The sequence below is a fragment of the Streptomyces sp. AC1-42W genome, from assembly GCF_003248355.1.
Taxonomy (GTDB): Bacteria; Actinomycetota; Actinomycetes; order Streptomycetales; family Streptomycetaceae; genus Streptomyces.
In genome coordinates this window covers 697,672-753,987 of sequence record NZ_QKWY01000001.1, presented here as the reverse complement: position 1 = coordinate 753,987, position 56,316 = coordinate 697,672, and the positions used below count along the sequence as shown (strand labels likewise).

53 protein-coding genes and 1 pseudogene (2 of these 54 cut by a window edge) are annotated in these 56,316 nt (G+C 70.9%); 20 read left to right on the top strand and 34 right to left on the bottom strand.

Annotation, left to right across the window (positions count from 1 at the left end; translation table 11 throughout):
- Positions 1–467, top strand: the 3' portion of a protein-coding gene (locus DNK56_RS03445; RefSeq protein ID WP_111330310.1) for an HD domain-containing protein. It extends 127 nt beyond the left edge of the window; 467 of the gene's 594 nt are visible here — the last part of the coding sequence; its start codon lies off the left edge, out of view; it ends in the stop codon at positions 465–467.
- Positions 468–492: 25 nt separating this feature from the next.
- On the opposite strand, the gene DNK56_RS03440 is transcribed toward DNK56_RS03445, so the two are convergent.
- Positions 493–711, bottom strand: a complete 219-nt coding sequence (locus DNK56_RS03440) for a hypothetical protein (RefSeq protein WP_111330308.1) — start codon at positions 709–711, stop codon at positions 493–495.
- Positions 708–1,028, bottom strand: a complete 321-nt coding sequence (locus DNK56_RS03435) for a hypothetical protein (RefSeq protein WP_241989737.1) — start codon at positions 1,026–1,028, stop codon at positions 708–710. Before DNK56_RS03435 ends, DNK56_RS03440 begins: the two co-directional genes overlap by 4 nt.
- A 140-nt stretch (positions 1,029–1,168) precedes the next feature.
- On the opposite strand from DNK56_RS03435, the gene DNK56_RS03430 reads away from it, so the two are divergent.
- Positions 1,169–2,029, top strand: coding sequence for a hypothetical protein (locus DNK56_RS03430; RefSeq protein ID WP_199563895.1), 861 nt, complete (start codon positions 1,169–1,171; stop codon positions 2,027–2,029).
- A gap of 3 nt (positions 2,030–2,032) precedes the next feature.
- Here the strand turns inward: DNK56_RS03430 and DNK56_RS03425 are convergent, their stop codons facing one another.
- The 3 genes from DNK56_RS03425 to DNK56_RS35230 form a co-directional block, all read right to left on the bottom strand.
- A complete protein-coding gene (locus DNK56_RS03425; protein WP_342211086.1) occupies positions 2,033–2,749 on the bottom strand; it encodes an aldo/keto reductase in 717 nt (238 codons plus the stop codon).
- Positions 2,750–2,799: 50 nt separating this feature from the next.
- On the bottom strand, positions 2,800–3,996 hold the full coding sequence (locus DNK56_RS03420) for a JmjC domain-containing protein (RefSeq protein WP_111330304.1): 1,197 nt from the start codon (positions 3,994–3,996) through the stop codon (positions 2,800–2,802).
- An 88-nt stretch (positions 3,997–4,084) separates the two neighbouring features.
- Positions 4,085–4,252: a hypothetical protein gene (locus DNK56_RS35230; protein ID WP_199563896.1), complete on the bottom strand. Its 168-nt coding sequence runs from the start codon at positions 4,250–4,252 to the stop codon at positions 4,085–4,087.
- 521 nt (positions 4,253–4,773) lie between these two features.
- Between DNK56_RS35230 and DNK56_RS03415 the strand changes: the two genes are divergently transcribed.
- Complete coding sequence (locus tag DNK56_RS03415; protein WP_241989736.1) at positions 4,774–6,030, top strand: helix-turn-helix domain-containing protein; 1,257 nt, start codon at positions 4,774–4,776, stop codon at positions 6,028–6,030.
- Positions 6,027–6,533 (top strand): NUDIX domain-containing protein, encoded by a 507-nt coding sequence (locus DNK56_RS03410; protein WP_111330302.1) that lies wholly within the window; start codon positions 6,027–6,029, stop codon positions 6,531–6,533. The genes DNK56_RS03415 and DNK56_RS03410 overlap by 4 nt, the downstream gene beginning before the upstream one ends.
- 172 nt (positions 6,534–6,705) lie before the next feature.
- On the opposite strand, the gene DNK56_RS03405 is transcribed toward DNK56_RS03410, so the two are convergent.
- Positions 6,706–7,536 carry an LLM class F420-dependent oxidoreductase gene (locus DNK56_RS03405; RefSeq protein WP_111330300.1) on the bottom strand — a complete coding sequence of 277 codons (831 nt, stop codon included), beginning with the start codon at positions 7,534–7,536 and terminating at the stop codon, positions 6,706–6,708.
- A gap of 144 nt (positions 7,537–7,680) precedes the next feature.
- On the opposite strand from DNK56_RS03405, the gene DNK56_RS03400 reads away from it, so the two are divergent.
- Complete coding sequence (locus DNK56_RS03400) at positions 7,681–8,406, top strand: siderophore-interacting protein (protein ID WP_111330298.1); 726 nt, start codon at positions 7,681–7,683, stop codon at positions 8,404–8,406.
- A gap of 24 nt (positions 8,407–8,430) precedes the next feature.
- On the opposite strand, the gene DNK56_RS03395 is transcribed toward DNK56_RS03400, so the two are convergent.
- The 5 genes from DNK56_RS03395 to DNK56_RS03375 form a co-directional block, all read right to left on the bottom strand.
- Complete coding sequence (locus DNK56_RS03395; protein WP_146610533.1) at positions 8,431–8,643, bottom strand: hypothetical protein; 213 nt, start codon at positions 8,641–8,643, stop codon at positions 8,431–8,433.
- Positions 8,644–8,690: 47 nt separating this feature from the next.
- On the bottom strand, positions 8,691–9,983 hold the full coding sequence (locus DNK56_RS03390) for an MFS transporter (protein ID WP_241989735.1): 1,293 nt from the start codon (positions 9,981–9,983) through the stop codon (positions 8,691–8,693).
- A 143-nt stretch (positions 9,984–10,126) separates the two neighbouring features.
- Positions 10,127–10,903 carry an ABC transporter permease gene (locus DNK56_RS03385; protein ID WP_111330293.1) on the bottom strand — a complete coding sequence of 259 codons (777 nt, stop codon included), beginning with the start codon at positions 10,901–10,903 and terminating at the stop codon, positions 10,127–10,129.
- Positions 10,900–11,862, bottom strand: a complete 963-nt coding sequence (locus DNK56_RS03380; RefSeq protein ID WP_111330291.1) for an ATP-binding cassette domain-containing protein — start codon at positions 11,860–11,862, stop codon at positions 10,900–10,902. Before DNK56_RS03380 ends, DNK56_RS03385 begins: the two co-directional genes overlap by 4 nt.
- 32 nt (positions 11,863–11,894) lie before the next feature.
- Positions 11,895–12,563, bottom strand: coding sequence for a DUF4097 family beta strand repeat-containing protein (locus DNK56_RS03375; protein WP_111330289.1), 669 nt, complete (start codon positions 12,561–12,563; stop codon positions 11,895–11,897).
- A gap of 263 nt (positions 12,564–12,826) precedes the next feature.
- Here DNK56_RS03375 and DNK56_RS03370 point away from each other — a divergent pair, with 263 nt between their 5' ends.
- Complete coding sequence (locus DNK56_RS03370; RefSeq protein ID WP_111330287.1) at positions 12,827–13,573, top strand: helix-turn-helix domain-containing protein; 747 nt, start codon at positions 12,827–12,829, stop codon at positions 13,571–13,573.
- A gap of 46 nt (positions 13,574–13,619) precedes the next feature.
- On the opposite strand, the gene DNK56_RS03365 is transcribed toward DNK56_RS03370, so the two are convergent.
- Together DNK56_RS03365 and DNK56_RS03360 are read right to left on the bottom strand one after the other, a co-directional pair.
- Positions 13,620–15,551: an AMP-dependent synthetase/ligase gene (locus DNK56_RS03365; RefSeq protein ID WP_111330285.1), complete on the bottom strand. Its 1,932-nt coding sequence runs from the start codon at positions 15,549–15,551 to the stop codon at positions 13,620–13,622.
- 82 nt (positions 15,552–15,633) lie between these two features.
- The gene (locus DNK56_RS03360; RefSeq protein WP_111330283.1) at positions 15,634–16,911 is read right to left on the bottom strand and encodes an acetyl-CoA C-acetyltransferase; all 1,278 of its coding nucleotides are present in this window, start codon (positions 16,909–16,911) and stop codon (positions 15,634–15,636) included.
- A 76-nt stretch (positions 16,912–16,987) separates the two neighbouring features.
- Here DNK56_RS03360 and DNK56_RS03355 point away from each other — a divergent pair, with 76 nt between their 5' ends.
- Both DNK56_RS03355 and DNK56_RS03350 read left to right on the top strand, forming a co-directional pair.
- Positions 16,988–18,307, top strand: coding sequence for a 3-oxoacyl-ACP reductase (locus DNK56_RS03355; RefSeq protein WP_111330281.1), 1,320 nt, complete (start codon positions 16,988–16,990; stop codon positions 18,305–18,307).
- A gap of 4 nt (positions 18,308–18,311) precedes the next feature.
- Complete coding sequence (locus DNK56_RS03350; RefSeq protein ID WP_111330279.1) at positions 18,312–19,127, top strand: MaoC family dehydratase; 816 nt, start codon at positions 18,312–18,314, stop codon at positions 19,125–19,127.
- On the opposite strand, the gene DNK56_RS03345 is transcribed toward DNK56_RS03350, so the two are convergent.
- Entirely contained in the window at positions 19,117–19,737 is a 621-nt protein-coding gene (locus DNK56_RS03345; protein ID WP_111330277.1) for a TetR/AcrR family transcriptional regulator, read from the bottom strand. The genes DNK56_RS03350 and DNK56_RS03345 overlap by 11 nt on opposite strands.
- Before the next feature lie 154 nt (positions 19,738–19,891).
- Positions 19,892–20,074, bottom strand: a pseudogene (locus DNK56_RS03340) (hypothetical protein); the annotation flags it as partial.
- A gap of 65 nt (positions 20,075–20,139) precedes the next feature.
- On the opposite strand from DNK56_RS03340, the gene DNK56_RS03335 reads away from it, so the two are divergent.
- Entirely contained in the window at positions 20,140–21,606 is a 1,467-nt protein-coding gene (locus DNK56_RS03335) for a recombinase family protein (RefSeq protein WP_111330273.1), read from the top strand.
- Here DNK56_RS03335 and DNK56_RS03330 read toward each other — a convergent pair.
- The 5 genes from DNK56_RS03330 to DNK56_RS03310 all read right to left on the bottom strand — a co-directional run bounded on the left by DNK56_RS03330 (position 21,593) and on the right by DNK56_RS03310 (position 26,061).
- A complete protein-coding gene (locus DNK56_RS03330; protein ID WP_111330271.1) occupies positions 21,593–22,936 on the bottom strand; it encodes a dicarboxylate/amino acid:cation symporter in 1,344 nt (447 codons plus the stop codon). The two genes, DNK56_RS03335 and DNK56_RS03330, sit on opposite strands and share 14 nt — an antisense overlap.
- Before the next feature lie 446 nt (positions 22,937–23,382).
- Positions 23,383–23,637, bottom strand: coding sequence for a DUF4229 domain-containing protein (locus DNK56_RS03325; RefSeq protein ID WP_111335398.1), 255 nt, complete (start codon positions 23,635–23,637; stop codon positions 23,383–23,385).
- A gap of 134 nt (positions 23,638–23,771) precedes the next feature.
- Positions 23,772–24,296 carry a GNAT family N-acetyltransferase gene (locus DNK56_RS03320; protein WP_111330269.1) on the bottom strand — a complete coding sequence of 175 codons (525 nt, stop codon included), beginning with the start codon at positions 24,294–24,296 and terminating at the stop codon, positions 23,772–23,774.
- 99 nt (positions 24,297–24,395) lie between these two features.
- Positions 24,396–25,559, bottom strand: coding sequence for an aminofutalosine synthase MqnE (gene mqnE / locus DNK56_RS03315; protein WP_111330267.1), 1,164 nt, complete (start codon positions 25,557–25,559; stop codon positions 24,396–24,398).
- Positions 25,560–25,605: 46 nt separating this feature from the next.
- Positions 25,606–26,061, bottom strand: a complete 456-nt coding sequence (locus DNK56_RS03310; protein ID WP_199563897.1) for an Lrp/AsnC family transcriptional regulator — start codon at positions 26,059–26,061, stop codon at positions 25,606–25,608.
- A gap of 132 nt (positions 26,062–26,193) precedes the next feature.
- Between DNK56_RS03310 and DNK56_RS35225 the strand changes: the two genes are divergently transcribed.
- Positions 26,194–26,331 carry a hypothetical protein gene (locus DNK56_RS35225; protein WP_199563898.1) on the top strand — a complete coding sequence of 46 codons (138 nt, stop codon included), beginning with the start codon at positions 26,194–26,196 and terminating at the stop codon, positions 26,329–26,331.
- Positions 26,332–26,341: 10 nt separating this feature from the next.
- On the opposite strand, the gene DNK56_RS03305 is transcribed toward DNK56_RS35225, so the two are convergent.
- From DNK56_RS03305 to DNK56_RS03290, 4 genes are read right to left on the bottom strand one after another with little or no spacing between them, the layout of a single operon-like run.
- Positions 26,342–27,007: a UbiX family flavin prenyltransferase gene (locus tag DNK56_RS03305; protein ID WP_111330263.1), complete on the bottom strand. Its 666-nt coding sequence runs from the start codon at positions 27,005–27,007 to the stop codon at positions 26,342–26,344.
- A 41-nt stretch (positions 27,008–27,048) separates the two neighbouring features.
- Positions 27,049–27,966 carry a menaquinone biosynthesis prenyltransferase MqnP gene (gene mqnP, locus DNK56_RS03300; protein WP_111330261.1) on the bottom strand — a complete coding sequence of 306 codons (918 nt, stop codon included), beginning with the start codon at positions 27,964–27,966 and terminating at the stop codon, positions 27,049–27,051.
- The gene (locus DNK56_RS03295; protein WP_111330259.1) at positions 27,963–29,420 is read right to left on the bottom strand and encodes a menaquinone biosynthesis decarboxylase; all 1,458 of its coding nucleotides are present in this window, start codon (positions 29,418–29,420) and stop codon (positions 27,963–27,965) included. Before DNK56_RS03295 ends, mqnP begins: the two co-directional genes overlap by 4 nt.
- Before the next feature lie 13 nt (positions 29,421–29,433).
- The gene (locus DNK56_RS03290; RefSeq protein ID WP_111330257.1) at positions 29,434–30,243 is read right to left on the bottom strand and encodes an MHYT domain-containing protein; all 810 of its coding nucleotides are present in this window, start codon (positions 30,241–30,243) and stop codon (positions 29,434–29,436) included.
- A 287-nt stretch (positions 30,244–30,530) separates the two neighbouring features.
- Between DNK56_RS03290 and DNK56_RS03285 the strand changes: the two genes are divergently transcribed.
- Positions 30,531–30,914: a PLD nuclease N-terminal domain-containing protein gene (locus DNK56_RS03285; protein ID WP_111330255.1), complete on the top strand. Its 384-nt coding sequence runs from the start codon at positions 30,531–30,533 to the stop codon at positions 30,912–30,914.
- Positions 30,915–30,986: 72 nt separating this feature from the next.
- On the opposite strand, the gene ccsB is transcribed toward DNK56_RS03285, so the two are convergent.
- From ccsB to hemL, 7 genes are all read right to left on the bottom strand, one after another.
- Positions 30,987–32,075, bottom strand: coding sequence for a c-type cytochrome biogenesis protein CcsB (gene ccsB / locus DNK56_RS03280; protein ID WP_111330253.1), 1,089 nt, complete (start codon positions 32,073–32,075; stop codon positions 30,987–30,989).
- Entirely contained in the window at positions 32,072–33,793 is a 1,722-nt protein-coding gene (resB, locus tag DNK56_RS03275; RefSeq protein WP_111330251.1) for a cytochrome c biogenesis protein ResB, read from the bottom strand. The genes ccsB and resB overlap by 4 nt, the downstream gene beginning before the upstream one ends.
- A gap of 6 nt (positions 33,794–33,799) precedes the next feature.
- Positions 33,800–34,561 carry a cytochrome c biogenesis CcdA family protein gene (locus DNK56_RS03270; protein ID WP_111330249.1) on the bottom strand — a complete coding sequence of 254 codons (762 nt, stop codon included), beginning with the start codon at positions 34,559–34,561 and terminating at the stop codon, positions 33,800–33,802.
- A 4-nt stretch (positions 34,562–34,565) separates the two neighbouring features.
- Complete coding sequence (locus DNK56_RS03265) at positions 34,566–35,174, bottom strand: TlpA family protein disulfide reductase (protein ID WP_111330247.1); 609 nt, start codon at positions 35,172–35,174, stop codon at positions 34,566–34,568.
- Between the two features lie 67 nt (positions 35,175–35,241).
- The gene (locus DNK56_RS03260; protein ID WP_111330245.1) at positions 35,242–36,510 is read right to left on the bottom strand and encodes a hypothetical protein; all 1,269 of its coding nucleotides are present in this window, start codon (positions 36,508–36,510) and stop codon (positions 35,242–35,244) included.
- A 178-nt stretch (positions 36,511–36,688) separates the two neighbouring features.
- Complete coding sequence (locus tag DNK56_RS03255) at positions 36,689–37,387, bottom strand: histidine phosphatase family protein (RefSeq protein ID WP_111330242.1); 699 nt, start codon at positions 37,385–37,387, stop codon at positions 36,689–36,691.
- Complete coding sequence (gene hemL, locus DNK56_RS03250; RefSeq protein WP_111330239.1) at positions 37,384–38,700, bottom strand: glutamate-1-semialdehyde 2,1-aminomutase; 1,317 nt, start codon at positions 38,698–38,700, stop codon at positions 37,384–37,386. Before hemL ends, DNK56_RS03255 begins: the two co-directional genes overlap by 4 nt.
- A 130-nt stretch (positions 38,701–38,830) precedes the next feature.
- Between hemL and DNK56_RS03245 the strand changes: the two genes are divergently transcribed.
- The gene (locus DNK56_RS03245; protein WP_111330236.1) at positions 38,831–39,421 is read left to right on the top strand and encodes a hypothetical protein; all 591 of its coding nucleotides are present in this window, start codon (positions 38,831–38,833) and stop codon (positions 39,419–39,421) included.
- Between the two features lie 276 nt (positions 39,422–39,697).
- Here the strand turns inward: DNK56_RS03245 and DNK56_RS35220 are convergent, their stop codons facing one another.
- Both DNK56_RS35220 and DNK56_RS03230 read right to left on the bottom strand, forming a co-directional pair.
- On the bottom strand, positions 39,698–40,894 hold the full coding sequence (locus DNK56_RS35220) for a helix-turn-helix domain-containing protein (protein ID WP_199563899.1): 1,197 nt from the start codon (positions 40,892–40,894) through the stop codon (positions 39,698–39,700).
- A 6-nt stretch (positions 40,895–40,900) separates the two neighbouring features.
- The gene (locus DNK56_RS03230) at positions 40,901–41,377 is read right to left on the bottom strand and encodes an NUDIX hydrolase (RefSeq protein ID WP_111330234.1); all 477 of its coding nucleotides are present in this window, start codon (positions 41,375–41,377) and stop codon (positions 40,901–40,903) included.
- A 166-nt stretch (positions 41,378–41,543) separates the two neighbouring features.
- Between DNK56_RS03230 and DNK56_RS03225 the strand changes: the two genes are divergently transcribed.
- The 5 genes from DNK56_RS03225 to DNK56_RS03210 all read left to right on the top strand — a co-directional run bounded on the left by DNK56_RS03225 (position 41,544) and on the right by DNK56_RS03210 (position 45,747).
- Entirely contained in the window at positions 41,544–42,347 is an 804-nt protein-coding gene (locus DNK56_RS03225; protein WP_111330232.1) for a TauD/TfdA family dioxygenase, read from the top strand.
- 333 nt (positions 42,348–42,680) lie between these two features.
- Entirely contained in the window at positions 42,681–42,827 is a 147-nt protein-coding gene (locus tag DNK56_RS34890; RefSeq protein WP_158558554.1) for a hypothetical protein, read from the top strand.
- Positions 42,828–42,843: 16 nt separating this feature from the next.
- Positions 42,844–44,037 (top strand): cupin domain-containing protein, encoded by a 1,194-nt coding sequence (locus tag DNK56_RS03220; RefSeq protein WP_111330230.1) that lies wholly within the window; start codon positions 42,844–42,846, stop codon positions 44,035–44,037.
- Positions 44,034–44,942 carry an aldo/keto reductase gene (locus DNK56_RS03215; RefSeq protein WP_111330228.1) on the top strand — a complete coding sequence of 303 codons (909 nt, stop codon included), beginning with the start codon at positions 44,034–44,036 and terminating at the stop codon, positions 44,940–44,942. Before DNK56_RS03220 ends, DNK56_RS03215 begins: the two co-directional genes overlap by 4 nt.
- Complete coding sequence (locus DNK56_RS03210; RefSeq protein WP_111330226.1) at positions 44,923–45,747, top strand: phosphotransferase family protein; 825 nt, start codon at positions 44,923–44,925, stop codon at positions 45,745–45,747. Before DNK56_RS03215 ends, DNK56_RS03210 begins: the two co-directional genes overlap by 20 nt.
- A gap of 194 nt (positions 45,748–45,941) precedes the next feature.
- Here DNK56_RS03210 and DNK56_RS03205 read toward each other — a convergent pair whose 3' ends face one another.
- A complete protein-coding gene (locus DNK56_RS03205; protein ID WP_111335396.1) occupies positions 45,942–47,294 on the bottom strand; it encodes an MFS transporter in 1,353 nt (450 codons plus the stop codon).
- A gap of 760 nt (positions 47,295–48,054) precedes the next feature.
- Between DNK56_RS03205 and DNK56_RS03200 the strand changes: the two genes are divergently transcribed.
- The 3 genes in view from DNK56_RS03200 to DNK56_RS03190 are tightly spaced (at most 36 nt apart) and all read left to right on the top strand, a layout consistent with a single transcriptional unit that may run on beyond the window.
- A complete protein-coding gene (locus tag DNK56_RS03200; protein WP_111330224.1) occupies positions 48,055–54,138 on the top strand; it encodes a type I polyketide synthase in 6,084 nt (2,027 codons plus the stop codon).
- Complete coding sequence (locus DNK56_RS03195; RefSeq protein ID WP_111330222.1) at positions 54,135–55,958, top strand: non-ribosomal peptide synthetase; 1,824 nt, start codon at positions 54,135–54,137, stop codon at positions 55,956–55,958. The genes DNK56_RS03200 and DNK56_RS03195 overlap by 4 nt, the downstream gene beginning before the upstream one ends.
- A gap of 36 nt (positions 55,959–55,994) precedes the next feature.
- A protein-coding gene (locus DNK56_RS03190) for a beta-ketoacyl synthase N-terminal-like domain-containing protein (protein ID WP_111330220.1) crosses the window boundary here: on the top strand, positions 55,995–56,316 show its 5' portion. It continues 1,463 nt past the right edge of the window; the window shows 322 of its 1,785 coding nt (coding positions 1–322); the start codon lies at positions 55,995–55,997; its stop codon lies beyond the right edge, outside the window.

Here is a 56,316-nt window from a genome sequence, read left to right as displayed (position 1 = left end):
AGACCATCGCGGAGCACAGCTTCCGGGTCGCGCTCATCGGCTCCGTGCTCGCCATGATGGAAGGCGCCGACCCCGCGAAGACGGCGCTCCTCGGCCTGTGGCACGACACGCAGGAGACCCGTGTCGGCGACATCCCGCACATCGGCCGCCGCTACCTCGAAGCCGCGAGCAACGAGAAGGTCACCGCGGACCAGGTGTCCGCCGCGCACCCCGCCGTGCGCGCCGGCGCCCAGCGGATCGTGGCGGAGTACGAGAACGGGGACTCCCCCGAAGTCATCTGCGCGCATGACGCCGACAAGCTGGAATGCCTCATCCAAGCCGTCGAGTACCGCGAACAGGGCTGCGCGAACGTGCAGCCCTGGATCGACAGCAGCCTCGCCAAGCTGAAGACGGCCTCCGCCAAGGCCCTCGCGGAGGCCGCGCTCACCATGACGTCGATCGAGTGGCAGCAGACGTACCTCCGCTGAGGCGCCCGGCCGGCGGTGCGTGCGGTCAGAGGTACGCCGCGTACGGGACGACGTGGAGGTCCTTCGGGTCGCGGCCGGCGGCTTCCCAGGCGGAACGGATTCCGTCGAAGGCGTGGCGGAGATTGCCTGCCGCATGGCGGGAGAGGTGGTCCCAGCCGTTGGCGGCCTCGGTGTTGGCGAAGCGCAGATCGAATTCGTCTCCGACCGGGGGCGGAGCCGCGCGGTCACCGCGCTTGGGACTCACTCGGCGGTCCCGCCTTCGGGTACGGAGACAGGGCCGAGGTCGCCGTCGGGCTCGCGGGTGAGGAGTGCGTGCAGGGTGGGATCGGCATAGATGTCGGCGCTGTGCCGCCATTGGGCAAGCAGCAATGCGATGGGAGCCAGGTTCTCCAGCGCGGCAGCCCCGCGGGCGGTGTCCACCAGTTCGCCGAGCATCGCCTCTATGTCGTCCTCGGGGAGGAAGATCGACCAGGGCAGGGCATCGGGCAGGACCTGGCGCAGCGCGGCGGTGTTCTCGGTGCGGACCAGCCCGGCGAGCAGGCGGGCGGTGAAGTCGATCATGGTGGAGTCCCGCTCCAGTTGGTCGGCGCGAATGAGCGCGAGGTCGTCCGCGTCGCGTCGGCGCAGCGCACGGACCGCGCCCAGGCGCCGGGGACGCGAATACCCCTCACGACGGGCGCGGACCTTGCTACGGTCCGTGCATGACGCTGTCGGTGCCCTCTGCACGTGCTGTTGATCTGCGGGTCGAGTCAGTCGATGACGTTCTCGATCATGTGGAGCGGTCTCTGCAGGTCCGCGTCGATCGAGAATCTCTGATCCGCAAGCGCCGATCCGTAGGCGGTCACACGGATCGAGGGACGTGGGTTCGTGTGGAACGGCGGTCGTTCAAGCGGATCGAGACTCAGGGCGGCAATGGGCCTGAGTCGGCAGCCGTCCTGCGGGGGGTGGCCATGCCGCACTGGTACGGGGCCGTGACCTGGCGCGACGACGCTGAACCTGTCCTGTGGCGAGCCGACGAGACAGAGCTGGTGAACGATCCGCCGGTGGGTCAAGCGGCCCTGGTGATCGAAGATCCCCAGCTGCCCGACACCTGGTGGGATGGGCTGAACGCCTCGCTGGATGCCCTCGCCACGCAGCACACGCCTCGTATCGCGACACCGGACACCGAGTCGATCACGCAGGACCTGGTGGAAGTCACCATCCGGTCGGTCTTCCCCGAGGTATCCGACCTTGTCGTCAGCGAGTGGACTCCTGCGCACGCGGACTTGACCTGGGCGAACGTCATCGGTCCGGACTTCTGCATCATCGACTGGGAGGACTGGGGAATGGCTCCCCGCGGGCTCGACGCGGCGATCCTGTGGGGCAACGCGCTCGCCGTCCCCACCCTCGCGGATCGCGTCTGGGCGGAGCGGCGGCCGGACCTGGAGAGCAGGTCCGGCCGACTGATGGCGCTGTTCTTCTGCGCGAAGGTCGTGGGTCCGTACGCCCACGAAGCCGATCCGAGGCTGGAGCCGGCACGAAAGGCCGCTGCCCGCCTCGTCGCCCAGCTTCAGTCCTCCTGACGGCTATCGGCTCAGGAGCTGACGGTACTCGGCTACGGCCGCGCGGTTCACTTCGTGGCCGAGTGAGGCGACCAACTCTCCCAGATGCGTGTCCTGGTTCGTCCCCGCGACCACTGCCTCTACCTCAGGCAGATGAAATGCAGCGCGGAAGGCGGCTTGCACTGGGCTGGAACCCTGCGCGACCTGCATGAAGACCTGTGGGTCGAACCGTTCCCAAATGGGTTCCGACGTGCTGCCGCCGAAGACACTCATGCCCCAGAGTGCCGACGCTCGCCAGCCCGCGGCGACCGTTTCGATAGCATCGAGGATCTCGGATCCGACGAGAAAGCCGGCACGAACCATCAGCACGTGGGGCTGCGGGAGTTGAGGCCCGACGATATCGGCCAGGAGCCGGGGATCCCATGAGGAGATGCCCCAGGAGCCGCACAGCCCAGACGCAGTCGCGTCCACGAGTACGGAGCAGGCGGCTTCCAAGCGGCTCTGCCTCTGGGTTGGAGAATCGCGAGCGAGGCTGTGTTCGGGGTTGTGCAGGAACACCAGGTCCGGCTCCCTGCCCAGGTCGCTTGCGGCATCCTCCAGAGCAGCGTGGAGGCGGCCGGGAGCGAGGGAGTGTTCCGAGGCGTTGCCGGCCGCGAAGTAGCCGACCTTCGTTGACACGGTGAACTCCGGCAGTAGATCGCCGGCTACCTCGGCCAGGACCTTGTGCGAGCGGAACCCCAGGTAGTTGCTGCTGGTGTCGATCGCGGTGACGCCGAGGTCCGCGGCAGCCGTCAGGAGAGAGCGTTCGTGACGAGACCGGTGTAGCCCGAGGACAAGTCGGGGGTGAGCGGGGCGCAAATCTCCTCCTCCACCAGGATCGCTGCTGCTTCGGCCACCTCGGTGCCCACCACGGGGACTGCCTCGCTCAGTCGGACCGGTTTCCCGCTCAGCAGGAGGCGGAGTGCGGGTAGGGCCTTGGCGGTGAGCGTGAGCTTCTTGCCGGAGGTCAAGACGTCGACCGTCGCTCCGTTCTCCTCGATCCGAGGCGGGAAGTGCGTGGTGCAGACGACGGCTTCGAGGTCACCGAAGATGTCGAGGAAGGGCACCTGCCGCGCGGGCGTCGTCTCCTGTTCGTACGTTCTCAGGAAGTCGGCGGGGGCACGCTCCGCGGTGAGTCGGGCCACAGCTGCGGTCAGGGCCTGGTGGCCGGCTGCGACATCGCGGCCAAGGTCGTGCCGAAAGATCTCGTGTTCGCGCGACCAGTCGGCCAGCCAAGCGAGCCAGCTCGCTCCGGTGCGCTTGGTGATCCCGAACGTCACGTGCAAACTCTTGCCCGTACCGCTGCCGACACGGGTGGCCCGGTGCCAGTGACCGCGAGGAATGTGCATGACGTCGCCGGGTGTCATCGTGCCGGACCAGACGATGTCCTCGCTCGGAGTGATGTTGGAATCCGCGTCCCGGTACATCGGGGCCGTACGCGAGGGTCCGCGCACTTCCCAGTCCTTCTCGCCGGCGAGCTGGACGATCAGGACGTCGTGGTCGTCCCAATGGAGCGGGAAACCAGCGGCGTCGTTCGTGGTGAGGTACGCGTTCACCTGAACTCGCTCGTGCGACCACCACTGCAGTGCCCGGCAGGCGACCTCCATCGTCGGGTCGAAGACGTTGCCCTGGTCGAGAACAAGTGTCGCGCCCTCGCGCAGGAGCGAGCCGAGGCTGCGCATGTTGACCATGGAGATGCTCTGGCCGCGCGGACTGACGCTGTCGGTGTAGTAGACGGCGGGATGCACTTCCTCGCCCTTGCGGAAGCACCGCAGCTGGGGCCGGTACAGGCTCCTGCGCATGGCGATGTCGAGCAGCCGGTCCGGGGTCAGAATGCGGGAGACGAGATGGGGATCGTCCATGTGTCCACGTACGAATTGGGTACCGAGTGCCTCGGCTCCGTTCCACCCGAGCGCCTTCTCGACGCCTTGGATCAGTCGATGTTCCACCGCTACCTCCTGACGAGTCCGGCTTCGTGATGCAGACGACCAGCGGGGCCGACACGACAGGCCGCGTCGGCCCCGCGTTCGTCGGGTGCTACTCGATGTCGCTCAGGTTTCCGTCGCCGCCCGGCCACGGCGCGTCGCCTGAAGCGCCCTGGTTGTCCGACCGGAGGCTGTCGTACCGGTCATGCACGGCGGTCAGTTCCTCAACTGCCACCAGAAGGCCGCTCCGTGCCGGAGGCGTCGTAGCGATCTCTGCCACTTCGTACTCCTTCCTTCATCGAGTTCCCCTCCGCCCGGGCCCGGACGGAGGCGCCTCGGCCTCCCGCTGTACGAGAGCCCTGGGCAATCCGCACATACCGCAATGAACCGGTCGTACGGAGACTTGTAGGTCACACGGGAGCGAAACCCTTTTTCCGTAGATCCGCTTCCGTGTGCAGGTGGACGTTCACCGCCCGGACTCGTCGGCTCTGATGCGCAGCTCTGCGGATTCACGTGGCGTGGTCTCGCTGTAGCCAGGCACATCCGTCGCGTTCGGTCTGGTGGTGGTCGATGTCATGGAGCTGGCTCCTGGGGAGGTGGGGCGCCTGGACCTGACGGGGGCGGCAGGGCCGAGTTCTCTCCTGGCCGTCGAGTGTGGAGAGTGGCGAACCCGCTCGGCAACCGACGCTCAGTCAACGGCCCGGCGGGGCGGAAAAGGACTCCGAGGGGTGACTCCAAGGCGGAGTCACCGAGGAATCGCTGCACGTAGCATCGGAACAACGCGCCGTAAGGGGACGAGTGATGGACCGGAAGGCAACGGACCCGCGTGATGTCGTCGCGGGGATGCTCGATGACCGTCGTCTGCTCGCCGCGCTTGCCGAGCGCGACATGGGAATGCTCTTCCGCCTGCTCAACCACCGGGGTATCAGTACCCGACGCCTTGCCGCAGCTGTCGACATCACCCAAGGACGGCTCTATGACTACATGAACGGCAAAAGCCGGGTCGAGAAGCTCGTCCTGTTCGAACAGATCGCTGACGCCTTCCACATTCCAGGACAGCTCCTTGGGCTGGCGCGACGAGCGTGGGAGCCAGGGACGACGGGGGAGGTCCATCGGTCGGCGCAAGTCGCGGCTGACGGAGACGACTTGGCTGCCATGAACGCATTCCGTACCGCCGACCGGCAGACCGGTGGTGGGCGGCTGTACCAGGCCGTCGTCCAGCACCTCGGTGACCACGTGGCCCCGCGTCTGGTCGACACTGACAGCGGGCCGCAGATCTTCGCCGCAGCAGCGGCCCTGACGGAGATGGCCGGCTGGATGGCACACGACTCGGGCCGAGACGCCCTGGCAGCGAGGCATTTCACGCGCGCCCTTACCTTGGCGCGCGCATCCGGCGATCTGCCGCTGGCCGCTCACGTCGCCGCGAGCAGCAGCCACCTCGCCCTGCAGGCCGGGAATGCCTCGCAGGCAGCGCACTGGGCCTTGACCGGCCTTGACCTCGCCGAAAGGGGTCCGCGTCTACCGGCCCTGGTAGCCCGGCTCCACACCATGCATGCCCGAGCGCTCGCCAATGCCTCCCAGCACACCCCTGCGTCCCACGCCCTGGAGCAGGCCCACCACGCACTCAGCGCTTCCGCCGACACCGACCACCCCTGGCTGAGCCCTTTCGACAACGCCGCGCTAGCCAGTGAGTCCGCCCTCATCATGCGGGACCTGGAGCGGCACGACCAGGCGATGTCACATGCCCAGAACGCTGTCCGGCTCCGCGAGAACGGCCGAGCACGATCCCTCGCGTTGAGCCGCATCACGCTCGCCGGTATCTACGTACGTCGAACGGACCTCGACGCGGCGATCAGCGTCGGTAATGATCTCCTCCACACAAGCCCTACCCTCGGCTCCGTTCGCGTTGTCCACCAACTCGACGCCTTACGCGGCCTCTTGGAGGTCCACAAGGGATACGGGCCCGTACGGGACTACCTGGCGCGATTCGACGAGGCGCGGCGCGCAAGAATGCTGCTGCTGGCCGACATCATCACGCCCAGGGGAGGCACCCCATGACTCCGACGCCTGCCGACCCCGACGCCTGGAACGCGTACCTCGCGGAAGGCAATGCCAAGCAGGCTCGGAAACGCGTGGCGGCGGACGTGCTCCTCCGAGACCCCGCGGGGCGGGTGCTCCTGGTCAACCCTACGTACAAGCCCGGCTGGGACCTGCCCGGCGGCATGGCCGAAGCGAACGAGCCCCCCGATGAAGCCGTCCGGCGCGAGCTGCGGGAGGAGCTGGGGCAGGACGTCGCACTGCTCGGACTCCTGGTCGTGGACTGGGTCGCCCCGCATGGTCCGTGGGACGACCAGATTGCCTTCATCTTCGACGGCGGCACCCTCGACAGGGTCGAGGATCTGCGGCCTCACGACCAGGAGCTGTCCGAAGCACGGTTCGTGCCCCTGGACCAGGCACGCGAACTGGTCAGGGAGCGTATGCGACGGCGGCTGGACGCCGCCGTGGCGGCATTGGGGCAGGGGCGACCTGTGTATCTGCACGATGGCGCAGCTTCCTGGTGATCCCGGTTTCCCCGAGACGCGCACCGCATGTGACCAGCAGCGGCCGGCATCCGTCGCCGCTTCCACGACTCAGGGCACTCCCTGGTCACCGTAGCCGCACGACCGCAGCGGGATCGAGTGGCAGCAGACGTACCTCCGCTGAGGCGCCCGGCCGGCGGTGCCGGTGGCGCGGTCAGAGGTAGGCCGCGTACGCGTCCAGGGTGCGTAGTACCTCCGGTTCCTGTGTCGGGGGGAGTTGGAGGACCACCTCCTCGATGCCCAGGTCCGCGTAGTGGGACAGCTTGCCGGGGGTGGGGTTGACCGCGTACGGGACGACGTGGAGGTCCTTCGGGTCGCGGCCGGCGGCTTCCCAAGCGGTACGGAGGCGGGGCACGGACTCCGTGAGGCCGCGGCCGCCGATGGGGAGCCAGCCGTCCGCCGTGCGGGCGATGCGGTCGAACAGCCGGGGGCCCTCCGCGCCGCCGAGCAGGGTGCGGGGGCCGCGCTCGCGGTGCGGCTTCGGGTGGGCGTGGCTGGCGCGTACGGAGCCGAACTCACCCTCGTACGCCGTGGGTTCGGCCGCCCACAGGGCCCGCATCAGGGCAAGGCGTTCGTCGGCGAGGCGGCGGCGGGTCGACCAGTCCACGCCGTGGTCGGCGGCCTCCTCGACGTTCCAGCCGTAGCCGATGCCGAGGGTGAAGCGGCCGCCGGAGAGGTGGTCGAGCGTGGCGATCCGCTTGGCCAGGTCGATCGGGTCGTGCTGGGCGATGAGCGTGATGCCGGTGCCGAGGGTCAGCCGTTCCGTCACCGCGGCGGCCTGGGCGAGCGCGACGAAGGGGTCCAGGGTGCGGCCGTACTCGCGGGGCAGTTCGCCGCCCGCCGGGTAGGGCGTCTCGCGGCCGGCCGGGATGTGGGTGTGCTCGGGCAGATAGAGCCCGGCGAAGCCGCGCTGTTCGAGCTGGCGCGCCAGGCGTACCGGGGTGATGGTCTCGTCGGTGAGGAAGATCGTGGTGGCGATCCGCATGCGAAGGCACCTCCGTCGTTGTCCCGTGGCGCTCCAACGTATGCCGTTCCGTGCCGCGAAGCGGAGACCGCGCCCACCCGGAGCACGAAACTTAGGTTAGGCTCACCTAAACAAGAACGCAGATGCGGAGGGGTGGGTACGGTCATGGGGCACGGCTGGGAGGGCGTCGTCCTCAAGCTCATGCGAGGGCGCGACTTCACGTTCACCGTCACCGCGACCGAGCCGCCCGCCGGCGGCTTCCGGCGCCTCACCGTCACGGACGGCGGGCTGCTCGCCGCGACCGGCGGGGCGCACCCGACGATGTGGGTGCGGCTCTGGTTCGACCGGGCCGGCAAACCGCACCAGCGCGCCTACACCCTGGTCGACCCGGACCCGGAGGCCGGCGCCTTCACCCTGGAGTTCGCACTCCACGAGGGCCCCGCCACCGAATGGGCGCTGGCGGCCCGGCCCGGGGACACGATCGAGGCCACGCTCCAGGGCACCGGATTCGCCCTGCCCGAGCCGGCCCCCGCCCGGCTCTTCGTGATCGGCGACCCGGCCTCGCTGCCCGCGATCAACTCCCTGCTGGACGCCCTTCCGGCGACCCCGGCCACCGTCTGGTACGAGACCCCGCCCGGCGAGGACGCCGAGCCGCCGCTGCGCCTGGCCCCCGGCCGCCACACGCTGCACCGGGTGGAGCGGCGGGGCGGCGCGCTGGCCGACGCGGTGCGGTCCGGGCTGCCGGGCCTGCTGGGCGCCGACGCCTCGGACGCGTACGTGTGGATCGCCTGCGACACGGCGACGACCAGGTCCCTGGCGGCGTACGTACGCAAGGAACTGGCCGTTCCCAAGGAGCGCGTGCACGCCCTGGGCTACTGGCGCGCGGCCTGACCGCCGCGCCGGGCGGAGCTCCCCCTACTCGTCCGCGCCGGCCTCGCGGCGGGGGCCGGGGAAGAGCAGCCGCGTGCTGCCCGTGATCAGGCCCAGGGACGCCAGCACGAAGGCGTAACGCACCCAGCGCATCCCGCCGTGCCAGCCCTGGGGGTCACCCAGGGCCGCCCACAGGACCCCGGCCAGTCCGATCAGCAGCAGAAGCACACCCAGAGCACGACTCGGCGCAGTGTTCATGGACCCATGATGACGTGGACCCCGGCACCGGCACACCCGTATTCCGCTCAGCCGCCCGTACGCGACCCCGCTCCGCCCGCCGGGTCCCGGACCTCGTCCATCGACGCCAAACGCCCGGCGCAGCAACGTCGTTGGACCGCCGCCAGGCCGGCCACCGCCGCGCCCAGGGCCAGCCAGCCCGCCGGGCCCGCGGCCATCACGACGCCCGTCAGCAGAGGCGGGCCCGCCGACTTCTGGATGGACTGGGACATGCCGGCCACGCCCAGATAGGCGGCGCGTTCGCCGGGCGGGGCGAGCAGGACGGCCAGTTCCCAGGAGCTGACCGAGCGCATCAGCTCCGCCATCGTGACCAGGACGGCGGCCGCGAGCAGCACGACCGCCGCCGTCCACGTGCCGGCGCTCGCCGCCCAGGCGGGCAGGGCGCAGCACACGCACATCAGGGCGCCGTACAGGCCGAGCGCCCGCACGGCGCCCCGGGGGCCCTCCGCCCTTCGGGAGACGGCGAGTTGGAGCAGGACGACGAGCACGGTGTTGATGACCAGGAACGCCGGGACGAGGGCGTGCGGGGCGGAGGTCTCGCTGACGAGCCAGAGCGGGAGGCCGACACCCAGGATCGAGTCGTCCAGGTTCATCGGGATGTCGAGGAGCACGAAGCGGAGGTAACCCCGGTCCCGCCAGGGGCCCTTGGGGCGGACCGGCCCGTCGACCGCCGGGCGCGGTTCCCCGACCGTACGGGCGCCCGGCCCGCTCGTACGCCACACCAGCGCGGCGGCGACGACGAAGGAGAGGGCGTTGCCGATGATCAGCGCGCGGTACGCGTCCGTCGTGCCGACCGCCAGGCCGAGCGCGGCGATCCCCGCGCCGAAGCCGTATCCCGCGTTGGACGCGCTGCGGGACAGCGCCTGGTACGCGGCTCGCCGGTCGCCCGCCGCGCGGGTGGCGAACAGCATCTCCAGGGTCTTGGCCGCCCGGTCCCCGAGGTAGGTCACCGCGACCACGACGAGCAGCGCCTCGAACCGCGTACAGACCAGCACCAGCGTGAGCGTCACCAGCCGCAGGAGGTGACAGCCGATCAGCAGGGTGCGTAAGGGGAGCCGGCCGGCCAGGCGGCCCGCGAGCGGGGAGCCCGCGATGCCGGCGACGCCCGCCGCGCCGAGCAGGACGCCGATCTGCTGGGCGCTGAGATGCGTGACGAAGGTGAGGTAGAGGACCGAGGAGGCCGCCCACAGTCCGGTGCCGGTGCGGTCCACGGCCAGCGCGCGCAGCATGATCCGGGCGTCCCGGCCGCCCGGCGGATTCCTCAACTGGGCGAACAGCCCCGCCTCCCGGCGCTTCTCCACCGCCGCCCACCCCCAAGTATCTCGACATCAAGAGACCTATCGACGCGCGGTAGCCTGCCCGCACATTCTCTTGATGTCAAGATGCTTGAGGCCGAGATAGTTCGGCGCGATCGAACAGGCCCCGGCCACCCCGGACTGGGGCCCTACTTCGGGTCGCGGTTGAACTGCGCCCTGGACCAGAGGTATCCGAGGACGGTGAGCGCGACGCACCAGCCGGCCGCGAGCCACCCGTTGTGGCCGATCTCCGTACCGAGCAGCAGCCCGCGCAGGGTCTCGATCGTCGGGGTGAACGGCTGATACCCGGCGATCGGCCGGAACCAGCCGGGCATCGACTCCAGCGGGACGAACGCGCTGGAGATCAGCGGCAGCAGGATCAGCGGAGTGGCGTTGTTGCTGGCGGCCTCCACGTTGGGGCTGCCCAGGCCCATGCCCACGGCGATCCAGGTGAAGGCCAGCGCGAACAGGGCGAGCAGGCCGAAGGCGGCCAGCCACTCCAGGGCGGTGGCGCCGGTGGAGCGGAAGCCCATGGCGACCCCGACCGCGCCGACGATCACGACGCTCAGCAGCGTACGCAGAACGCTCCCGGCGACATGGCCGAACAGGACCGATCCCCGGTGGATGGCCATGGTGCGGAAGCGGGCGACGATGCCCTCGGTCATGTCCATCGTCACGGAGACGGCGGTGCCGACGGTGGTCGAGCCGATGGTCATCAGCAGGATGCCCGGCACGATGTACGCGATGTACGCGTCCCGGCCGGCGCCGCCGCTCATGGTGTCGCCGAAGACGTAGACGAACAGCAGGAGCAGCATCACCGGGGTGAGCAGCAGGTTCAGCGTGAGCGACGGATAGCGCCGGGCGTGCAGCAGGTTGCGGCGCAGCATGGTCGCCGAGTCGCGGACGGCGAGGGACAGGGTGCTCATCGGGCGGCCTCCTCGGACGGGGCGGGAGCGGCGGTGTCGGTGAGGGCGAAGAAGACGTCGTCGAGGTCGGGCGTGTGCACGGTGAACTCGTCGGCCTCGATGCCGGCGGCGTCCAGCCGGTCGAGGATGGAGCGCAGGATGCTCTGGGTGCCGTCGCCGGGGAGGCGCAGGGCCAGCGCCTCGTCGTCGCGGGCGGCGTCGGCGGCGAGGTGGTCGGCGGCCTCGCGGTAGGCGGCCGGGTCGCTGAAGCGAAGCCGGACGTGGCCGCCGGGGACGATCCGTTTCAGCTCGTCGGCGGTGCCCTCGGCGGCGATCCGTCCGTTGTTCAGTACGGCGATGCGGTCGGCGAGTTCGTCGGCCTCCTCCAGGTACTGGGTGGTGAGGAAGACGGTCACGCCACCGGCGACGAGGCCCCGGACGACCTGCCACATGCCGTGCCGGGAGCGCGGGTCGAGCCCGGTGGTCGGCTCGTCCAGGAAGATGATCCGGGGGGCGCCGACCAGCGTCATCGCGATGTCGAGGCGGCGCTTCATGCCGCCGGAGTAGGTGGCGGCGGGCTTCTTCGCCGCGTCGGTGAGGTCGAAGCGTTCCAGCAGCTCCGCGGTGACGCGCCGGCCCTCCGCCTTGGACAGGTGGTGCAGGTCGGCCATCAGGAGCATGTTCTCCTCGCCGGTGATCAGGCCGTCCACCGCCGAGAACTGGCCGGTCACGCCGATCGCCGCGCGCACGGCCCGGGGGTCCGACGCCAGGTCGTGGCCGGCCACCTCGATCGGGCCGGAGCCGGGGCCGGGCGAGATCAGCGTGGAGAGGATCTTGACGGCGGTGGTCTTGCCGGCGCCGTTCGGCCCGAGCAGGGCGAACACCGTTCCGGCCGGGATGCGCAGATCGATGCCGTCGAGGACGGTCTTGTCGCCGTACGCCTTGCGCAGATTGCTCGCGGCGATGGCCGGGTTCGTCATGGGAGGGCTCCTTCGGGGTGCGGGGAGGAGAGTCAGAGGCTGTGGGCGGTGATGTCGCCCTTGGTGGTGGTCGCCCGGATCGTCAGGGCGGGCGTGCCGTCGTTGCGGAGGGTGTTGGCGACGCGGCCGAGTACGGTGCCGGCGTCGAGCACGGCCGCGACGCCGCGCGCCGCGCCGACCGTGATGTCACCGAGCTGGGTGGTGAGGGTGAGGGCGCCCCCGGTCGCCTCGTGCACGGTCACGTCGCCGCGCTGGGTGCTGAGGTCGCCGGGTCCGGTGAGGCGGCGGACGGTGACGGCACCGTCGTGCGCGGTGAGCCGGGCGCTCGCGGCCTCGTCGAGCTTGACCGAGCGGTAGCCGCCCTCGAAGACGACGTTCCCGAGGCGCCCGACGCCCCGGAACTCCGCGGCGCCGGCCTTCGCCTCGACGTGCGAGCCGGCCGGGAGCTGGACGGTGATCTCGACGGACCCGGAGTCGCCGAGGAGCCGGCTGCGCGGGCCCTTGGCGGCCCGGATGTCCAGGACGCCGTCCGCGTAGGCCACTTCGACGCGCTCGGCGGCCTTGGTGTCGCGGCTCCTGGCGGCGTCGGCGGGCCGGACCTCGACCACGGTGTCGGCGCGGTCGGCGGCGATGAACCGGATGTGGCCGGCGGGGATGTCGACGCGGGCGGTGATGGCGGCGGGGGTGTCGAACTTCGGCATGACGCGCTCCTTCTGCGGAGGCGAGTCCGAGCGACCCGCGCTTTCCGATGACAGAAACGCTACGTTGCATTCACTACTTCGGCAACGCACTTGTTGCATCAGAAGCCCGTAATTGCACGTCAACACAGGGAAGTTGATGCAATCGTCTCGCACGCAACGCAACGAACAGCAGCGGCGCTCGTTGCAATGATCTGTCGGCGAACGCTATAGTCGGCACACCGGCCGCCCCGCGGCCGCACCCGTGCCACGAAGGAGGGGGCCCGATGCCGGGAGGCAGGCTCACCCAGCAGGAACGCCGCCGGATCGCCCGCGGTCTGGCGGACGGCCTGGCCTACGCCGAGATCGCCCGGCAGCTCGACCGGCCGACCTCGACCATCACCCGCGAGGTCACACGCAACGGCGGCCCCGCCGGCTACCGCGCCGACCTCGCCCACCGCGCCACCGAGCAGCGCTCCCGGCGCGGGAAGCCCGCCGCCGCCCCCCGCGCCGCCCGCCCGGACGCCGCCCCGCAGCCGTACGGGCGGGACGCCGAGGAGGTGAGCGCGTACGAGGAGGTGCTCACGAACATGCTGCTGGCGTCGGGCGCGCCGCTGATGATGTCCCGGGTACTGGCCGCCCTGAGCATCAGCGACTCCGGCAGCCTCACCGCCGGTGAACTCGCCGAGCGCCTGCGGGTCAGCCCGGCCTCGGTGTCCAAGGCGGTCGCGTTCCTGGAGACGCAGAGCATGGTCCGCCGGGAGCGCGAGGGGCGGCGCGAGCGGTACGTCGTGGACGACGACATCATGCACCAGTCGATGATGGCGAGCGCCCGCTCGACCGCCCAGCTCGCCGAGACCGCGCGCCGGGGCGTCCCCGTGCTCGGCCGGGACACCCCGGCGGGCAACCGGCTGGAGAACATGGCCCGTTACCTGGACTTCGTCTCCGAGTCCATCGAGCGGGCCGCCGTGCAGGCCCGCGAGATCCTGCACACCAGGGCGCCGGGCCTCCCGGAGGAGGACGCCCCGGCCTGACGCGTACGCATGCGGGCCGGGGCCGACGACCCCCGTACGGTGCGGCTCACTTGCGGTACAGCTCCTCGATCTCCGCCGCGAAGTCCCGTGCGACGGCGTCGCGTTTCAGCTTGAGCGACGGCGTCAGATGGCCGCCCTCCTCGGTGAAGTCGACCGGCAGGACCGTGAACTTGCGGATCGACTCGGCCCGCGAGACCAGCTTGTTCGCCTCGTCCACCGCGCGCTGGAGCGCCGTACGCAGTTCCTCGTCGCGCACGAGGTCGCGCAGCGGTACGTTCTCCTTCTTGCGCATCCGGCACCAGTGCGCGAGCCCGTCCGGCTCCAGCGTGATCAGGGCGGTGACGAACGAGCGGTTGTCGCCGACCACCATGCACTGGCTGACCAGCGGATGGGCGCGCAGCCAGTCCTCCAGCGGGGCCGGGGTGACGTTCTTGCCGCCCGAGGTGATGATGATGTCCTTCTTGCGGCCGGTGATCGTGAGGTAGCCGTCCTCGTCGAGCGCGCCCAGGTCCCCGGTCGCGAACCAGCCGCCGTCCAGCACGGGTACGGGTGTGCCGCTCGCCCCGTCCCAGTACCCCTGGAACACCTGGCCACCGCTGAGCAGCACCTCCCCGTCGTCGGCCAGCCGTACGGCGGTGCCGGGCATCGGCCGGCCGACCGTGCCGAGGCGGGGCCTGAGCGGCGGGGTGACCGTGGCGGCGGCGGTCGTCTCGGTCAGCCCGTAGCCCTCGAAGATCTCGATGCCGGCGCCCGCGTAGAAGGCGGCGAGCCGGCGCCCCAGCGGGGAGCCGCCGCAGATCGCGTACCGGACGTGGCCGCCGAGCGCGGCCCGGATGCGGCGGTAGACCAGCGGGTCGTACAGCGCGCGGGCGGCGCGCAACCCGAGGCCGGGTCCGGGGCCGGTGCCGTGTTCGGCGGCTTCGACGGCCCGGCCGTAGCGCTGGGCGATCCGGGCGGCCCGGTCGAAGGAGGAGGCGCGCCCCATCTTCTCGGCGGTGGCCCGGCCCGTGTTGTAGACCTTCTCCAGGACGTACGGGATCGCCAGCAGGAACGACGGTTTGAACCCGGCCAGGTCGGCGAGCAGGTCCTCCGTCCTGATGGAGGGCGCGTGGCCGAGGCGGACGCGGGCGCGCAGGCAGCCGATGGCGACCATCCGGCCGAAGACGTGCGACAGCGGCAGGAACAGCAGGGTGGCCGCCGGGTACTTGCTGACCGACTTGAACACCGGGTGCAGCAGTTCGATGGCGTTGTCCACCTCGGCGAAGAAGTTGCCGTGGGTCAGGACGCAGCCCTTGGGGCGGCCGGTGGTGCCGGAGGTGTAGATGAGGGTGGCCGGGGTCTCCGGGGCCAGGGTGGCGCGGCGCTCGGTGACCAGGGCGTCCGGGATGTACTCGCCGCGCTTGCGGAGCCGGTCGAGCGCGCCCGTGTCGAGTTGCCAGAGGTGGGCGAGCGAGGGCAGGTTCTTGCGTTCCTGGCTGACGGTCCGGCCCTGGTCGGCGGTCTCGACCGCGCAGGCGACGGCCCCGGAGTCCTGGAGTATCCAGCGGGCCTGGAGGGCGGACGAGGTCGGGTAGATGGGGACGGTGACCAGGCCCGCCGCCCAGGCCGCGAAGTCGAGCAGGGTCCACTCGTAGGTCGTACGGGCCATGATCGCGAGGCGGTCGCCCGCGCGCAGCCCCTCCGCGACGAGGCCCTTGGCGACGGCCAGCACCTCGGCGGCGAACTCCGCCGCCGTCACGTCCTGCCAGCCGCCGTCCGGCTGCTTGCGGCTGAGGACGGCGTCGCCGGGGGCCTCGCGGGCGTTGTCGAACGGGATGTCGGCGAGCGAGCCGCGCCGGACGGGCGGCGCGAACGCCGGTACGGAGACCTGCCGGACGGCGCCCCGGTCGTCGCGCACGAGCGTCGGCTCGACCAGGGCGGGGACGGCGTGCGCGGTGGCGTGCGCGGTCGCGGGGGACGGGGTGGGTGGCGTGGACACGTGCGACTCCTGGACTTCGGGGACGGGCGGTTCACCGGGGGGACGGCCGTGCACGGGTGGGGGGCGCTGGTGGGCGGCGGGCTCACGCCCGTTCGAGGATCGCCGTGACGCCCTGGCCACCGGCGGCGCAGATCGAGATCAGCCCCCGGCCGGGCGCGTCCCGCTCCGCGAGCAGCTTGGCGAGCGTGGCGACGATCCGGGCGCCGGTCGCGGCGAAGGGGTGGCCGGTGGCCAGCGAGGACCCGGCGACGTTGAGCCGGTCGCGGTCCACCGGCGCGAGCCCCTGCTTCTCCCAGGCGGCCAGTGTGGCCAGCACCTGCGAGGCGAACGCCTCATGGACCTCGACCAGGTCGAAGTCGTCCATGCCGAGCCCGGCCCGCTCCAGGAGCCGGGGCACGGCGTACGCCGGCGCCATCAGCAGCCCGTCCTCGCCGTTCACGTAGTCCACCGCGGCCGTCTCGTACAGCGAGAGGTACGCCTGCGGCTCCAGGCCGTGCGCCGCGGCCCACTCCTCGCTCGCCAGGAGCACGGTCGCGGCGCCGTCCGTGAGCGGCGTCGAGTTGCCCGCGGTCATCGTCGCGCCGGGCCGGTCCGTGCCGAACACCGGCTTCAACGTGGCGAGTTTCGCCTCCGTGGAGCCGGGTCGCAGGTTCTGGTCGCGCTCCAGGCCGCGGTACGGGACGACCAGGTCGTCCAGGAAGCCCCGGTCGTACGCTGCGGCGAGCCGCCGGTGGCTGGTGGCGGCGAGCAGGTCCTGCTCGGCGCGGCCGATGTCCCACTTCCGGGCGGTGAGCGCCGCGTGCTCGCCCATCGAGAGCCCGGTGCGGGGTTCGGCGTTGCGCGGGATGTCCGGGACGAGGTGGCGGGGGCGTACGCCGGTGAGGGCCTTCGCACGGGCGCCCGCCGACCGGGCGCGCCGCACGGACAGCAGCAGCCTGCGCAGTTCGTCGTTGACGCCGAGCGGGGCATCGCTCGCGGTGTCGGTGCCGCCGGCTATCGCGGAGTCGATCGCGCCGAGCATGATCTTGTTCGCGGCGCCGATCACCGCCTGGAGGCCGGTGCCGCACGCCTGCTGGACGTCGTACGCGGGGGTGCGCGGGTCCAGCCGCGAGCCGAGAACGGTCTCGCGGGCCAGGTTGAAGTCGCGGCTGTGCTTGAGGACCGCGCCCGCGGCGAACTCGCCGATCCGCTCGCCCCCGAGCCCGAACCGCTCGACCAGGCCGTCGAGCGCGGCGGTCAGCATCTGCTGGTTGGACGCCTGCGCGTAGGGCCCGTCGGAGCGCGCGAAGGGGATGCGGCTGCCACCGATGACCGCGACCCGGCGGGGCTGCGGGAGTGCGAGGGGAATCAACTCGACCAACTCATCTCGACCAGCTCCTGACTCTTGAGTAACCTTACTCCGGAGTAAATCTACGACCGAGCAGGGAGTCTGGACAATGGCCGACCGCTATCTGCACCTGACCGGCACGGCACCCGGCAAGTTCCTCACCCGGAAGCTCGGACTCCCGCAGCCCGCCCGGCTGCGCCGCTGGACCCTGGAGACGCCGACGCTCACCGGCCCCGTCGTCCACCTCACCGCCGGGAAGTCCGCGGTCACCGAGGAGCTGGCCGCCGTCCTCACCGCCACCGGCCTGGCGGTCACCGCCCGCGCCGACCGGCCCGCCGCCCTCGTCCTGGACGCCACGGCCGTACGCGACACCACCGGGCTCGCCGCAGTGCACGCGGCCCTCCACCCGGCCGTCCGCTCGCTGGCCCCCGGCGGCCGGATCGTCGTCACCGGCGTACGCCCCTCCCCCGACGACCACCACCAGGCGGCGGCCCAGCAGGCGCTGGAGGGCTTCGTCCGCTCGCTCGGCAAGGAGATCGGCAGGGGCGCCACCGTGCAGCTGGTCCGCGTCGCCCCGGCCGCCGTCGCCTCCGCCGAGTCCACGCTGCGCTTCCTGCTCTCGCCCCGGTCCGCCTACGTCAGCGGCCAGGTCATCGAGCTGACCGCCGCCGCCCCCGACCCCGTCACCGACTGGGCCGCCCCGCTCGCCGGCCGCACCGCCCTGGTCACCGGCGCGGCGCGCGGCATCGGGGCCGCCGTCGCCTCCGTACTGGCCCGCGACGGCGCCCGGGTCGTCTGCCTGGACGTGCCGCAGGCCCAGGAGGAGCTGGTACGCACCGCCGACCGACTCGGCGCCACCGCGCTCCCCCTCGACATCACCGCCGGCGACGCCGCCGCGCGCATCGCGGCCGCCGCCCCGGCCGGCCTCGACGTCCTCGTCCACAACGCCGGCATCACCCGCGACCGCCGGCTCGCCAACATGCCCGCCGAACGCTGGGCCCAGGTCATCGACGTCAACCTGGACAGCGTCCTGCGCACCACGGACGCGCTGCTGGAGGCGGGCACGCTCAACCGGGGCGGCCGGATCGTCGCCACCGCGTCCATCGCCGGCATCGCGGGCAACAACGGCCAGACCAACTACGCGGCCGGCAAGGCCGGGATCATCGGCCTGGTCCGCTCGCTGGCCCCGCGCGCCGCCGCCGGCCACGGGGTCACGGTCAACGCGGTGGCGCCCGGCTTCATCGAGACGAAGATGACCGCCGCCGTCCCCCTGTTCATCCGCGAGGCGGGCCGCCGGATGAACTCCCTCGCCCAGGGCGGCCTCCCGGTCGACGTGGCCGAGACCACCGCCTGGTTCGCCCAGCCCGCGTCCGCGGCCGTCAACGGCCAGGTCGTCCGGGTCTGCGGCCAGAGCCTGCTGGGAGCGTGACCCGGTGACGAGCCTGACCCTCTCGCTGGTCCGGGGCGCCGTCTCCGCCCCCTTCAAGCACCCCGGCCGCCCCGGCGCCACGCTCCCCACCGGCCGCGCGCACCGGCCGGCCGCCCCCGCCGCGCCCGGCCCGCTGGCCGCCTACCGCCGGATCTGCGGTTTCGCGGCGGACGGCCCGCTGCCGGTGACGTACCCGCACGTGCTGGCGTTCCCGCAGGCCATGCGGCTGATGACCCGCCGCGGCTTCCCGCTCCCGGTGACCGGACTCGTCCACACCTGGATCGAGATCGACGCCCACCGCACCCTGCGACCCGAGGACCCCCTGGAACTCACGGTGTACGCCCGCGAACTGGCCCCGCACCGGCGCGGCACCGAGGTCACGATGGTCACCGAGGCACGCCTGGCGGGCGCACTCGTCTGGGAGTCCCGCAGCGGCTACCTCTCCCGGCACGCGACGCGCACCGAGGAGCCGCCCCGCGCGGACCCGCCGCCGCCCCTGCCCGCCGTCGCCGAGTGGCGGCTGCCCGGCAACCTCGGACGCCGGTACGCGGCGGCCTCCGGCGACCGCAACCCGATCCACCTCCACCCGCTCACCGCCCGGCCGTTCGGCTTCCCGCGCCCCATCGCCCACGGCATGTGGACCGTCGCCCGCTGCCTCGCCGCCACCGAGGACCCGGCAACCCTGCGCACCGTCCGCGCCGACTTCCGCGCCCCGGTCCCGCTCCCCACCACGGTCACCTACGCCACCGGGGGAAACACGTTCCAGCTCCGCGGCGGCGAGAACGGCGACCGCGTCCACCTGACGGGGACTACGGGCTAGGCACCTGCCAGGAGCGGCCGTTCATCAGGTTCTCCAGGCCCGCCCAGGAGAAGTTCATCAGGGTGGCCGCCGCCTCGTGGGCCGAGATGCCCGGGGTCTCGTTGGCCCAGCCGGCCAGTGACTCCGCGGCGCCCACCAGTGCCTGGGCCAGGCCCGCCACGTCCCGGTCCGGGAGCGCCCGGTCGTGGTGCGCCTCGCGGGCGGCGGCGCCGATGAGGCCGGTCACGAAGGCGACGATCTCCTCGCGCATGGCGTGCACCTCGGTGGCGAACGGCTCGCCGTGCGTCCGGGCCTGCCGGTAGAGCACCGCCCAGCCGTCCTGGTTCTCCGCGGTGTGCGTGAAGAACGCCTGGAGCCCCTGCCAGAGCTGACGGTCGGCCGGGAGGCCCGGCTCGGCGCCCGCCCGGACCGCTTCCAGCAGGGCCCGTGCCTCGCGCCGGATGCAGGCGGTGAACAGCTCGTCCTTGGAGTTCAGGTAGAGGTACACCAGCGGCTTGGACACCCCGGCCAGCTCGGCGATCTCGTCCATCGAGGCGGCCCGGTACCCGCGCTGCCCGAACGTCCGGACCGCGGCGTCCATCATCTGCCGCTCCCGCACCGCCCTCGGCATCCGCTTGTTGCGTCCCGCACTCACGTCGACTCCTCCCGCCCCCCGGCACTACTCCTCGGTAAGGGTACGGGGCGCGCCGGGGCCCGTCGTACGCCGCACGTCCGAGGGCCCCTCCTCCGCGGGGAGAAGGGGCCCTCGGACGCGTATGGCGTGGTCAGACGGCGGCCGGGACGCGCTCCGGCTCGGCGGCCGGTGCCCCGGTGCCCGCCGACTCGGCGCCCTTCGGCTCGGCGTCGTCCACCGGGGAGGCCGAGGCCGTGTGGTAGGCGTCGAGGTCGAGGATCTTCTCGCGGGCCGAGACGATCACCGGGACGAGCGCCTGGCCGACCATATCCGTAACCTCGCACTGTGTATGCACGTTGTAAAGAGCACAGGCATCTGACACGTGACCAGGGGTGGGGCATGACCAAGCCGAAGCGTGTAGGGATCTACGTACGCATCAGCAAGGACCGCAAGGGCCAGGAACTCGGTATCCAGCGCCAGGAGAAAGCGTGCCGGGAACTGTGCGAACGCATGGGGTGGGGAGTCCTCAAGGTCTACCCGGAGAACGACGTGTCGGCGTCGACCACGAGCAAGCGCAGCCGCCCTCAGTACACGGAGATGCTCAGAGACGCACGGGACGGCTTCATCGACGGCATCGTCGTCTACTCCATCGACCGGCTGACGCGCCGGATCAGCGAGCTGACCAGCTTCCTCGAAGAGCAGAAGGAACACGGGTTCGCGTTCGCCACGACGGAGGGCGAGGATACGGCGACAGCCAACGGCCGCATGATCCTGACGATCAAGGGAGCGGTGGCTCAGCAGGAGACCGAGCGCATGTCTGAGCGTGTCAACAACTCCCTCTTGCAGCGGAGAGAGCAGGGCAAGCCGCACGCCGGCGGGATGCGGCAATTCGGCTTCAAGGAGGGGTCGCACTTCCAGCAACTGGACGAAGGCGAAGCCGAACTCATCCGCGAGGGCTATCGCATGCTGATGGACCGAAACTCGAAGACACCTGGTGATGTGGCCCGGTACTGGAGTTCCAAGGGCTCTACGACGCCACACGGTGGCGCGTGGACCATCCAGTCAGTGAAGCGTGTGTACCGGTCGGAGCGGACCGGGGGGATCGTCACCTACAAGGGCCAGGACATCGGGGACAGCGTCTACGGCGCACCACTGACTCGCGAGCAATGGGAGAACGTTCAGACGATCCTCGATGGACGAGCCACCCAGGCGGCGCAAGGGTCAGGCAAGCGGAAGCACGTGTACTCCGGGTTCCTGCGCTGCGGCTATTGCGGCTCCGCCATGCGCGTCCAGTGGGCGACCATCCAGGGACGAACCTTCCGGCGGACGTTCTGTCACTCTGGCCAGCGAGGTCAGAACGGGCGCCTGGGCTGCGGCAAGGTGAGCCGCAAGTACGAGTGGATCGAAGAACGGCTCAATGAAGTGATTGAGGCTGCGCTCTTGTCCCGCATGTCCCAAGAGGAAGCGGCACAGACGGAGGACCTCACGGGCCAGATCAGTTTGCTGGAGAGCCGTATCCGAGCGCTCCGAGGCCGCTGGAAGGAAGGCCAGATGGAGGACGAAGACTACTTCGACTCCTTGACCCACCTTCGCGCAGAGCTCCAGACCTTGCGCGCACGCGAAACGACAGCGACTATCCGTCGATCCCGCGTCGAGACCGATGTGCTTGCGGTCTGGAAGGATGACGAAGCCGAGAACCTCGAACGCCGTCGCGCCATCGTGGCGTCCGTGATCGACCACGTCGAGGTATTCAGCATCGGCCGTGGCAGGCGCAAGCCCCCAGAGATCACGTCGATCAAAATCACGCCGGTCGGCGCAGCGGCTGAGGACTCGCCACAATATCCGGCTTGCCTCAGGAATTCATGAGGCAGGCGGCGACCAGCACAGCCTGCGGTTCCTCCGCGTCAGCGGGCGCCGAAGTCACGCTGTTGAACTTGTCGCGGTCGAGGATGCCCTCGCGCGTCGACACAATCAACGGTACTACAACTTGACCGGCCACGTTGGTGGCGGTCCGCATCATGTCCAGGATCGGGTCGATGGCCATCAGCAGGCCGACGCCCTCCAGCGGGAGGCCCAGCGTGGACAGGGTCAGGGTCAGCATGACCGTGGCGCCGGTCAGACCGGCGGTGGCCGCCGAACCGATGACCGAGACGAACGCGATCAGGAGGTAGTCGCCGATGCCCAGCTGCACGTCGAAGATCTGCGCGATGAAGATCGCGGCGAGCGCCGGGTAGATCGCGGCGCAGCCGTCCATCTTGGTGGTGGCGCCGAACGGGACGGAGAAGGAGGCGTACTCCTTCGGGACGCCGAGGCGCTCGGTGACCTTCTGGGTGACCGGCATGGTGCCGACCGAGGAGCGCGAGACGAACGCCAGCTGGATCGCGGGCCAGGCGCCCTTGAAGAACTGGAGCGGGCTGACCTTGGCGACGGTGGCGAGCAGCAGCGGGTAGACGCCGAACATCACCAGCGCGCAGCCGATGTAGACGTCGGCGGTGAACGTCGCGTACTTGCCGATCAGGTCCCAGCCGTAGTCGGCGATCGCGTAGCCGATGAGGCCGACGGTGCCGAGGGGGGCGAGGCGGATGACCCACCACAGGGCCTTCTGCAGCAGCTCCAGGACCGATTCGCTGAGGGTCAGGATCGGCTGGGCCTTCTCGCCGAGCTGGAGGGCGGCGATACCGGCGACGGCGGCCATGAAGACGATCTGGAGCACGTTCAGCTCGGCGAACGGCGTGATGACGTTGTCCGGGATGATGCCGGTCAGGAAGTCGAGCCAGGAGCCCGCGTGCTCGGGGAGCTTGCCGTCCCGGGGGGTCAGGCCGGTGCCGGAGCCCGGGTTGGTGACCAGGCCGATCCCGAGGCCGATGGCGACGGCGATCAGCGAGGTGATCATGAACCAGAGCAGGGTGCGGGTGGCCAGCCGGGCGGCGTTGTTGACCTTGCGCAGGTTGGTGATCGACACCAGGATCGCGAAGAAGACCAGGGGCGCGACGGCCAGCTTCAGCAGCTGGACGAAGATGTGGCCGATCTTGTCGAGCGTGGTGTAGAGCCAGTCGATGTCCAGGCTGCGGGTGAGCCAGCCGAGCAGGACGCCGAGGACGAGACCGGCGACGATCTGGGCCCAGAACGGGACCTTGGGTATGCGGAAGCCGGAGCCTGTGGGCTTCTCGGCGGTGGACGCGGGGTTCGCGGACACGGACACACTCCAGATGTGACGCATCGGGACGCACGGGGACGGTGTGCGGAGGGGGACGGGGGTGCGGCGCCCGCGTCAGGGCAGAACCCGGAGGGCGACGCCGCTGCATGTGCCGGAATCAGACGTTGCGGCAACAGACCGCGGACATACAGCGGCAGAGATCGACGTGCAGGCGCTCCACGAGCGGGGTGCCCGTGGCAGATCGGAGGCGCACAGCAGTCTTCATGCCGAACACGTTAACACTTGAACTTTGAGGACCTCAAAGGTCTTCTTTGGTACAAGAGAGCGCTCCCAGCCCCCGCGCGGCCGGCCGGAGCGCCCAACTCCGCCTGGATACACGAAAAACCCCAGTACAGGAGCGGTTGCTCCTGCGCCGGGGTTCGACGGGAAAAGAAGCCGGGATGTGAGGTAACTTACGCCGTTCTTACGGGGTGACGCCGTTCTCCTTACGAGGTGACGCCGTCCTCGCGGGTGCGGTTGGCCTCCAGGCGCGCCTTGGCCCGGCCGACCGAGTCGACGATCTGCTCGGACATCTCGTCACGCTGCTTGCGCAGCACGACGAAGCTGAGCGGCGCGGACAGCACCAGGGCGAGCAGGATCACCCACACGAGGTTGGAGCCCCCGACCCCGGACGGCACCACTCCGAAGTGGACGGCGACGGCCGCGATGACGAAGCAGCCGACGAAGATGCTGAGACGCATCGCGGTGTACCGGATCGTTGCGCTCGGCTTGGCAGCGGACACAGCTGGCCTTCTCTCTACGTACGACAGTCCTGCCCGACCAGTGAAGCATGCCCCGCAATCGATCGATTCGCAGGGCCGCGTCCCGGCGGTGCTCAGAGCAGCGGCAGCAGCATCGTGATGTCGTCGCGGTCGTCCCCGTCGGCCACCCGGATCGCCCCCGGAACGCGTCCGACCTCCTTGTAGCCGCAGGCCGCGTAGAAGCGGTCGGCGCCCGTGCCGCCCCGGCAGGTGAGCCGGAGCGCCTCGATGCCCTCGGTGGCGCGGGCCGCGTCCGCGACCACCTCCATCAGGTCCCGGCCGTACCCACGGCCCTGGTGACGGGGGTGGACCATCACGGTGTACGCCCACAGCCAGTGGCGCATCAGCCGGTGCGTGTTGCGGACGAGGAAGGCGGTGGCGGCGACGGCGCCCTCCCCGTCGTAACCGACGACCAGCCGGGTACGGCCCTCGGCCAGCCCGAGCTGGTGCTTCAGCAGCTCGGGCCGTACGTCCTCCTCCGACACGGGCGGTACGAAGCCCACCGCGCCGCCGGCGTTGGACACGTCGGCCCAGAGCGCGACGATGCCGTCGCCCAGGGGCGCGTCGAAGGGCGGATCGACCACAAAGGTAAGACTCATAACCGCAGATTAACTATTACATGCACGCGGCACAAGAAAGCTCCGGCCGGGGACGGTGGCCGGAGCTCTCGTACGCGTGGCGCCGCGCGGCGCGCCGGGTCAGACCCGCATCGGCTGCGGCGACTCGCGCCGCTCCGCGTCCGGTCCGGGGTACTCGCGGATGATCTCGTACCGGGTGTTGCGCTCCACCGGGCGGAAACCGGCGTCCCGGATCAGGTCGAGCAGATCCTCGCGGGTCAGCTTGTTCGGCGTGCCGTAGTTGTCCGCGTCGTGCGTGATCTTGTACTCGACGACCGAGCCGTCCATGTCGTCCGCGCCGTGCTGGAGGGCGAGCTGCGCGGTCTGCACGCCGTGCATCACCCAGAACACCTTGACGTGCGGCACGTTGTCGAACAGCAGCCGGGAGACGGCGAAGGTCTTCAGCGCCTCGGCGCCGGTCGCCATCGTGGTCCGCGCCTGGAGCTTGTTGCGGACCTTGCCGTCCTTCATGTCCACGAAGTCGTGCTGGTAGCGCAGCGGGATGAAGACCTGGAAGCCGCCGGTCTCGTCCTGGAGCTCCCGCAGCCGCAGGACGTGGTCCACCCGGTGCCGGGGCTCCTCGATGTGCCCGTAGAGCATGGTCGCCGGCGTCTTGAGCCCCTTCTCGTGGGCGAGCCGGTGGATGCGCGACCAGTCCTCCCAGTGCGTCCGGTGGTCCACGATGTGCTGGCGGACCTCCCAGTCGAAGATCTCCGCGCCGCCGCCGGTCAGCGACTCCAGACCGGCCTCGATCAGCTCGTCCAGGATGTCCGAGGCGGACATGCCGGAGATCGTCTCGAAGTGGTGGATCTCGGTGGCGGTGAACGCCTTGAGGGAGACCTGCGGCAGCGCCTCCTTGAGCGCGCTCAGCGAGCGCGGGTAGTAGCGCCACGGCAGCGAGGGGTGCAGCCCGTTGACGATGTGCAGCTCGGTGAGGTTCTCGCCCTCCATCGCCTTGGCGAGCTTCACCGCCTCCTCGATGCGCATGGTGTACGCGTCCTTCTCCCCCGGCTTGCGCTGGAAGGAGCAGTACGCGCACGAGGCGGTGCACACGTTGGTCATGTTGAGGTGCCGGTTGACGTTGAAGTGGACGACGTCGCCGTTCTTGCGCGTACGCACCTCATGGGCCAGCCCGCCGAGCCAGGCCAGGTCGTCGGACTCGTAGAGCGCGATCCCGTCCTCGCGGGTCAGCCGCTCACCGGCCCCGACCTTCTGCTCCAGCTCGCGCTTGAGTCCCGCGTCCACCAGTGCGCCTCCATGTCTTCCGTACCGGACCCGCCCCACCGTACGCCTAGGCGGGCTCGGGCAGCTCTCCGACCCGGTTCTCCCACTTGGTGGAGAGCACGATGGTGGTACGGGTGCGCGAGACGCCCTTGGTGCTGCTCAGGCGGCGGATGGTCCGCTCCAGGCCGTCCACGTCGCCGACGCGCACCTTGAGCATGTAGGAGTCGTCGCCCGCGATGAACCAGGCGTCCTCGATCTCCGCGAGGTCCTTGAGGCGGTGCGCCACGTCCTCGTGGTCGGCGTCGTCGGAGAGCGAGATGCCGATCAGCGCGGTGACCCCGAGACCGAGCGAGGTGGCGTCCACGGTGGCGCGGTAGCCGGTGATGACCCCGGCGGATTCCAGCCGGTTGATGCGGTCGGTGACGCTGGGCCCGGAGAGCCCCACGAGCCGTCCCAGCTCGGCGTACGAGGCCCTGCCGTTCTCCCGGAGGGCCTGGATGAGCTGCCTGTCCACCGCGTCCATGTGACTGAAACCTTCCATTGTTCAGCAGTACCGCAAGTCTACGTGTAGAATCTAAGGTGTGCAGGCATTAGAGCCTGCAAATCTTCTCGCACAATCAAAAACCGCTTACGAATCTTCAGGAGTGACTGCCCCGTGTACACGATCGAGATGGCCTACGCCCGGATGCGCGAGCTTCAGGACCTGGCCAACCGCTCGCGTGCCCACCACCCCGCCGCCGCCCTCCGGCTCGACCGGGCCCGCGGCCCGCGCCGCGCCGGCAAGAAGCGCTGACCCGGCCGGATCAGCCACCGGAGCCACCACCGAGCTCCCCCTCCCAGCGGCGGTACAGCCGGTGCGGCACCCCTGCCGCGTCCAGCACCCGCCCGGCGACGAAGTCCACCAGATCCTGGATGTGCGTCGCCCCCGCGTAGAAGCCCGGCGAGGCGGGCAGCACGACCGCGCCCGCCTCGTCCAGGGCCACCAGCTGCTTCAGCGTCGCCCCGCTCAACGGCGTCTCGCGCACCGCGACCACCAGCTTCCGCCGCTCCTTGAGCGTCACGCCCGCGGCCCGCTGCAACAGGTCCTTCGACAGCCCGAGCGCCACCCCCGCCACGCACGCCGTGGACGCCGGCACGATCAGCATCCCCTTGGCCGGGTACGACCCGGAGGACGGCCCCGCGGCCAGATCACCGGCCGCCCAGTGGCGTACGCCGGACACGTCCACGTCGAAGGTGTGCGGCTTGCCGTCCGCGCCCCGCGCCAGCCAGGCCGCCAGGTCCTCGCGCCAGTGCGCGTCCCGGTAGGCGATCCCGGTCTCGTCCAGGAGCGTGAGCCGCGAGGCCCGGCTCACCACCAGATCGACGCTCTCCCCCGCCGCCAGCAGCCCCCGCAGCACCGAGGCCGCGAAAGGGGTGCCCGAAGCGCCGGAAACCCCGACAATCCAAGGCGAACGCGGCGACTGACTCACTGAAGACCCGGAATCCACACCACCAGGCTATCCGGCACCGCTCACACGGTGAGCCCGCGCACCACCAGGTCCAGCAGCGCGCACACGAACAGCGCGATGCCGATGAAGCCGTTGACCGAGAAGAACGCCCGGTTCAGCCGGGACAGGTCGTGCGGCCGCACCACGCGGTGCTCGTACACGAAGGCCACCGCGACGACCGCCATGCCGATCCAGTAGAACGCCTGCGCGTCCGTGGCCAGCCCGAACCACACCAGCAGGGCCGTCGTCACCGCGTGACAGACCCGCGCGCCCCACAGCGCGGCCGGGATGCCGAAGCGCGCCGGGAAGGACAGCACCCCGTGCGCCCGGTCGGCCCGCACGTCCTGGCAGGCGAAGATCAGGTCGAAGCCGCCGATCCAGATGCCGACCGCGAGCCCCAGGATCACCGCGTCCCACGACCAGCTGCCCGTCACCGCCAGCCAGGCCCCGATCGGCCCGATGGCCTGGGCGAGCCCCAGGATCGCGTGCGGGAAGTTCGTGAACCGCTTGCCGTACGGGTAGACCACCATCGGGACCACCGCGACGGGCGCCAGCGCCAGACAGAGCGGGTTCAGCAGGGCCGCCGCCCCGAGGAACACCACGAGCGCGACGAGCGCCCCCGTCCACGCCGACTTCACCGACACCGCGCCGGTGACCAGCTCGCGGCCGGCCGTACGCGGATTACGGGCGTCGATCTCGCGGTCGATGATCCGGTTCGCCGCCATCGCGAACGTCCGCAGCCCGACCATCGCCGGCGTGACCAGCAGCAGCGTGCCCCAGTGGACGTGCTCGTCGAGCTGGAACATCGCGGTCAGGGCGGCGATGTAGGCGAAGGGCAGCGCGAAGACGGAGTGCTCGATCATGACGAACCGCAGAAAGGCCCTCACCTTGCCGCTCGGCTGCGCAGGCCCCGAACCGAGGGCCGCTTCGGCCGCGCTCACAGCCCGTACTCCTTCCACCGGCGGTCGACCAGCGTCGCCGTCTCCGGGTCCGACTCGACCATGTCCGGCCAGCCCCCGTCGCGCGTGTAGCCCTCCTCGGGCCACTTCCTCGTCGCGTCGATGCCGGCCTTGCCGCCCCAGAACTGCTGGTACGAGGCGTGGTCCAGGTGGTCGACGGGGCCCTCGGCGACCGTCAGGTCGCGCGCGTAGTCCGTGTTGCCCAGCGCCCGCCAGGCCACCTCGTGCAGATCGTGGACGTCGCAGTCGGAGTCCACGACGACGATCAGCTTCGTCAGCGACATCATGTGCGCGCCCCAGATGGCGCTCATCACCTTCTGCGCGTGCTTGGGGTACTTCTTGTCGATCGAGACGATCGCGCAGTTGTGGAAGCCGCCCGCCTCCGGCAGGTGGTAGTCCACGATGTCCGGGACGATGATCTTGAGGAGCGGCAGGAAGAACCGCTCGGTGGCCCGGCCCAGCGGCCCGTCCTCGGTCGGCGGCCGGCCCACCACGATCGACTGGAGCAGCGGCCGCTTGCGCATGGTCACGCAGTCGATGGTCAGCGCGGGGAACGGTTCCTGCGGGGTGTAGAAGCCGGTGTGGTCGCCGAACGGGCCCTCGGGCAGCATCGTGCCGGGCTCCAGCCAGCCCTCGATGACGACCTCGGCGTTGGCCGGGACCTGGAGCGGCACGGTCTTGCAGTCCACCATCTCGATCCGCTTGCCCTGGAGGAACCCGGCGAACAGGTACTCGTCGATCTCCTCGGGCAGCGGCGCGGTGGAGGCGTAGGTGACGGCGGGCGGCGCGCCGAACGCGACGGCGACGGGCAGCCGTTCCCCGCGCCGGGCGGCGACCTGGTAGTGGTTGCGGCTGTCCTTGTGGATCTGCCAGTGCATCCCGATGGTGCGCCGGTCGTGGCGCTGGAGCCGGTAGAGCCCGAGGTTGCGGACGCCGGTCTCCGGGTGCTTGGTGTGGGTGAGGCCCAGGTTGAAGAAGGAGCCGCCGTCCTTGGGCCAGGTGAACAGCGCGGGCAGCCGGTCCAGGTCGACGTCGTCGCCGGTGAGGACGACCTCCTGGACGGGGGCGTTCTCGCCCTTCACCTTCTTCGGCGGTACGTGGACCATCGAGCCGAGCTTGCCGAACGCCTCCCGGACGCCGACGAAGCCCTGCGGGAGTTCGGGCCGGAGCAGCCCGCCGATCTTCTCGCCGATCTCGGCGTAGGACGTGAGCCCGAGCGCCTTGAGCAGCCGCTTGTCGGTGCCGAAGACGTTCATGGCCAGGGGCATGGAGGAGCCCTTGACGTTCTCGAAGAGCAGCGCGGGGCCGCCGGCCTTGTTCACCCGGTCGACGATCTCGCCGATCTCCAGGTGGGGGTCGACCTCGGCCTTGATGCGCTTGAGCTCGCCCTCGCGCTCCAGGGCCCGGAGGAGGGAACGAAGATCGTCGTAAGCCATGGCGCCCAGTCTGTCATCCCACCGGTCGCGAGCCACCGGTGGCCGGGCCCGCGAGGCGGTCGGCGGCGAGCGCGGGGGCCCGGTCCTCGCCGAGGACCAGGTCCGGGTCGAACATGACGATGGTCGCCGCGACGACGAGCATCACGAACGGACCGGCCACCATGGTGAGCAGGAAGGCGAGCTGGTCGATCGAGGACTGGGTGCTGGACACCGAGGCATCCACGTGGACACTCACGGCGGCCATGCCGGTGTAGTGCATCCCGGTGACGGCGATGCCCATGACGACGCTGGCCCCGAGGCTGGCCCACAGGCCGCGGATGGAGACCGCCGCCCACAGGGCCGCGGTGGCGGCGGCCACGGCGATGAGCACGGACAGCGCGACGGTCGGCACGGAGTACTCCATGGTGCCGTGCACCCGCATGGCGGCCATGCCGATGTAGTGCATGCCGGCCACGCCGAGGCCCATGAACACCCCGGCCGCCGTCAGGACCTTGGGCCGCGAGCCCCGGTGGCCGACGAGGAAGACGCCCACGGCGGTGACCACGATGGCGACGACGAGGCTCAGCACGGTGAGACCGGTGTCGTACGAGATGTCCGAGCCCTCGGCCCGGAAGCCCATCATCGCGATGAAGTGCATGGTCCAGATGCCGCAGCCGAGCGAGACGGCGGCCAGCGAGAGCCAGCCGTTCATCTTTCCCTGATCCCTGCGGACCAGGGACCGCACGGTGCAGCGCAGTCCGAGCGCGGACCCCAGGCAGGCCATCAGATAGGCGGCGACGGGCGTCACCGCGCCGTAGTGGAAGTCGGTCACCGTGGCGTCCACGACGCGATCCTTTACTCAAGGGTTCCATCGGGACGGGACACCGGGGAACGGCTGAACTGGGCGGTCGCAGACTGCGGACCGCGCCGCCCAATCAACCACATGCCGCTCATCACCCTGAACTTATGATCTTGTGGTGATTCTCACGCGGTGATCCGCTATGCGGCTTTTCACAGAGAAGGGGGAGAACCGTCCGCGGCGGTGGCCCGGTCCGGGCCACCGGTTACCCTGGGCGCGTCACCGGGGCGGTGCGCTGCCCCGCCGAATCTCCGCTGGGGGACCTTTCCACGATGCTCCGGGCACTGATCTACCTTCTGCCGCTGGCGCTGACGATCTTCGCGTTCATCGACTGCCTCAACACCCCCGAGGACGAGGCCAAGCACCTGCCCAAGATCGCCTGGGTGTTCATCATCCTGCTGTTCTGGGTCGTCGGCCCGATCGTCTGGCTGGCCGCCGGCAAGGTACGCCACGCGCCCGGCGGGGGCCGTACGCCCTCCGAGTGGCACCGCAACCACCGTCAGCGGTGGGTGGCGCCGGACGACAACCCGGACTTCCTGAACTCCCTCAAGAAGGAGAACGAGAAGGACGAGGCGCTGCTCAAGGACTGGGAGGCGGACCTGCGCCGCCGCGAGGAGGAGCTGAAGCGCCGCGAGAACGACAGCGACGCCTCGTAGCGCCTGCCCCCTGTACGCCGACTGCCCGCCACCGGAGGTCCGGTGGCGGGCAGTCGGCGTACAGGGCGGGGGTCAGACGCCGGCGTAGGAGTGCTTGCCGGTGACGAAGATGTTGACGCCGTAGTAGTTGAACAGCCAGCAGCCGAAGGCGATCAGGGCCAGGTAGGCGGCCTTGCGGCCCTTCCAGCCGGCCGTGGCGCGGGCGTGCAGATAGGCGGCGTAGGCGACCCAGGTGATGAAGGACCAGACCTCCTTGGGGTCCCAGCCCCAGTAGCGGCCCCAGGCGTCGCCCGCCCAGATCGCGCCCGCGATGATCGTGAACGTCCACAGCGGGAAGACGGCGGCGTTGATCCGGTACGAGAACTTGTCGAGGCTGGACGCGGCGGGCAGCCGGGACAGCACGGACCGCGCGAAGGCGCTGGGCTCCCCGCCGCTCGCGAGCTTGTTCTCGTAGCTGTCGCGGAAGAGGTAGAGCAGCGTGCCGACGGCGCCGATGTAGAAGACGGCGCCGCAGGTGATGGCGGTGGAGACGTGAATCCACAGCCAGTACGAGTGCAGCGCGGGCACCAGCTGGTCGCTGTCGGTGTAGAGCCAGGTGGTGGCGATGCCGAGGTCCAGCAGGACGGTGGTGACCAGCACCAGACCCATCCAGCGGACGTTCTTCTTCAGCACCAGCAGGGTGAGGTACGTGCCGACCGCCACCGTGGAGAAGGTGATGGAGAACTCGTACATGTTGCCCCAGGGCGCGCGCCGCACGGACATCGCGCGGGCGACGACGCCGGCCGCCTGCACGAGGAACGCCAGCACCGTCAGCGAGACCGCGATCCGCCCGTAGAGGTCGCCCTTGAACGTGCCGCCGGCGGCGCCGGGGCCGTCCGGCACGTCACGCGATCCGGCCGCGGCGCGGGTGACGACCTTCGGCCGCTCCAGTACGGCGGTGCTCCCGCCCTTGGCGGCGGCCTGGACCCGCGCCGGGCCGGCCGCGGCGGCGGCTTCCTCGGTGGTGAGCGCGGCGGCGGTGCGGCCGACCTTGCTGCGGCTGCCGAACACCCACTCCGCGATGTACGCGAGGAAGGCCAGCGTGTAGACGGCCATCGAGGAATAGATCAGCACATTGCTGGTGTGTGCCAGGTTCTCGTTGGTTGCGGCGGCGAGATTCACTTCTCAGCCCCTTCGGCGGGTTCTACGGAGGACGCCTCGGCGACGTCGCTGTCGGTGCCGGGCGCGGTGGGCGCCTCGGCGTTGAGCATGACCGCGAGGTCGGCCAGCTCCTCGGGAAGCTTCGCGGACTCGCTGCGGCCGAGTCCGGCCATCTCGACGACGGTGATCCCGTCGTCGCCGCGTACGGCCCGCACCCAGACGCGTCGGCGCTGGATGAAGAGGGAGCCGGCCAGGCCGGCGATGGCGGCGACGGAGCCGGTGAGCGCCCAGCCGCTGGCGGGCTGCTTGGAGATCTGGAAGCTCGCCCACTCCTGGAGGCCCTCGAAGGTGATGGAGCCCGCGCCGTCGGGCAGCTCCATCGTCTCGCCGACGAGGAGGCGCTGCTTGAGCTTCTCGCCCTTGGCGTCCTTGAACTCCTTCATCTTGGACGTGTCGAGCTGGTACACGTTCTGCGCGATGCCGGAGTCCACGCCGAGCGAACCGTGGTAGCCGTTCAGCGCGAGAACGGGGAAGTCGGCGGCCGGGAACTGCGACCACATGGTGCCCTTGCCCTTGCCGGCGAAGGTCGGCACGAAGAACGCCTGGAAGCCCAGCTGCTCCTTCTTGCCGTCCTTGTCGCGGTAGCCGTCCAGCACCTTGATGGCGCCGCTGGAGGTGACGTTGTTGTCGATGGGCAGCAGCGGGACGGCCGCCTTGAAGACCTCCTTGCCCCGGCCGTCCTTGACGGAGATGACGGGCGCGTAGCCGTGGGCGTTGAGGTAGACCTTGGTGCCGTCGACGTCGAGGGGCTCGTTGACCTTGATGACCTTCTTCTGCGGCTTGCCGTACGCCCCGTCCGAGAACGTCACGTGCGCCTCGTACGTGCGCGGGGTGCCGACCTGCGGTCCGCTGCGTTCGTACGTACCGATGAAGTCGTCCAGGACGAAGCTGAACGGGGTCAGCTCGTCGTTGTCGAAGAGCGTGCCGGACTTGAAGTCGTCGTACTGGGTGATCGTGTTGGCGAAGCCGTCGCCCTCGACGACGAGCTTGGCGCCCTCGGACTTGAAGAGCTGGCCCCAGGCGAAGGCGATGAGCATCACGATGAGCGCGACGTGGAAGACCAGGTTGCCGGCCTCGCGCAGATAGCCCTTCTCGGCGGCGACGGCGTCCCCGGCGACATGGGCCCGGTAGCGGCGCTTGCGGACGACGGCGAGCGCGGCCTCGCGGACCTCATCGGGGGTCGCCTCGGTGCGCCAAGTGGTGTACGCGGGCAGCCGGGTGAGGCGCTTGGGGGCGCCCGGCGGGCGGCTGGTGAGCTGGCCGACGAAGGTGGCGGTGCGCGGGACGATGCAGCCGATGAGCGAGATGAACAGCAGGAGGTAGATCGCGGAGAACCACACCGAGCTGTAGACGTCGAAGAACTGGAGCTTCTCGTAGATCGGCGTGACGACGGTGTGCGCGTCCTTGAAGGTCTGCACCTTCATCTCGTCCACGCTGTTCTGCGGGATCAGCGAGCCGGGGATGGCGCCGAGGGAGAGCAGGAAGAGCAGGATCAGCGCGACCCGCATGGAGGTGAGCTGGCGCCAGAACCAGCGCGCCCAGCCGACGACGCCCATGGCGGGCAGGTTGGCGAGGGCCTCCTCGCGGGGGGCGGTGGAGAGCTGGGAACCGGCGGCGCCCAGCTCAGCGGCGTTCTCCCGGTCCCGCTCCTGGGAGGGGTTGGACGTGGTGTTGCTCATTGGTACTCAGATCCCCACCTGGAAGTCGGCCGACCAGCCCTGCAGATCCTGCATCATGCTGCTCCACACACCGGTCAGCAGAAGCAGCCCGGTCACGATCATCATGCCGCCGCCGATGCGCATGACCCACGCGTAGTGGCGCTTGACCCAGCCGAACGCGCCGAGCGCCTTGCGGAAGGCGACGGCGGCGAGCACGAAGGGGATGCCCAGGCCCATGCAGTAGGCGACGGTCAGTACGGCGCCGCGCCCGGCGGTGCCCTGCTCCATGGCGAGCATGGACACCGAGCTGAGCGTGGGCCCCAGGCACGGGGTCCAGCCGATGCCGAAGAGGGCGCCGAGCAGCGGGGCGCCGACCAGGCCGGTGACCGGCTTGCGGTGGATGCGGAACTCGCGCTGGGTCATCCAGGGCATCAGGCCCATGAAGAAGACGCCCATCAGGACCATCAGCACGCCGAGGACCTTGGTGAGCGGTCCGCTGTTCGCCTGGAGGGTGTCGCCGAAGTAGCCGAAGAGGGCGCCGCCGGAGACGAACACGGCGGTGAACCCGGCGACGAAGAGCGCGGCCCCGGCGACCATCCGGCCGCGCCGGGCCTCGGCCAGGTCGGCGCCGCTGACCCCGGTGACGTAGCTCAGATAGCCGGGGACCAGGGGCAGGACGCAGGGCGAGAAGAACGAGACGAGTCCGCCGAGCAGGGCGATCGGCAGGGCGACCAGCAGGGCCCCGTTGAGGACCGTTTCGTTCTGCATGGCGGCGGCGAGGGTGATCACCTGATCACTTCTCCGCGATCAGCGGGTCGATCATCTTGCGCAGCTGGACGTCGTCGAGCGGGCCCACGTAGCGGGCGGCGAGCTTGCCCTCCCGGTCGATGACGACGGTCGACGGGATGGACTGGAGCCGGAACGTGCCCCTGGGGAAGCGGAGCAGGAGCTTCCCGGTCGGGTCGTAGAAGCTGGGGTAGGTGACCCCGAAGTTCTCCTCGAAGCTGACGGCGTTGCTCCGCGAGGTGTCGCGGGTGTTGACGCCGACGAACCGCACGCCCTGGTCCTTGGTGGCCTCGGAGACCTTCTTGAAGTACTTCGCCTCCAGCCGGCACGGGGCGCACCAGGAGCCCCAGGCGTTGAGGACGATGATCTTGCCCTTGTAGTCGGCGAGGTCGAGCTGCTTGCCGTCCACGGTGGGGCCGTCGAGCTGCGGCGCGTCGGCGCGCTTGCCCTTGGGCGCGGTGGCGATACCGCTGTTGCCCGTGACGAAGTTCGTGTCGCCGCCGCCGCTGACCCGGTCGCCGGAATCGCACGCGGTCAGGGTCAGCGCGAGCGCGGCTGCCGCCAGGGGGGCGGCGAGCAGGGTGAAGCGGCGTCGGGGTGCGCGGCCATGGCTCATGTGAAAAGTTTCGCATGGCGGTTCCGGGGATCTTGGGCACCCCCCTCGGTGCCCGTAAAGCCCGTTGTCAGGCTTGTTTAAAGAAGGCGTTCCAACCGCCTGCGGGAGCCTCGCCCACCTGGAGTGTACGGAGCTTGGCGAGGACCGCCGGGTCCTGTACGTCGAGCCAGTCGACGAACTGCCGGAAGGAGACGAGGCGCACATCGGGTTTTCCGGCGATGTGCTTGAGCGCGTCCTCGACGGCGTCCATATAGATGCCGCCGTTCCACTCCTCGAAGTGGTTTCCGATGTAGAAGGGCGCGCGATTCGTCTCGTAGGCGCGCTTGAATCCGCTGAGGTACGACTGCGTGGCCTGTCGGCGCCAGCCGGAATAGCGGGACGGCATTCCCTTGGTGGAGTTGAGGGACTGGTTGGCGAGGATGTTGTAGTCCATGGAGAGGACTTCGAAGCTGTGGCCGGGGAACGGGATGCCCTGGAGCGGCAGGTCCCAGATGCCCTGGCGCTTGCCGGGCCAGACCTGGGTGCCGCCGGGTGAGCTGGCGTCGTAGCGCCAGCCGAGCTTCTTCGCGGTGGGCAGCAGGTTGTCCTGGCCGAGCAGACAGGGGGTGCGGCCGCCGACGAGTTCCTTGCGGTAATCGAAGGGGAGCGGTTCGACATCGGCCCAGCCGGTGTTGGTGCGCCATTCGGTGACGAAGGAGATCGCCTGGTCGATTTCGCTCTGCCATTGGGCCGGGGTCCAGTTGCCGACCGATCCGGAGCCGGCGCAGAAATGGCCGTTGAAGTGGGTGCCGATCTCGTGGCCGTCGAGCCATGCCTGCCGGACGTTCTTGAGCGTGGCCTTGATATGGGCGTCGGTGAGATAGCCGATGTCGGAGGCGCCCACGCGGTTGTTCGGGGGGCGGTAGCGGGATTTCTTCGATTCCGGGAGCAGGTAGAGGCCGGAGAGGAAGAAGGTCATCGACGCGTCGTGTTCGCGGGCGAGTTCCAGAAAGCGGGGGAAGAGCCCGTTGCCGACCTCGCCGGCCCCGTCCCAGGAGAAGATCACGAACTGCGGCGGCTTCTGGCCGGGCTCCAGCGGTACGGGGGCCTGCGGCTGCTTGGGCTGTTTTCCGGTGTCGGCGGTGGAACCGTCACCGATGGCGCGGACGTGTTTCCCGGTGCCCGAACCCTTCGGGGTGCCGTCGGCCTTCTGTCCGGTGGCTCCCTTGTCGGGGCCGGCGCTGTTCTCCGCGGGGCCGGCGCCGGAGGAGCCGGTGATGCCGCACCCCGCCATTCCGGCGGCGGCCGCGGCCCCGAGACCGGCTCCCAGCAATCCCCTTCGGCTGATCTCACGCATGCGGCTTCCCATCTGCGGTCGTTTTGCCTTAAGTCCATACAAACTGGCAATCGCTTAGATGGGAGGAGCCACACGGAGGTTCCCCCAGATAGCACAAAATTCTTTACGAAACCAGCCCCCGACCGTGACCGAACAGAGATCCGAATACCGGCCGGGGGCATACCGCCAGGGGCGACCGCTACGCCCCGAACCCCTTGGACGCGCCCTTCACCGGCTTCGCGCCCGCCCGCAGATGCGCCGGGACCAGATCGATGGCCGGCTCCGAGTAGCCCACGGACACGATCTTGTCGCCCCGGTAGGTGAAGCTGGTCACCGAGGCGAGGGTGCACTGCCGCTTGCGCGGGTCGTGCCAGAGCCGGCGGCGCTCCACGAAGCTGCGGACGATCCAGATCGGCAGCTGGTGGCTGACGCAGACCGCCTCGTGCCCCCGGGCCGCGTCCTTCGCCGCGTCGAGCGCGCCCATCATCCGGACGACCTGCTCGATGTACGGCTCCCCCCACGAGGGGCGGAACGGGTTCGTCAGGTGCTTCCAGTTGTCCGGCTTGCGCAGCGCGCCGTCCCCGACGCCGAAGGTCTTGCCCTCGAAGACGTTGGCGGCCTCGATGAGCCGCTCGTCGGTGGCGAGGTCCAGGCCGTGCGCCTCGGCGATGGGAGTCGCGGTCTCCTGGGCGCGCTCCAGCGGGGAGGCGACGGCGTACGTGATGTCGCGCTTCGCCAGGTGCTCGGCGACCCGGTCGGCCATGTTCCGGCCCAGCTCGGAGAGGTGGTAGCCGGGCCGGCGGCCGTACAGCACGCCCTCCGGGTTGTGCACCTCGCCGTGGCGCATCAGATGAACCACGGTGATGTCACCGGCGGAGCCGGCGGGTTTCTCGCTCATACGGTGGCCTCCGATGCGGCACGGGCGGCGGCGGGCAGGGCGGCGGCGATGCGCTCGACGGCCTGCGCGTCGTGGGCGGTCGAGACGAACCACGACTCGAACGCGGACGGCGGGAGGTAGACCCCCTGCGCCAGCATCGAGTGGAAGAACGGGGTGTAGCGGAAGGCTTCCTGGCGCTTGGCGTCCTCGTAGTCACGGACGGGCCCGTCCGTGAAGAACACGGAGAACATGTTGCTCGCCGCCTGCACGGTGTGCGCCACGCCCTCCTTGTCCAGGGCGGCGCTCACCAGGCCCCGGATCTCGGCGGACACCGCGTTCACCTTCGCGTACGCGGCGTCGTCCAGGAGCCGCAGCTGCGCGAGCCCGGCGGCGGTGGCGACCGGGTTCCCGGAGAGCGTGCCCGCCTGGTAGACGGGACCGGCCGGGGCCAGGTGCGCCATCACGTCGGCGCGCCCGCCGAACGCCGCGGCCGGGAAGCCGCCGCCCATGACCTTGCCGAAGGTCATCAGGTCGGGCCGGACGCCGTCCACGCCGAACCAGCCGGCCTTCGAGGTACGGAATCCGGTCATCACCTCGTCGGAGATGTACAGGGCGCCGTTGGCGGCGCACAGCTCCTTGAGCCCCGCGTTGAACCCGTCCAGCGGCGGGACGACGCCCATGTTGCCGGGCGACGCCTCGGTGATCACGCAGGCGATCTCGCCGGGGTGCGCGGCGAACGCGGCGCGCACGGCCTCCAGGTCGTTGTACGGCAGCACGATCGTGTCGCCCGCCTGCGCGCCGGTGACCCCCGGGGTGTCGGGGAGGCCGAAGGTAGCGACGCCGGAGCCTGCGGCGGCCAGCAGGGCGTCCACATGGCCGTGGTAGCAGCCGGCGAACTTCACGACCTTGGCCCGGCCCGTGAAACCGCGCGCGAGGCGGATCGCGGACATGGTCGCCTCGGTCCCCGACGACACCAGGCGCACCTGCTCCACCGGCTCGACGCGCGCGACGATCTCCTCGGCGAGCGCGACCTCGCCCTCACCGGGCGTACCGAACGAGGTGCCGCGGGCGACGGCCTCCTGGACTGCGGCGATCACCTCGGGGTGGGAATGGCCGAGAATCATCGGCCCCCACGAGCACACGAGGTCGACGTATTCCCGTCCATCGGCGTCGGTCAGGTACGGACCGGTACCGGACACCATGAACCGGGGCGTACCGCCCACGGCCCGGAATGCCCGGACGGGAGAGTTCACGCCGCCGGGCGTCACGAGGGACGCGCGGTCGAAAAGCGTCTGCGAAACTGGGGCGTCATAGGGAAAGCTCACACATGCCATGGTGTCAGAGGTACGGACGGTCTTTGCGGACAGGTGTTTCACCGCACGCCCGTGGGGGAGGTCACTGACACGATGATCGGGTTGCGCGGCGGGGGCTGTGCCTCCTAGTGAGTAGTCGGGTGGATGAGATATGCATCGCGGTGGCGAAGTGGGCGAGGGGACGGACGGCCCGGCCGAGCCGGCCCGGCGGGGCCGGCACCGGCGCGACGCTGAGCGGGCGCAGGGCATACAGGGCGGCGAGGCGCGGACAGGCGGTGGAGCCGGAAGCAGGAGTGGTGGCCGGGTGGGGGTGACCTACAAGTACTTCGGGGCTCCCGACGGGGCCACCGCCGCGCGGGTGCCGATCTCCATGCGGCCCGAGGAGCTCGGCGGCGACGAGCTGGGCATGGGCGGCCTCTTCACCAAGATCAAGCCGGAGACGATGGCCGCGATGGTCCTCACCGGCATCCAGGGCATACCGCTGCACAAGGTCCCGCCGCTCGAACTGGTCGTCCTGCATCCCGACTACGCGGTGGTCAAGCTCCCGATGACGGTCGTCGACCCGCTGCGCGGGGTGGGCGAGGAGTCCGTGGGCGCGGCCGCCTTCATCTGGTCCACCGTCCCGGACCGGGGCGGCCCGAGCGACGCCTTCAACGTGTACCAGCTGCTCCACGAGTGGCAGGACTTCTCGCACCGGCTGCACGAGGCGGGGCACCAGGCGTACTGCTTGGTCTGGCCCTGAGCTGGGGTTTCGGCGGTTGAGAGCGAGGCATTCGAGCCTCGCTCCCGCCGGTGCCGGAAGGGGCCGTCGGGCCGCCAGGGCACATCGGTTCCGGCGAAGGCTCTGATGGGCCCTGGGTGACGGAAGCGTCCAGCGTGCCGACGCCGCCTCCTTCGTCGGCTTCGGTAGAGGCGTCATCGATCGCCTTGCGGGTGCGGGTCTCGCTGGACGGCAGCAGGTGCGTGCACGCAAGAGCGGAGCCGGGACGACCGCACCATCAGCACGGACACGAACCGGTCAGGCGGCCATCTCCTGTCGTATCCGGTCCAGGTCCCGGCCCGCTGTGGAATGCTGCGTGGGCAGCCGTGTCCCCGCTGTGCGCATGATGCGCTGGAGCTGATGGGGAAGGCGCTGCGTCACTGCCTCCCGGGTCGCTGTGTCCAGCGACTGGGCGGCGCCGTTGCGGTCATCAGCCAGCAGCTGGACGTGGGCGACGGTGATCAGCTCGATCACACGCCATTGCGGTGCCACGACGGTCGTGGGCACGAGGCTCCGCTCCACGAGCCGCATGGCCGCCTCCGTGCGCCCTGTGGAGACGAGCCCGCGCAGGCGGATCTCGTGGAGGGAGAAGGGGTTGAACAGGCTGGTGTGGTCGACGCGGTCGAGGAGGGCGTCGGTCTCCTTCATCACCCGGTCGAACAGCTCGCCGTTGCCCAGGGCGCCGGCGGCCCGGGCGAGGAGCGGCAGGGCGGCAGCGCGGGCGGTGGCGTCGGGGGCGATGGCCGCAGCACGGCACAGCCGCTGGACGGCCGCGCCCCGCAGGTTGGCCTTGCGCAGCTCGTTGCCGTGCATGCGGAGCACGTACGAGGTCGTCCGCGAATCCTCGAAGTACTCGGCGATCTGAAGACTCTTGGCCGTCCAGTGCGCAGCGGTGGCCAGGCGTTCTTCCGGCAGTACGTTGCCCAGAGCGACGCCGAGGCCGACGCGGGCGCGGGTGAGCAGGTGCAGGACGTCGCGTTCGGTGTGGCCGTCGTCGATACGGGCTTCGAGCCGGGCCACGAGCGGCCACAGCTCAACGACGGCTTCCGAGGCGTGGCCGGACTGGCGGGCGATCTCGGCGAGCCGGACGGTCGACTCTCCGAACTGCAGCATCGCCCGGTGGTCCGTGTCGGTGGGATCGGTGACGCCGAGGACGTGAGGCGGCAGCCGCAGGGCCTCGCATACCCTGCGGCGGGAGGCGATGTCGTCGAGGGCGCGCTTCTCCAGTTCCAGGGCGGAGATGTAGGTCTTGTCGTAGCCGAGAAGTTCACCGAGCGCGGACTGGTTCAGGCCATGCACGCGGCGGTAGAAGCGGAGGATGCCGGCCAGGTTCCCTGCGGCGAGTACGAGTTGGGCCTGCGGTGTCGCCCAGCGCCACTGGGCGTGCCGGGCTGAGGGACCAGAAGGCGGGAGCCGCTGCTGTCCCGCCTCCGGCGCGATCTCGCCTCCGGCCATGACCCGCTACATCCGATCGCCGTCGTCCTGGCCAACCGGGCCGACGGAGCCCCGGCCGTACCAGGATGCGATGGCCTGCTTGTAGCCCTCAGGCATGTTCAGCCCCGGCACCTCGTCACGGGTGAACATGCCGAGCTGCTTGTGCTCGTAGCTGACGACCGGCGGGCGTTCGGGCGTCAGGACGGTGCAACCGTAGGTCACGATCAGTACCCGCCGTCCGGGGACGGGCTGGTAGATCCACACGCCCGCCTCGATGAGCGGCCCGGCCTCGACCTCCCAGCCGGTTTCCTCCTGGATCTCGCGCTCCAGCGCCGCCTCCGGGCTGCCGTCCGGCTGCTGCGCGCCGTCGGGGCGGCCGATCTCCAGCCGGCCTCCGGGCAACTCCCACTCGTCGCGCTCGTTCCTCAGCAGGAGCACGCGGTCATGCGCGTCGAGCGCGACACCCTTCACGGAGACGGGCCAGAGCGGCGGCGTGTACGTCATGAAGATCCTCGTCCTGCGGTGTGCGAGCCGGGCCTTCGGAACGTAGCACGCTTGCGTCAACTCCCCACCGATCCAACCGATTTGTCCGAGTCGACAATCAGTCGCTTTACCCCGCCCGCCCGGCTCCCCACTCTGAACACATCGACCCGATCGAGGGAGGACTGCGATGCTCGACGCCTCAGCAGGCTCGGAGACGCTCTTCGTGGACCACTACGTCAACATCCGCGCCCCGCACGCCGGTGACGTGATCGCTGCCCGGCTTCGTGAGACCGGCCTGGTCACCCTGGACGGGCTGCTGACCCGGCAGCAGGTCCTGGAATGCGCCTCCCGGCTGATGGCGACAGCGCCCCACCCGCACGGCGCACCGGATGGCCTGACCCTGATCCAAGACACGGGCAGCCACGCCCACCGCGCCGGCTTCGCCGGCCTCGGCAACGGCGAGCTGCGGGCCCACACCGAGAGGTCAAGCACCCCCAGGCCACCACGCCTGCTCCTTCTGGTGTGCCTGCAGTCGGCATCCGTCGGCGGCGAGACGCTCCTGGCCGACGGACGTGACGTCCATGCCCGCATCGCCGACGAGAACCGGGAGGCGGCAGTCGCGCTCTGCCGGCCCCGGACCGCGTACTTCGGAGCAGGTGTCGGTCACGCCGCCCAGGTCTTCACCATTCAGGCCGACGGACGGGTCGCCGTACGGCTGCGCCAGGACGGTCTGGCCCGCTGGAGCCCCGTCGTCCAGCCCTACCTTCCTGCCCTCCGCAGCGCCATCGCCGACAGCCAGCAGCACCTCACGCTCCGGGCCGGGCAGGGCTACCTGTTGGACAACCACCGCTGGCTGCACGCCCGTACGCGCTTCATCGGCGACCGCAGGCTCCTGCGCGCCCTGGGCGACCCCAGCTCCGTCCTTCGCGCCGGCTTCGACCCACACCCGACGGCCGCCGTCCTTCCCAAGACCAGCGAGCCCGTTTCATGAGGCCGCGCCCCCGAGGAGGCTACCGACGCTGCGGACACCGAGCACGCGGTGGTGGGGGCCGTGATGGTTGACCAGCGCAACGGCCGGGTGGGCGTGGTGATGGGACACGAAGTTCGTGATCGGCACGCGGTCGCCGGCGCCCCGGCCAGCCCTTGGGTTCCCGTCCCTGTCGGACGCAGCCGATCGAGACGTTCCCCCACTCTCCAAGATGCCCCGGCAGGGACGGGCCACAAACCCCGCACCGTACGGATCAACCGGCGCATGGCCCATGGACGGGTCGAGCACCGTCCGGGGCGGGTCCGCGACAACCCTTCGTCCAACCCAGGAGGAGCAATGCCGAACAGCACCGCCACCACCCCGACGAGCGGTCCGGACCAGGCCGGACTGGTCAAGGCACGCCGCAGAATCCAGGCCGCCCGTGAGCGCGGCGTCACCCCGTCCGACGGCGGCAGCACCGGCCGCACCGACACCAACGACTGATCCAGGAGGAGACGCGTTGTCGCCGCTGAACCTGGCGGCCCACCTGGGCCAGGACGAGTTCCTGGCCCAGGTGTACCACCGCCGGCACCACCATGTCCCCACCGTTCTCCCGAACCCGTCCCAGCTGATCTCCTGGGACGACGTCAACACCATCCTGGCCACCCACCGCCTGGAGCCGCCCCGCTTCCGCCTGTCCGCGGACGGCAAGATGCTGCCCGCCTACCTCTACACCGCGCCGGTCGCCACCCGCAGGCACACCGTCTGGCAGCGCCTGCACCCCGCCGAGCTGCGCGCACGGCTCGCCGATGGCGCCTCTCTGGTCATCGACGCCATCGACGAGCTCCTCCCCTCCGTCGGCCGCTCGGCGATGGAGCTGGAGCAGTGGCTGCGCACCGGGGTGCAGGCCAACCTGTACGCCTCATGGACCGCCCGTGAAGGCTTCGGCGTGCACTGGGACGACCACGACGTCGTCGTCGTACAGATCGACGGCGTCAAACGCTGGAAGGTGTACGGCCCCACCCGCACCGCCCCTATGTACAAGGACACCGACGAACCCGAGCCCCCGCCCGAGGACCCGGTCACGGAACTCGTCCTGCGGCCAGGAGACCTGCTGTATCTCCCGCGCGGCTGGTGGCACTCGGTGGCCGCCTCCGAAGGTGAACACTCCCTCCACCTCACCTTCGGCATCCAGACCACCACCGGCGCCCAGCTCCTGGCCTGGCTCGCCGACGACCTGCGCCGCCACGACATCCTGCGCGAGGACCTGCCCGTGCACGCGCCGCCCGAGCAGCAGGCTGCCTACCTGGACCGGCTGCGCAAGGAAGTCATCGCCGCCCTGGACGATCCACGTCTCATCGGCCGGTACACGGCGATGCGTGACAGCGCCGACCTCACCCGCCTTCGGCCGAGCCTGCCCCACATCACCGGCGTCCCCGCAGACCCGGAGATACGTGTCAGGCTCACCACCACACGAGCACGTCTGGAGCCTGCGGCCGACGGGGCCGGGCCGGCATTCCGGGCCTGCGACAACGAGTGGGAGATGGCACAGGAGGCCCTCCCGCTCCTCCAGCGCCTGACGGCCGCCGCACCCAGCGCCGTGTCCGTCGGTGAGCTGGCCGAAGCATCGTGTATCTCTGTCACGGACGCGGCGGCAGTCGTCTCCGAACTGATGACCGGCCAGGCGATCACGGTGGAAGGAGGTGGACGATGACGACGGCGGCCCTGGGACTCGGCACTTACCGCATCCGTCCCTCCGCACTGAGCGACGCCGCCGTCCGAGCGGCCTGCGATCCCGCCACCGCGTGGATCGACACAGCACCCAACTACCTTGGCGGCACAGCCCAGACGTTACTCGCCCGGGCCCTCGCGAGGCATCCGGTCCCGGTCGCCACCAAGGTCGGATACCTCACCCACCAAGCCGCGAAGGACGCCGAATCCGACGGAGCCATCACCTCCGAGGACGCGAAACGCGGACATTGCCTGAGCGCCCCGTACATCCACTGGCAGTGTGCCCGCAACCGCGCCGAACTCGGCCGTGACCGCCTGGACCTCGTCTTCACCCACAACCCCGAACAAGCCGGCGACGACCCGTACGAAGCCCTGCACGACGCCTTCACCGCCCTCGAAGCGGAAGGAGCGGCTGGAACCCTGACCGCATACGGCGTCGCTGCCTGGGACGGCTTCGACACCGGCACCCTGAGCATCCCTGCCCTGCACCAGCTGGCCATCGAGGCAGCGGGCACGGACCGGCATCACCTGCGCGCCGTCCAGCTGCCCGTATCCCTTGTCAACGCAACCGCCCTCGCCCAGGCGCTGGAGGGTGACGGCCCGATCGCCCAGGCGGCCGGCCTCGGGTGGCAGGTGTACGCCTCCGCGCCCCTCTTCGGTGGCGAACTTCCCCACCTGGCCACCCGCGAACTCACCGCACTGCTGAACCCCGAACTCACCATCGCCCAGGCGTGTCTGCTCGCCGCAGCCTCCTGCCCCGGAGTGACGCGCATTCTGCTCTCCACCTCAACCCCGGCACACTGGACCGAAGCCCAAGCCGCCCTGCGAAGCCCGGCCATCCCGGTCCCCACGCTGCGAAAGGTGCTGGATGTACTCGCCACCGGCTGACCCCACGGACCAGCAGCGCATGCGCCGGGCCTTCGCGCGCTCGGCACGGGCACTGGGCTCCACGATCGCCGGCCCCGAGGTCTGGGGCTGGCACGGCCGCACTCTCAGCAGCCGCGTCCAGCACCCGGAAAGGGGCACCTGCTGGCTGAGACTGCTCTCCGCACCACAGGACAAGGCGGTCGGCAAGATCTGGGACGGCAACCGCCAGGCCTCCGTACTGTTCGACGGACACGTCAACAAGCCCCTGCTGTACGACACCACCGAGTCGAGCAGCGACGGCTGCGCGTACCGATCGGAACTGCACCAGTACATCGACGAGCCCATCTCCACCCCCAGTCCCGTCCTGCGCAGAGACCCGAATCCGCCGCCCGCGTGGTGGGACTCCCTGCGCACCGACCTTGATCACGTGAGCGCCGTCCTCACGAACCGGATGGCCGTACGACAGGAGTGGGTGGACCGTACCGTCCCTCGCTTCCTCGACGTGCCCGGCCCCCGGATCACGGACTGGACAACAGCCCACGGGGATCTGCACACCGCCAACCTCACCAGCCACACTCCCTACCTCCTCGACTGGGAAGGCTTCGGCCTGGCACCCGCCGGCTACGACGCCGCCATGCTCCTGGCGTACTCCCTCCTCGCCCCGGCCTTTGCCCGGCGCGTCCGCGACACCTTCCCCGTACTCAAGACCGAGCCCGGTCGCATCGCACAGCTCATCGTCATCACCGAACTCCTGCAGTCGGCCTCACGCGGAGACCACCCCGAACTCGTCCCACCGCTCCGCGCCTTGGCTTCCGAAGTGTCTTGACCGAGCTGCTGCGGCGCAATCGGCTCGAAGGCTTCCGGCGAGGAAGCACGCGCCTGTCATTGCACTCACGGCACCGTCGGGCGCAGTGGCAGGACTTCTCGCACCGGCTGCACGAGGCGGGGCACCAGGCGTATTGCTTGGTCTGGCCCTGACACCCGGCCCCGCCCCTCGCGCTCTTCGGCCCGGTGGCCGGGCTACGCCGCCCGCCGCCGGGCGAACGTGATGGCGGCCGCCCCGGCCACACAGGCGAGCGCGGCCGTCAGATAGGCCAGGTGGTAGCCGGTGAGCCGGTCGTCGCTCGTCGCCGCGACCAGCACCAGGACGGCGACGCCGACGCTGGAGCCGATCTGCTGGGCCACGACGTTCACCGCGCCGGCGACCGCGTGCCCCTCCGGCTCGACCCCGCTGAGGCCGGCGGAGGTCATCGAGGGGAAGTTCAGCCCCTGGCCGATACCGCTGAGCACCAGCCCCGGCAGCACGTACAGCGCGTAGCCGCCGTGGTGCGGGGTGCTCATCCACAGCCCCGTGCCCACCCCGATCAGGACCAGCCCGACCGCCATCAGCGTGTACGGGGTGTACGTGGCCAGCAGGCGCCCGGTGGCGTAGTTGGCGGTGAGGAACACGGCCAGCGACATCGGCACCAGCGCCAGACCGGACTCGAACGGCGAGTAGTCCAGCATCCCCTGGAGATACAGCGGCGCGAAGAACAGCATGCCGACCGAGGCCATGTACTGGAGGAACGCCGCCAGGCTCGCCGCCCGCACCGACGGGACGCGGAAGAGGCCGAGCGGCAGCACCGGGTCGGCGGTGCGCAGTTCGCGGACGACGAAGAGCACCAGGAAGACCGCCGCCGCGCCGAGCGCGGCCCACACCACCGCGCCGCCGCTGCTCACGCCGACGACCAGCAGGGTGAGGCCGAGCGTCCCCGATATCGCGCCCGGCAGGTCCAGGCGCCCGCCGCGTCCGGTCCCGGCCGGCAACCCGGCCCGCGTCGCGGCCAGTACGGCGGCTCCCACCGCGACCGAGAACCACAGCACCGAGCGCCAGCCGAAGAACTGGGTCAGCACTCCGCCCAGCATCACTCCGCCGCTGAAGCTCGCGGCGCCCACCGCCGCGTACACGCTGAACGCCCGGTTGCGGGCCGGGCCGGCCGGGAACACCTCGGTCAGCAGGGCCAGCGCGGCCGGACCGGACAGCGCCGCGCCGACGCCCTGCGCCGCCCGCGCGCCGAGCAGCACCGCGATGTCGGGCGACACGGCTCCGACCAGGGCGGCGGCGGTGAACAGGGCGATCCCGGCCTCGAACACCCGTCGCCGGCCGAACACATCGGCCAGCCGGCCGCCGACCAGCAGGAAGCCGGCGAAGGTGACGGCGTACGCGATCATGACCCACTGGAGCGTGGCGTCGTCCAGGTCGAACCGCTCCCCCACGGACGGCAGGGCCGCGTTGAGCACCCCGAGCCCGCTCACGTCCAGGGCGAGCGCCCCGGCCAGAACGCCGAGCGCCAGGCCCGGACGCCGGTGCGGCTTCACCTCCGTACCCGTCATGCCGCCCTCCCGGCGGGGGACGCCGTGACCGGCCGTCGCCTCGGGCATCCGGGTAAGCGCGCGTCGGCACCGGTCCGGGCCGGTGTGTGGTTCGTGAATTTCATCCGAGCAGCTTGCAATGCCACCCCGCCGCTGTCCAGGTGACCCGATCCAGTCATCTCGGGGTCCTATTCGAGCCACCGCTTCTTTCCGTCCCGGTAGGCACTCTTGTCTCTCCATTGCCCGAGTGGCACTCTGATGCTCACCGGTCGGGCAAGTGCCTCCGTCCACGTCATTCCGAATACCCCTTGACCTGGACGCATCGAATGCGGGAACGCATCGGCCGGCAGCGCGACGAGGTGTTCGGCTCCGCCCGCACGTCACCAGCACTGCGCGGTCGCGGATCAGCACGGCCAGGAAAACCCGGTGGCTGGACCACCGGCAGTGATCCTGAATCAGATCGCGGTCTGATTCAGCCAGGACGGGTTGACGGGGGTTGGGTCTCGGTGCGCGTACTCGTATGTCGGCAGCCATGTCTCGTTGCCCTTTCGGGCACCTACGAGGGTGCCGGAAAGGCTGCCCGCCGGGTGACCCCGTACGGCACCCCACCCACGACGGAAGAGTGACTTCCGCTCCTCTCCCCGCCCGAGACCGGACATCCGGGCCCGGCCGCCCCCGCGCGAGCCGGTGACCCCGGGCTCGCCGTCCGGTGCGCACGCACGAGTGCCACCGCCCTTTTCCCACCACTCGTACATTTCATTTGTCCTGCCGAGGAGCCGAAATGCCCCACGAGCACGCAGCACGAGATGTGCACTCCGTATCGGAATTCCTTCTTTCGCGCATCGCCGACGTACTGGACGTGCCCCGGAACACGCTGGACCGCTGGGGGCCGATGCACCAGTACGGCCTGGAATCACTGAAACTGGCGACCATTTCCGCCTCGCTGTCCGAATTTCTCGGCCGGAAGGTTCCGCTCACCTGGATGTGGCAGTACCCGACCGTCGACGCGCTGGCCCGCGCGCTCGTCGAGGGCCCCGGGGCGGCGGAGGAGGCGGGCCCGGCCCGCGGCGAGCGCCGGGGGGCGGTCAACGAGCCCGTCGCGATCGTGGGCATCGGCTGCCGGTTCCCGGGCGGACCCGACCCCACCTCGTTCTGGCAGCTGCTCACCGAGGGCCGTGACGCCGTGGGGCCGGTACCGGCGGCCCGGCGCGCGCTGCTGGGCGACGCGGTGCGCTGGGGCGGCTTCATCGAGGACATCGACCGCTTCGACCCGCTGTTCTTCGGCATCTCGCCCCGCGAGGCCGTCCAGATGGACCCGCAGCAGCGGCTGGTCCTCGAACTGGCCTGGGAGGCGCTGGAGGACGCGGGGGTCGCGCCGCACAGCCTCATCGGCAGCGACACCGGTGTGTTCATGGCCTCCTGCTGGGGCGACTACGCGGCGCTGGCGCACTACCGCGGCCCGGACGCCCACATCACCCCGCACACCGCGACCGGCATGCACGACGGCATCATCGCCAACCGGGTCTCCTACGTCCTGGGCCTCCAGGGCCCGAGCATGGCCATCGACGCGGCCTGCGCGGGATCGCTGGTCTCCGTGCACGTGGGCTGCCAGTCGATCTGGTCGGGCGAGAGCGAACTCGTGCTCGCCGGCGGGGTGAACCTGAGCTTCGTCTCCGACTACTACACCGCCATGGCCGCGATGGGGGCGCTCGCCCCGGACGGCCGCTGCAAGTCGTTCGACGCACGGGCCGACGGCTATGTCCGCGGGGAGGGCGCCGGGGTCGTCGTACTCGCCCCGCTGAGCGTGGCCCTGGAGCGCGACCTGCCGGTCTACTGCCTGATCAAGGGCAGTTCGTCCAACAACGACGGCCTGAGCAACGGCATGACCGCGCCGAACCCGCAGGCCCAGGAGCTGATGCTCCGCAACGCCTACCGCCGGGCCGGCATCGCGCCGTCCCTCGTGGACTACATCGAGTGCCACGGCTCCGCGACACCGCTCGGCGACCCGATCGAGGCCAACGCCATCGGCGCGGTCCTGGGCGGGGACCGGGCGCAGCCGCTGCGGCTCGGCTCCGTGAAGTCCAACGTCGGGCACCTGGAGGCGGCGGCCGGGATCGTCGGCCTGGTCAAGCTGGCGCTGTCGATGCGCAACGGGGTGCTGCCGCCCAGCCTGCACTACGCCTCCCCCAACCCGCAGATCATGTTCGACACCTACGGGATGACCGTCCAGGACCGGCTGGAGCCGTGGACCCGGCGCTCCGACGCGCGCCGGGGCGGCGTCAGCTCGTTCGGCTTCGGCGGGGCGATCTGCCATGTCGCCGTCGAGGAGCTGCCCCGGTCCGAGAGCTCGCTCCTGCTGCTGGCCGAGGACTCCGAAGAGGCCCTGGCCGCACGGGTGTCCGCTCTGCGCGAGGGCGACGACCTGCGGACGGTCTGCGCCGCGGCGCCCGGGGACGGCGGATTCCGGCTCGCGGCGACGGCCCGTGACATGACCGAACTCCGTGCCCGCCTGGACGCGTTCACGGCCGGCACGGCCATGGACGGACTGAGCGTCGGACGTCCGGCGGCCGGGGAGGCGGAGAGGCGCGCGCCGCGCGTGGCGTTCCTGTTCTCCGGCAACGGCTCGCAGTGGGTGGGCATGGGCCGGCAGTTGCTCGCCGGGATGCCGGTGTTCCGGCGGTCGATGATGCGCTCCGACCGGCGGATGCGGAAGCTGCTGGGCTTCTCCCTGGTGGACCAGCTGCTGGCGGCGGACGGCCGCATCGACGACATGGACGTCTTCCAGCCGCTGCTGTTCAGCATCCAGGTCGCGCTCACCGACGCCTGGCGGTCGCTGGGGGTCGAGCCGGACGTCGTGGTGGGGCAGAGCGTCGGCGAGTTCGCGGCCTCGCACATCGCCGGCGCGCTCGACTTCGAGGACGCCTCCCTGCTGGCCGCGAGCCACGGCAGGCTCCTCCAGCAACTGGCGGTCGGCCGGGGCGACGGCATCGTCGTGACGACCGGCGCCGACGCCGTACGGAAGTACCTGACCGGCCGGCTGGCGATCGCCGGCCGCAACGGCCTCGCGTCCACCCTGGTCACCGGCACGCCGCAGGAGATCGACGCCCTGGTCGAGCGGCTCACCGCCGACGGCGTCACCAGCCACCGGGTACGGATGGGCCACGCCCCGCACTCCTCGCTGGTCGACCACGTCCTCGACCCGCTGCGGCTCGAACTCGAAGGCATCCGGCCCCGCACGACCCGTGTCCCGATGATCTCGACGGTGACCGGTGAACCGGTGGACGGCGCGGAACTGGGGCCGGACTACTGGGCGGACAACCTGCGCGGGGAGATCCGCGTGGTGGACGCGCTGACGACACTGCGCGAGCACGACGTGGACGCGGTGATCGAGATCAGCCCGCACCCCGTGCTCCTCAAGTCCGTGGCGGAGATCCTGCCCGCGGCCACGCTGCCCTCGCTCCGGCGGGGCGCCGACGAGGCCGGCACGCTGCTCGGCTCGCTCGGCACGCTGCACGCCGCCGGGCTCACCGTCCGGCCCGGCCCGTTCACCGCGGGCGACCGGGGGCGGCACGTCACGCCCGGCCGGGGCGAGGTCGCGCCCGACGACCGGCCGCACCTCGTCCCGGTGACGGCGCGCACGGCGGCCGCGCTGGCCGACACCTGCCGCGAACTGTCGAGCCACGTCGAACGGGACACCGGGCTGCGGGTCGCCGACCTCGCGTACACGCTCGCCACCAGGCGCACCCATCACGGTCACCGGGTGGCGCTGTTCGCCCGCAACCGCCAGGACGTCCTGGACGGGCTCGCGCGGGTCGCCTCCGGCCGGCCGCACCCGGACGTCGTCACGGGCACGGTCGCCGGAAACACCGACCGGCGGGTGGCGCTGGTCTTCTCCGGCGGCGGCACGCAGTGGGTCGGCATGGGGCGGGAGCTGATGCGCTCGCACGCCGGGTTCCGGGCCTCGATGCGGGCCTGCGACGCCGCGGTGCGGGCGGCGGGCGGCTGCTCGGTGCTCGACGAGCTGGCGGCCCCGCCCGAGCGGGCCAGGTTCGAGGAGATGGACTTCCAGCAGCCGGTCCTGTTCGCCCTCCAGGTCTCGCTGGCGCGGGTGTGGCTCGGACTCGGCGTCGAACCGGCCGCCGTCGTCGGGCACAGCCTGGGCGAGGTCGCGGCCGCCTGCGTGGCGGGCTCGCTGTCCCTGGAGGACGCCGCCCGCGTGGTGGTCGCCCGTTCGCACCTGCTGGAGCGCAGGGCGGCGGCCGGGGCGATGATCGCGGTCGACCTGCCGGAGCACGACCTGCTGCCGAGGCTGGCGCCGTACGCCGGGCGCGCGGCGCTCGCCGTGGTGAACAGCCCCACCAGCGCGGCGGTCTCCGGCACGCCCGAGGCCGTCACCGCCCTGGAGGCCGACCTCCTGCGGGACGGCGTGTCGGTCAGGCGCATCCGGGTCGAACGCCCCGTGCACGGCCCCGGCATGGACCCCCTGATCGAGCCGCTGCGCGAGCGCATCGCCGGCATCACCCCGCTGACGGGCACCATCGGCTTCCGCTCCACCGCCCTGCCCGGCGCGGTGAACCCGGTCACCGACGTCGACTACTGGGTGCGCAACCTGCGCGACCAGGTCCGGTTCGCCGAGACGATCGGCGCGCTCGTGGACGACGGCGTCGGCACCCTGATCGAGATCGGCCCGCACGAGACGCTGCGCGGCGCGGTCGAGGAGATCGCCCTGACGCGCGGCGCCCGGGTGCACGCGATCAGCTCGCTGCGGCGCAACGAGAGCGACGTCCGCTGTCTGCTGGAGGCGGCCGCCTCGCTGTACGTCAGGGGGCTGCCGCTGACGTACGACTCGCTGTTCGACGAGGACGTCGAGGTCGTGGAGACCCCGCTCGTCCAGTGGCAGAAGGACCGCTACTGGCTGGAGGACGCGGCGCCCGGACCCCACACCGCACCGGGCACGACGGCCACCGCCCCGGCAGCGGCCCCGGCGTCGGTCCCGGCACCGGTCGCCGCCCCCGTCGCCGCCCCTGTCGCCGCCCCCGCGCCCGTGGAGAGCAGGCCGCTGGAGGACGTCGTCCTCGACGAGATCGCCGACGCGCTCGGCGTACCGGCCACCGGTTTCCACGACGGCGCCACCCTGCGGGACTTCGGGCTGGACTCGATGCTGGCGATACGGCTCGTCAACCGGCTCCAGGCGCTGTTCGGGCAGCGCGTGTCGCCCGTGGTGTTCCTGGACGGACGCTCACTGTCCGAGGTGGTCGCGCATGTCGTCGCCGCGGTCGGCGGAGCGGCCCGGGCCCCTGCCTCCGCCCCGGCGGCCGTGCCCAAGCAGCCGGCTCCGGCGGCCGTACCGGCCCCGGCCCCGCGTCCGGCCGGCCGGACCGCGCGCACCTTCCTCGACGCCCTGCCCGAGCTGGACGCCGAGGAGCTGGTGGAGGAGCTGGCCGCGCGCGGGTTCCTGGAGCCCACCGACGCCCCGGCCGCCGAGCAGCTGAGCGCCGAGGGGCTCGGTTTCGAGCTGGTGCCCGCGTCGCACGGGCAGGCATCCCTCTGGTTCATGCAGCAGGTCGACCCGGACGCCGTCCCCTACAACTTCATGGTGACCGCCCGCATCCGGGCCGCCGTGGACGAGGAAGCGCTGGAGGACGCCGTACGGGCCGTGGTCGCGCGCCACCCCGCCCTGCGCACCCTGTTCGTGGAGGCGGGCGGCAGCCCGGCCCAGCTCATCCTGGACGACCCGGTCTACGAGTTCACCGTGGTGGACCGCCCGGATCTGGACGACGAGCAGGCCCGCGAGGAGCTGGCCGTCCACGGGCACCGGCCGCTCGACCTGGACGAAGGACCGCTGGTGCGGGTGGTGCTGCTGCGGCGCGGCCCGGCCGACCACCATCTGCTGGTCCTGGTGCACCACATCGCGTCGGACGCCGCGTCGGCCGACGTCATGATCCGCGAACTCCAGGAGTTCTACGGCGGCGCCGACCCGGCCCGGAGCGGCCCCGCCGCCCCGTACACCGAGTTCGTGGCGGCGGAGCGGGAGTGGCTGGCCGGTCCTGCGGCCGGGACCGCGCTGGACTGGTGGTCGCGGCAGCTGGCCGATCCGCCCGCACGCCTCGACCTGTCGACCGGGGAGCGCCCGCCCGGCGTCACCTACGAGGGCCGCGACCTCGCCTTCCGCTGGAGCGCCGAGGAGTCCCGGCTGCTGCGCGAGTTCGCGGTGCGCGAGGGGGTGTCGGTCAGCACCGTCGTCCTGGCCGGGTTCTTCGCCACGCTCAACCGGGCGGCGGAGGTCGAGGACGCCGTGCTGGCCACCGCCATCGCCCAGCGCGGCGAGCCCGGCCGGGAGTCGGCCATCGGCTACTACCTGAACACGGTGCTGGTGCGCGCCCGGCCGTCCGGCGAGCGCGGCTTCCGCGAGCTGCTGGGCGAGGTACACGCCTTCTCGCTCGGGCTCCTGGAGCACATGAACTACCCGCTCGACCTGCTGGCCTCCGAGCTGAAGCCGGTCAGGGCCGAGGGCCGGTCGCCGTGGTTCGACGTGGTCGTGAACTGGCTGTCGTCGGACGCCTTCCCCCGTTCCGTGAAGCTCTTCCACGGCGTCGGCTCCACCGTCGACCCGGACGGCGCCCTGCCGCTGGAACCCGTACAGGTACGCAGGCACCTCGCCAAGTTCGACCTGGAGATCTCGATGGCCGACATCGACGGCGAGGTCGCCGGCCACGTCCAGTACAAGCCCGACCACCTGGAGCGCGAGGCCGTGACGGACCTGCTGGCGCTCTACCGCACCGTGCTCTTCGACTCGATCGCCCGACCGGACCTGGCGCTGCGGGACATCGCGCCGGGCAGCCGACCCGAGGAGACAGACAAGTGACCGACACGCTGCACTCCGCATTCATCGAGCAGGCGGCCAAGGACCCGCAGGCGCCCGCCGTCTACTCCGACGCCGGTGTCCTGAGCTACGGCGAACTGGACACCCGCTCCCGCGTCCTGGCCGAACGGCTCGTCGCGGACGGGGCCGGGCCCGGTGTCCCGGTGGGCATCTGCGTCGAGCGGACGCCCGACCTGCTCGTCGCCCTGCTGGCGGTCCTGCGCGCCGGCTCCTGCTATCTGCCGCTGGACCCGGCGTACCCGGCCGAGCGGCTGGACTTCATGGTCCGCGACAGCGGCACCCGGCTGCTGCTGACCACCCCCGCCTCGCGGGCCAACTGCCCGGCCGGGCCCACCGTGGTCCTGCTGGACGGGACCGCGACGACCGAGCCCGGCGAACGGCCGGTGCCGGTGGTGCCCGGCGACACCGCGTACATCATCTACACCTCGGGCTCCACCGGGCGGCCCAAGGGCGTGGCCATCCACCACCCCGGCTGCGTCGCGATGCTGGCCGAGCTGGACCGGCTCTTCGACGGCTGCGACCTCAGCGGGGTCTCGGCGGCGAGTTCGGTCTGCTTCGACATGTCCGTGATGGAGATCTTCGGCGCCCTGTGCCGGGGCGGCGCGGTGATCCTGGTGGAGAGCGCCGTCCATCTGCCGGAGAGCCCGTACGCCGACCGGATCACCCATCTCAACGTCGTCCCTTCGGTGATGAACGGGCTGCTCGACGCCTCCTGTCTGCCGCCGAACGTGCGGACCGTGGTGTTCGGCGGCGAGCCGCTGCGGCGCAAGCTGGTGGACCGGGCCTACCGCGAGACGGGCGCCGAGCGGGTCTTCAACGCGTACGGCCCGACCGAGGGCACCGTGTTCTGCTCGTTCAAGCGGGTGCCGCGCGAGGGGACGGACGAGCCCACCATCGGCACGCCCTCGCCGGGGGTCCGCGCCTATGTGCTCGACGAGAACCTGCGCGAGGTGGCGCCCGGCGAACCCGGCGAGCTGTGCATCGGCGGTGTCGGCCTCGCCCACGGCTACGTCAACCGGCCCGACGCCACGGCCGAACGGTTCGTACGGGACCCGTTCCTGGACGGCGAGCGCATGTACCGCACCGGAGACCTCGTCTCGTTCACCGATGACGGCGAACTGCGCTTCGCCGGCCGCTCCGACCACCAGGTCAAACTGCGCGGCTACCGCATCGAGCTGGAGGAGGTCGAGGCCCGGCTCACCGGCTGCCCCGGCGTCCGGGAGGCCGCCGCGACCGTGACCGGCCGCAGGCTCGTCGGCTACGTCGTCCCCGAGGACGGCGCACCCGGCGGCGTCCGGCTCGACGCCGCCCTCCAGGCCGCCGTCACCGGGCGGCTGGCCGCCGAGCTGCCCGAGTACATGGTGCCGGCGACGATCGTGTGCATGGACGCGCTGCCGCTGGCGCCGGGCGGGAAGCTCGACCGGGCCGCGCTGCCCGAACCGCCGGCCGCCGCCGAATCCGGGCGCCCGCTGCTGGCCGCCGCCACGCCGACCGAGGTGGCGCTGTCCGAGATCTGGGGGCAGCTCCTCGACCTCGAACCGGCCTCCATCGACGTGCGGTCCGCCTTCTACGACCTGGGCGGCGACTCGCTGCTGCTCATCCGGCTGGCCCGGCTGACGACCCGGCGGTTCGGCCGCCGCGTCCGGGTGCCCGACCTGTTCAGTTTCCGCGACATCTCCTCCCTCGCCCGCTGGCTCGACGACGAGAGCGGCGCCACCCCCGAGGTGGTCGCATCGGCGCGCCGCCGCGCCGGCACCCGACGCGCCGCCCTGCGCGGGCGCGGCAACTCCACCGGCAGCTGAGACATCCCGACTCACGACCCGAAGAGGAGCCTTCCCATGACCGAGAGCCCCGAGCAGGAGTACGAGCCGGGCGACGTGGCCGTCATAGGCATGTCGTGCCGGGCGCCCGGCGCGGCCACCAAGGAGCAGTTCTGGGACAACCTGGTGCACGGCAGGGAGACCGTGTCGTTCCTGTCCAAGGACGAGATCATGGTCGACGAGACGCTGATCCACAGCCCGTACTACGTGCGGGCCTGCGGGGTGCTCGACGGCTACGACCGGTTCGACCCCACGGTGTTCGGCATCAGCGACCGGATGGCGCACGCGATGACGCCGGAGAACCGGCTGTTCCTGGAGAGCGCCTGGGAGGCGCTGGAGG

What these genes read in the sequence shown, in the direction of transcription:
- DNK56_RS03435 (WP_241989737.1), bottom strand. Translation starts at nt 1,028, where the DNA reads ATGATCGACTTCACCGCCCGCCTGCTCGCCGGGCTGGTCCGCACCGAG.
- DNK56_RS03430 (WP_199563895.1), top strand. Translation starts at nt 1,169, where the DNA reads ATGACGCTGTCGGTGCCCTCTGCACGTGCTGTTGATCTGCGGGTCGAG.
- DNK56_RS03415 (WP_241989736.1), top strand. Translation starts at nt 4,774, where the DNA reads ATGGACCGGAAGGCAACGGACCCGCGTGATGTCGTCGCGGGGATGCTC.
- DNK56_RS03410 (WP_111330302.1), top strand. Translation starts at nt 6,027, where the DNA reads ATGACTCCGACGCCTGCCGACCCCGACGCCTGGAACGCGTACCTCGCG.
- DNK56_RS03405 (WP_111330300.1), bottom strand. Translation starts at nt 7,536, where the DNA reads ATGCGGATCGCCACCACGATCTTCCTCACCGACGAGACCATCACCCCG.
- DNK56_RS03400 (WP_111330298.1), top strand. Translation starts at nt 7,681, where the DNA reads ATGGGGCACGGCTGGGAGGGCGTCGTCCTCAAGCTCATGCGAGGGCGC.
- DNK56_RS03395 (WP_146610533.1), bottom strand. Translation starts at nt 8,643, where the DNA reads ATGAACACTGCGCCGAGTCGTGCTCTGGGTGTGCTTCTGCTGCTGATC.
- DNK56_RS03385 (WP_111330293.1), bottom strand. Translation starts at nt 10,903, where the DNA reads ATGAGCACCCTGTCCCTCGCCGTCCGCGACTCGGCGACCATGCTGCGC.
- DNK56_RS03380 (WP_111330291.1), bottom strand. Translation starts at nt 11,862, where the DNA reads ATGACGAACCCGGCCATCGCCGCGAGCAATCTGCGCAAGGCGTACGGC.
- DNK56_RS03375 (WP_111330289.1), bottom strand. Translation starts at nt 12,563, where the DNA reads ATGCCGAAGTTCGACACCCCCGCCGCCATCACCGCCCGCGTCGACATC.
- DNK56_RS03370 (WP_111330287.1), top strand. Translation starts at nt 12,827, where the DNA reads ATGCCGGGAGGCAGGCTCACCCAGCAGGAACGCCGCCGGATCGCCCGC.
- DNK56_RS03355 (WP_111330281.1), top strand. Translation starts at nt 16,988, where the DNA reads ATGGCCGACCGCTATCTGCACCTGACCGGCACGGCACCCGGCAAGTTC.
- DNK56_RS03345 (WP_111330277.1), bottom strand. Translation starts at nt 19,737, where the DNA reads ATGCCGAGGGCGGTGCGGGAGCGGCAGATGATGGACGCCGCGGTCCGG.
- DNK56_RS03335 (WP_111330273.1), top strand. Translation starts at nt 20,140, where the DNA reads ATGACCAAGCCGAAGCGTGTAGGGATCTACGTACGCATCAGCAAGGAC.
- DNK56_RS03325 (WP_111335398.1), bottom strand. Translation starts at nt 23,637, where the DNA reads ATGCGTCTCAGCATCTTCGTCGGCTGCTTCGTCATCGCGGCCGTCGCC.
- DNK56_RS03320 (WP_111330269.1), bottom strand. Translation starts at nt 24,296, where the DNA reads ATGAGTCTTACCTTTGTGGTCGATCCGCCCTTCGACGCGCCCCTGGGC.
- DNK56_RS03310 (WP_199563897.1), bottom strand. Translation starts at nt 26,061, where the DNA reads ATGGACGCGGTGGACAGGCAGCTCATCCAGGCCCTCCGGGAGAACGGC.
- DNK56_RS03295 (WP_111330259.1), bottom strand. Translation starts at nt 29,420, where the DNA reads ATGGCTTACGACGATCTTCGTTCCCTCCTCCGGGCCCTGGAGCGCGAG.
- DNK56_RS03285 (WP_111330255.1), top strand. Translation starts at nt 30,531, where the DNA reads ATGCTCCGGGCACTGATCTACCTTCTGCCGCTGGCGCTGACGATCTTC.
- resB (WP_111330251.1), bottom strand. Translation starts at nt 33,793, where the DNA reads ATGAGCAACACCACGTCCAACCCCTCCCAGGAGCGGGACCGGGAGAAC.
- DNK56_RS03265 (WP_111330247.1), bottom strand. Translation starts at nt 35,174, where the DNA reads ATGAGCCATGGCCGCGCACCCCGACGCCGCTTCACCCTGCTCGCCGCC.
- DNK56_RS03260 (WP_111330245.1), bottom strand. Translation starts at nt 36,510, where the DNA reads ATGCGTGAGATCAGCCGAAGGGGATTGCTGGGAGCCGGTCTCGGGGCC.
- DNK56_RS03255 (WP_111330242.1), bottom strand. Translation starts at nt 37,387, where the DNA reads ATGAGCGAGAAACCCGCCGGCTCCGCCGGTGACATCACCGTGGTTCAT.
- hemL (WP_111330239.1), bottom strand. Translation starts at nt 38,700, where the DNA reads ATGGCATGTGTGAGCTTTCCCTATGACGCCCCAGTTTCGCAGACGCTT.
- DNK56_RS03245 (WP_111330236.1), top strand. Translation starts at nt 38,831, where the DNA reads ATGCATCGCGGTGGCGAAGTGGGCGAGGGGACGGACGGCCCGGCCGAG.
- DNK56_RS35220 (WP_199563899.1), bottom strand. Translation starts at nt 40,894, where the DNA reads ATGGCCGGAGGCGAGATCGCGCCGGAGGCGGGACAGCAGCGGCTCCCG.
- DNK56_RS03230 (WP_111330234.1), bottom strand. Translation starts at nt 41,377, where the DNA reads ATGACGTACACGCCGCCGCTCTGGCCCGTCTCCGTGAAGGGTGTCGCG.
- DNK56_RS03225 (WP_111330232.1), top strand. Translation starts at nt 41,544, where the DNA reads ATGCTCGACGCCTCAGCAGGCTCGGAGACGCTCTTCGTGGACCACTAC.
- DNK56_RS34890 (WP_158558554.1), top strand. Translation starts at nt 42,681, where the DNA reads ATGCCGAACAGCACCGCCACCACCCCGACGAGCGGTCCGGACCAGGCC.
- DNK56_RS03215 (WP_111330228.1), top strand. Translation starts at nt 44,034, where the DNA reads ATGACGACGGCGGCCCTGGGACTCGGCACTTACCGCATCCGTCCCTCC.
- DNK56_RS03210 (WP_111330226.1), top strand. Translation starts at nt 44,923, where the DNA reads ATGTACTCGCCACCGGCTGACCCCACGGACCAGCAGCGCATGCGCCGG.
- DNK56_RS03205 (WP_111335396.1), bottom strand. Translation starts at nt 47,294, where the DNA reads ATGACGGGTACGGAGGTGAAGCCGCACCGGCGTCCGGGCCTGGCGCTC.
- DNK56_RS03200 (WP_111330224.1), top strand. Translation starts at nt 48,055, where the DNA reads ATGCCCCACGAGCACGCAGCACGAGATGTGCACTCCGTATCGGAATTC.